Source organism: Caulobacter segnis (assembly GCF_003243465.1).
GTDB lineage: Bacteria > Pseudomonadota > Alphaproteobacteria > Caulobacterales > Caulobacteraceae > Caulobacter > Caulobacter segnis_A.
Genome location: NZ_QFQZ01000001.1, coordinates 56,473 through 111,121, shown reverse-complemented (window position 1 = coordinate 111,121; position 54,649 = coordinate 56,473). Strand labels below are relative to the sequence as shown.

General features: G+C 69.4%; 58 protein-coding genes (2 of these 58 running past the window's edge). 31 read left to right on the top strand and 27 right to left on the bottom strand.

Annotation, left to right across the window (positions count from 1 at the left end; all coding sequences use genetic code 11):
* Window positions 1-667 carry the 3' portion of an MASE1 domain-containing protein gene (locus DI526_RS00545; RefSeq protein ID WP_304272745.1) on the top strand. It extends 1,439 nt beyond the left edge of the window, so 667 of the gene's 2,106 nt are visible here — the last part of the coding sequence; the start codon falls outside the window, past its left edge; it ends in the stop codon at window positions 665-667.
* A gap of 9 nt (window positions 668-676) precedes the next feature.
* On the opposite strand, the gene DI526_RS00540 is transcribed toward DI526_RS00545, so the two are convergent.
* The 3 genes from DI526_RS00540 to DI526_RS00530 form a co-directional block, all read right to left on the bottom strand.
* Window positions 677-1,024 (bottom strand): cytochrome c, encoded by a 348-nt coding sequence (locus tag DI526_RS00540; RefSeq protein ID WP_304272742.1) that lies wholly within the window; start codon window positions 1,022-1,024, stop codon window positions 677-679.
* Entirely contained in the window at window positions 1,021-2,055 is a 1,035-nt protein-coding gene (adhP, locus tag DI526_RS00535) for an alcohol dehydrogenase AdhP (protein WP_304272741.1), read from the bottom strand. The genes DI526_RS00540 and adhP overlap by 4 nt, the downstream gene beginning before the upstream one ends.
* A 77-nt stretch (window positions 2,056-2,132) precedes the next feature.
* On the bottom strand, window positions 2,133-2,555 hold the full coding sequence (locus DI526_RS00530; RefSeq protein WP_304272739.1) for a DUF1810 domain-containing protein: 423 nt from the start codon (window positions 2,553-2,555) through the stop codon (window positions 2,133-2,135).
* 143 nt (window positions 2,556-2,698) lie between these two features.
* On the opposite strand from DI526_RS00530, the gene DI526_RS00525 reads away from it, so the two are divergent.
* The 3 genes from DI526_RS00525 to DI526_RS00515 all read left to right on the top strand — a co-directional run bounded on the left by DI526_RS00525 (window position 2,699) and on the right by DI526_RS00515 (window position 5,543).
* A complete protein-coding gene (locus DI526_RS00525) occupies window positions 2,699-3,028 on the top strand; it encodes a PadR family transcriptional regulator (protein ID WP_304272736.1) in 330 nt (109 codons plus the stop codon).
* The gene (locus DI526_RS00520) at window positions 3,025-4,032 is read left to right on the top strand and encodes a hypothetical protein (protein WP_304272732.1); all 1,008 of its coding nucleotides are present in this window, start codon (window positions 3,025-3,027) and stop codon (window positions 4,030-4,032) included. Before DI526_RS00525 ends, DI526_RS00520 begins: the two co-directional genes overlap by 4 nt.
* A 407-nt stretch (window positions 4,033-4,439) precedes the next feature.
* Entirely contained in the window at window positions 4,440-5,543 is a 1,104-nt protein-coding gene (locus tag DI526_RS00515; RefSeq protein ID WP_304272729.1) for a cell wall hydrolase, read from the top strand.
* On the opposite strand, the gene DI526_RS00510 is transcribed toward DI526_RS00515, so the two are convergent.
* On the bottom strand, window positions 5,503-6,303 hold the full coding sequence (locus DI526_RS00510) for an SDR family oxidoreductase (protein WP_304272727.1): 801 nt from the start codon (window positions 6,301-6,303) through the stop codon (window positions 5,503-5,505). The two genes, DI526_RS00515 and DI526_RS00510, sit on opposite strands and share 41 nt — an antisense overlap.
* A gap of 138 nt (window positions 6,304-6,441) precedes the next feature.
* Here DI526_RS00510 and DI526_RS00505 point away from each other — a divergent pair, with 138 nt between their 5' ends.
* Entirely contained in the window at window positions 6,442-7,002 is a 561-nt protein-coding gene (locus tag DI526_RS00505; RefSeq protein WP_304272724.1) for a DUF1003 domain-containing protein, read from the top strand.
* Window positions 6,999-7,904 (top strand): carbon-nitrogen hydrolase family protein, encoded by a 906-nt coding sequence (locus tag DI526_RS00500; protein ID WP_304272721.1) that lies wholly within the window; start codon window positions 6,999-7,001, stop codon window positions 7,902-7,904. The genes DI526_RS00505 and DI526_RS00500 overlap by 4 nt, the downstream gene beginning before the upstream one ends.
* Here the strand turns inward: DI526_RS00500 and DI526_RS00495 are convergent.
* A complete protein-coding gene (locus DI526_RS00495) occupies window positions 7,901-8,251 on the bottom strand; it encodes a DUF3147 family protein (protein ID WP_304272718.1) in 351 nt (116 codons plus the stop codon). The genes DI526_RS00500 and DI526_RS00495 overlap by 4 nt on opposite strands.
* A gap of 100 nt (window positions 8,252-8,351) precedes the next feature.
* On the opposite strand from DI526_RS00495, the gene DI526_RS00490 reads away from it, so the two are divergent.
* Both DI526_RS00490 and DI526_RS00485 read left to right on the top strand, forming a co-directional pair.
* Window positions 8,352-8,969, top strand: coding sequence for a DJ-1/PfpI family protein (locus tag DI526_RS00490; RefSeq protein WP_304272715.1), 618 nt, complete (start codon window positions 8,352-8,354; stop codon window positions 8,967-8,969).
* Window positions 8,970-9,034: 65 nt separating this feature from the next.
* Window positions 9,035-9,199 carry a hypothetical protein gene (locus DI526_RS00485; RefSeq protein ID WP_304272712.1) on the top strand — a complete coding sequence of 55 codons (165 nt, stop codon included), beginning with the start codon at window positions 9,035-9,037 and terminating at the stop codon, window positions 9,197-9,199.
* A gap of 4 nt (window positions 9,200-9,203) precedes the next feature.
* On the opposite strand, the gene DI526_RS00480 is transcribed toward DI526_RS00485, so the two are convergent.
* Window positions 9,204-10,145 (bottom strand): GlxA family transcriptional regulator, encoded by a 942-nt coding sequence (locus tag DI526_RS00480; RefSeq protein WP_304272709.1) that lies wholly within the window; start codon window positions 10,143-10,145, stop codon window positions 9,204-9,206.
* Window positions 10,146-10,241: 96 nt separating this feature from the next.
* Here DI526_RS00480 and DI526_RS00475 point away from each other — a divergent pair, with 96 nt between their 5' ends.
* Complete coding sequence (locus DI526_RS00475) at window positions 10,242-10,922, top strand: DJ-1/PfpI family protein (RefSeq protein WP_304272705.1); 681 nt, start codon at window positions 10,242-10,244, stop codon at window positions 10,920-10,922.
* Between the two features lie 156 nt (window positions 10,923-11,078).
* Here the strand turns inward: DI526_RS00475 and ygiD are convergent, their stop codons facing one another.
* Window positions 11,079-11,849 (bottom strand): 4,5-DOPA dioxygenase extradiol, encoded by a 771-nt coding sequence (gene ygiD / locus DI526_RS00470; protein WP_304272702.1) that lies wholly within the window; start codon window positions 11,847-11,849, stop codon window positions 11,079-11,081.
* A gap of 186 nt (window positions 11,850-12,035) precedes the next feature.
* Between ygiD and DI526_RS00465 the strand changes: the two genes are divergently transcribed.
* The 5 genes from DI526_RS00465 (at window position 12,036) to DI526_RS00445 (ending at window position 18,285) form a co-directional block, all read left to right on the top strand.
* Window positions 12,036-13,112: an acyltransferase family protein gene (locus DI526_RS00465; RefSeq protein WP_369691863.1), complete on the top strand. Its 1,077-nt coding sequence runs from the start codon at window positions 12,036-12,038 to the stop codon at window positions 13,110-13,112.
* A 217-nt stretch (window positions 13,113-13,329) separates the two neighbouring features.
* Window positions 13,330-13,704 (top strand): hypothetical protein, encoded by a 375-nt coding sequence (locus DI526_RS00460; protein WP_304272699.1) that lies wholly within the window; start codon window positions 13,330-13,332, stop codon window positions 13,702-13,704.
* Between the two features lie 49 nt (window positions 13,705-13,753).
* Entirely contained in the window at window positions 13,754-14,527 is a 774-nt protein-coding gene (locus DI526_RS00455; protein WP_304272697.1) for a tyrosine-protein phosphatase, read from the top strand.
* A gap of 347 nt (window positions 14,528-14,874) precedes the next feature.
* Window positions 14,875-17,961, top strand: a complete 3,087-nt coding sequence (locus DI526_RS00450) for a TonB-dependent receptor (RefSeq protein WP_304272694.1) — start codon at window positions 14,875-14,877, stop codon at window positions 17,959-17,961.
* A gap of 171 nt (window positions 17,962-18,132) precedes the next feature.
* Window positions 18,133-18,285 (top strand): hypothetical protein, encoded by a 153-nt coding sequence (locus DI526_RS00445; RefSeq protein ID WP_304272691.1) that lies wholly within the window; start codon window positions 18,133-18,135, stop codon window positions 18,283-18,285.
* On the opposite strand, the gene DI526_RS00440 is transcribed toward DI526_RS00445, so the two are convergent.
* On the bottom strand, window positions 18,282-18,953 hold the full coding sequence (locus DI526_RS00440; RefSeq protein WP_304272689.1) for a phosphatase PAP2 family protein: 672 nt from the start codon (window positions 18,951-18,953) through the stop codon (window positions 18,282-18,284). The genes DI526_RS00445 and DI526_RS00440 overlap by 4 nt on opposite strands.
* A gap of 147 nt (window positions 18,954-19,100) precedes the next feature.
* Here DI526_RS00440 and DI526_RS00435 point away from each other — a divergent pair, with 147 nt between their 5' ends.
* Together DI526_RS00435 and DI526_RS00430 are read left to right on the top strand one after the other, a co-directional pair.
* Entirely contained in the window at window positions 19,101-19,814 is a 714-nt protein-coding gene (locus DI526_RS00435) for an HAD family hydrolase (protein ID WP_304272687.1), read from the top strand.
* A 146-nt stretch (window positions 19,815-19,960) separates the two neighbouring features.
* Complete coding sequence (locus tag DI526_RS00430) at window positions 19,961-20,515, top strand: SH3 domain-containing protein (RefSeq protein ID WP_304272684.1); 555 nt, start codon at window positions 19,961-19,963, stop codon at window positions 20,513-20,515.
* A 106-nt stretch (window positions 20,516-20,621) separates the two neighbouring features.
* Here the strand turns inward: DI526_RS00430 and DI526_RS00425 are convergent, their stop codons facing one another.
* The 3 genes from DI526_RS00425 to DI526_RS00415 form a co-directional block, all read right to left on the bottom strand.
* Entirely contained in the window at window positions 20,622-21,368 is a 747-nt protein-coding gene (locus tag DI526_RS00425) for a DUF1330 domain-containing protein (protein ID WP_304272681.1), read from the bottom strand.
* A 129-nt stretch (window positions 21,369-21,497) separates the two neighbouring features.
* Window positions 21,498-22,607: an aromatic ring-hydroxylating dioxygenase subunit alpha gene (locus tag DI526_RS00420; protein WP_304272678.1), complete on the bottom strand. Its 1,110-nt coding sequence runs from the start codon at window positions 22,605-22,607 to the stop codon at window positions 21,498-21,500.
* A 66-nt stretch (window positions 22,608-22,673) separates the two neighbouring features.
* Window positions 22,674-24,152 (bottom strand): M20 family peptidase, encoded by a 1,479-nt coding sequence (locus DI526_RS00415; RefSeq protein WP_304272676.1) that lies wholly within the window; start codon window positions 24,150-24,152, stop codon window positions 22,674-22,676.
* 232 nt (window positions 24,153-24,384) lie between these two features.
* Between DI526_RS00415 and DI526_RS00410 the strand changes: the two genes are divergently transcribed.
* Window positions 24,385-24,705: a hypothetical protein gene (locus DI526_RS00410; RefSeq protein ID WP_304272673.1), complete on the top strand. Its 321-nt coding sequence runs from the start codon at window positions 24,385-24,387 to the stop codon at window positions 24,703-24,705.
* A 47-nt stretch (window positions 24,706-24,752) separates the two neighbouring features.
* Here DI526_RS00410 and DI526_RS00405 read toward each other — a convergent pair whose 3' ends face one another.
* Both DI526_RS00405 and ccrA read right to left on the bottom strand, forming a co-directional pair.
* Window positions 24,753-25,541 (bottom strand): hypothetical protein, encoded by a 789-nt coding sequence (locus DI526_RS00405; protein ID WP_304272670.1) that lies wholly within the window; start codon window positions 25,539-25,541, stop codon window positions 24,753-24,755.
* A 116-nt stretch (window positions 25,542-25,657) separates the two neighbouring features.
* Window positions 25,658-26,941, bottom strand: a complete 1,284-nt coding sequence (ccrA, locus tag DI526_RS00400) for a crotonyl-CoA carboxylase/reductase (RefSeq protein WP_304272669.1) — start codon at window positions 26,939-26,941, stop codon at window positions 25,658-25,660.
* Between the two features lie 263 nt (window positions 26,942-27,204).
* Here ccrA and DI526_RS00395 point away from each other — a divergent pair, with 263 nt between their 5' ends.
* The 8 genes from DI526_RS00395 (at window position 27,205) to DI526_RS00360 (ending at window position 32,759) form a co-directional block, all read left to right on the top strand.
* The gene (locus tag DI526_RS00395) at window positions 27,205-27,936 is read left to right on the top strand and encodes an enoyl-CoA hydratase/isomerase family protein (protein ID WP_304272666.1); all 732 of its coding nucleotides are present in this window, start codon (window positions 27,205-27,207) and stop codon (window positions 27,934-27,936) included.
* Window positions 27,933-28,301 (top strand): antitoxin of toxin-antitoxin stability system, encoded by a 369-nt coding sequence (locus DI526_RS00390; protein WP_304272664.1) that lies wholly within the window; start codon window positions 27,933-27,935, stop codon window positions 28,299-28,301. Before DI526_RS00395 ends, DI526_RS00390 begins: the two co-directional genes overlap by 4 nt.
* Window positions 28,298-28,582: a type II toxin-antitoxin system RelE/ParE family toxin gene (locus DI526_RS00385; RefSeq protein WP_304272662.1), complete on the top strand. Its 285-nt coding sequence runs from the start codon at window positions 28,298-28,300 to the stop codon at window positions 28,580-28,582. The genes DI526_RS00390 and DI526_RS00385 overlap by 4 nt, the downstream gene beginning before the upstream one ends.
* A gap of 130 nt (window positions 28,583-28,712) precedes the next feature.
* Window positions 28,713-30,701, top strand: a complete 1,989-nt coding sequence (locus DI526_RS00380; protein ID WP_304272660.1) for a protein meaA — start codon at window positions 28,713-28,715, stop codon at window positions 30,699-30,701.
* Window positions 30,702-30,732: 31 nt separating this feature from the next.
* Window positions 30,733-31,503, top strand: coding sequence for a hypothetical protein (locus DI526_RS00375; protein ID WP_304272659.1), 771 nt, complete (start codon window positions 30,733-30,735; stop codon window positions 31,501-31,503).
* Between the two features lie 93 nt (window positions 31,504-31,596).
* Window positions 31,597-32,091 (top strand): hypothetical protein, encoded by a 495-nt coding sequence (locus tag DI526_RS00370; protein WP_304272657.1) that lies wholly within the window; start codon window positions 31,597-31,599, stop codon window positions 32,089-32,091.
* Between the two features lie 25 nt (window positions 32,092-32,116).
* Window positions 32,117-32,407: a nucleotidyltransferase family protein gene (locus DI526_RS00365; RefSeq protein ID WP_304272655.1), complete on the top strand. Its 291-nt coding sequence runs from the start codon at window positions 32,117-32,119 to the stop codon at window positions 32,405-32,407.
* Complete coding sequence (locus DI526_RS00360) at window positions 32,400-32,759, top strand: DUF86 domain-containing protein (RefSeq protein WP_304272653.1); 360 nt, start codon at window positions 32,400-32,402, stop codon at window positions 32,757-32,759. Before DI526_RS00365 ends, DI526_RS00360 begins: the two co-directional genes overlap by 8 nt.
* On the opposite strand, the gene DI526_RS00355 is transcribed toward DI526_RS00360, so the two are convergent.
* Window positions 32,760-34,136, bottom strand: a complete 1,377-nt coding sequence (locus DI526_RS00355; protein WP_304272651.1) for an MFS transporter — start codon at window positions 34,134-34,136, stop codon at window positions 32,760-32,762.
* Window positions 34,137-34,427: 291 nt separating this feature from the next.
* On the opposite strand from DI526_RS00355, the gene DI526_RS00350 reads away from it, so the two are divergent.
* A complete protein-coding gene (locus DI526_RS00350) occupies window positions 34,428-35,141 on the top strand; it encodes an extensin family protein (protein ID WP_304272649.1) in 714 nt (237 codons plus the stop codon).
* A 13-nt stretch (window positions 35,142-35,154) separates the two neighbouring features.
* Here DI526_RS00350 and DI526_RS00345 read toward each other — a convergent pair whose 3' ends face one another.
* Window positions 35,155-35,535: a DUF1801 domain-containing protein gene (locus DI526_RS00345; protein WP_304272648.1), complete on the bottom strand. Its 381-nt coding sequence runs from the start codon at window positions 35,533-35,535 to the stop codon at window positions 35,155-35,157.
* Window positions 35,536-35,541: 6 nt separating this feature from the next.
* Window positions 35,542-36,027, bottom strand: a complete 486-nt coding sequence (locus DI526_RS00340; protein WP_304272646.1) for an SRPBCC family protein — start codon at window positions 36,025-36,027, stop codon at window positions 35,542-35,544.
* Between the two features lie 264 nt (window positions 36,028-36,291).
* On the opposite strand from DI526_RS00340, the gene DI526_RS00335 reads away from it, so the two are divergent.
* Both DI526_RS00335 and DI526_RS00330 read left to right on the top strand, forming a co-directional pair.
* Window positions 36,292-37,056 carry an SDR family oxidoreductase gene (locus DI526_RS00335; RefSeq protein WP_304272644.1) on the top strand — a complete coding sequence of 255 codons (765 nt, stop codon included), beginning with the start codon at window positions 36,292-36,294 and terminating at the stop codon, window positions 37,054-37,056.
* A 79-nt stretch (window positions 37,057-37,135) separates the two neighbouring features.
* The gene (locus DI526_RS00330) at window positions 37,136-39,664 is read left to right on the top strand and encodes an ATP-binding protein (protein ID WP_304272643.1); all 2,529 of its coding nucleotides are present in this window, start codon (window positions 37,136-37,138) and stop codon (window positions 39,662-39,664) included.
* A 3-nt stretch (window positions 39,665-39,667) separates the two neighbouring features.
* Here the strand turns inward: DI526_RS00330 and DI526_RS00325 are convergent, their stop codons facing one another.
* From DI526_RS00325 to DI526_RS00290, 8 genes are all read right to left on the bottom strand, one after another.
* Window positions 39,668-40,450: a transglutaminase family protein gene (locus DI526_RS00325; protein ID WP_304272642.1), complete on the bottom strand. Its 783-nt coding sequence runs from the start codon at window positions 40,448-40,450 to the stop codon at window positions 39,668-39,670.
* A gap of 105 nt (window positions 40,451-40,555) precedes the next feature.
* Window positions 40,556-41,719: an aminotransferase gene (locus DI526_RS00320; protein WP_304272641.1), complete on the bottom strand. Its 1,164-nt coding sequence runs from the start codon at window positions 41,717-41,719 to the stop codon at window positions 40,556-40,558.
* Window positions 41,720-41,765: 46 nt separating this feature from the next.
* Window positions 41,766-41,948 (bottom strand): hypothetical protein, encoded by a 183-nt coding sequence (locus DI526_RS00315; RefSeq protein ID WP_304272640.1) that lies wholly within the window; start codon window positions 41,946-41,948, stop codon window positions 41,766-41,768.
* A gap of 139 nt (window positions 41,949-42,087) precedes the next feature.
* A complete protein-coding gene (locus tag DI526_RS00310) occupies window positions 42,088-44,460 on the bottom strand; it encodes a putative bifunctional diguanylate cyclase/phosphodiesterase (protein WP_369691862.1) in 2,373 nt (790 codons plus the stop codon).
* 313 nt (window positions 44,461-44,773) lie between these two features.
* Window positions 44,774-46,609 (bottom strand): translational GTPase TypA, encoded by a 1,836-nt coding sequence (typA, locus tag DI526_RS00305; protein WP_304272638.1) that lies wholly within the window; start codon window positions 46,607-46,609, stop codon window positions 44,774-44,776.
* A 673-nt stretch (window positions 46,610-47,282) separates the two neighbouring features.
* A complete protein-coding gene (locus DI526_RS00300) occupies window positions 47,283-48,239 on the bottom strand; it encodes a bifunctional riboflavin kinase/FAD synthetase (protein WP_304272637.1) in 957 nt (318 codons plus the stop codon).
* Window positions 48,239-48,685: a MaoC family dehydratase gene (locus DI526_RS00295; RefSeq protein WP_304272915.1), complete on the bottom strand. Its 447-nt coding sequence runs from the start codon at window positions 48,683-48,685 to the stop codon at window positions 48,239-48,241. Before DI526_RS00295 ends, DI526_RS00300 begins: the two co-directional genes overlap by 1 nt.
* Before the next feature lie 36 nt (window positions 48,686-48,721).
* Window positions 48,722-49,582, bottom strand: a complete 861-nt coding sequence (locus DI526_RS00290; protein ID WP_304272636.1) for a TIGR01459 family HAD-type hydrolase — start codon at window positions 49,580-49,582, stop codon at window positions 48,722-48,724.
* Between the two features lie 148 nt (window positions 49,583-49,730).
* Between DI526_RS00290 and DI526_RS00285 the strand changes: the two genes are divergently transcribed.
* A complete protein-coding gene (locus DI526_RS00285) occupies window positions 49,731-50,297 on the top strand; it encodes an NnrU family protein (RefSeq protein ID WP_304272635.1) in 567 nt (188 codons plus the stop codon).
* A gap of 180 nt (window positions 50,298-50,477) precedes the next feature.
* Here the strand turns inward: DI526_RS00285 and DI526_RS00280 are convergent, their stop codons facing one another.
* From DI526_RS00280 to DI526_RS00270, 3 genes are all read right to left on the bottom strand, one after another.
* A complete protein-coding gene (locus tag DI526_RS00280) occupies window positions 50,478-51,164 on the bottom strand; it encodes a 2OG-Fe(II) oxygenase (RefSeq protein WP_304272634.1) in 687 nt (228 codons plus the stop codon).
* Window positions 51,161-51,388, bottom strand: coding sequence for an Ada metal-binding domain-containing protein (locus DI526_RS00275; protein ID WP_304272632.1), 228 nt, complete (start codon window positions 51,386-51,388; stop codon window positions 51,161-51,163). The genes DI526_RS00280 and DI526_RS00275 overlap by 4 nt, the downstream gene beginning before the upstream one ends.
* A gap of 67 nt (window positions 51,389-51,455) precedes the next feature.
* On the bottom strand, window positions 51,456-52,727 hold the full coding sequence (locus DI526_RS00270) for an EAL domain-containing protein (protein WP_304272629.1): 1,272 nt from the start codon (window positions 52,725-52,727) through the stop codon (window positions 51,456-51,458).
* Window positions 52,728-52,916: 189 nt separating this feature from the next.
* Between DI526_RS00270 and DI526_RS00265 the strand changes: the two genes are divergently transcribed.
* On the top strand, window positions 52,917-53,252 hold the full coding sequence (locus tag DI526_RS00265) for a FeoA family protein (RefSeq protein WP_304272627.1): 336 nt from the start codon (window positions 52,917-52,919) through the stop codon (window positions 53,250-53,252).
* A gap of 64 nt (window positions 53,253-53,316) precedes the next feature.
* Window positions 53,317-54,649: the 5' portion of a ferrous iron transporter B gene (locus DI526_RS00260; RefSeq protein ID WP_304272911.1), read on the top strand. 527 nt of this gene lie beyond the right edge of the window; 1,333 of the gene's 1,860 nt are visible here — the first part of the coding sequence; it begins with the start codon at window positions 53,317-53,319; its stop codon lies beyond the right edge, outside the window.

Below are 54,649 nucleotides of genomic sequence, written 5' to 3'. Positions count from 1 at the left end.
CGCCCGCCTCTACCAGTCGGCCCAGACCGAGCTGGCCCAGCGCCGACGCGCCGAGGAGCTGCAGCGGCTGCTGATCAACGAGCTAAACCACCGGGTCAAGAACACCCTGGCCACCGTCCAGTCGCTGGCGGCCCAGACCCTGCGCTCCTCCGACGACCTGGCGACGGCGCGGGAGGCCTTCGACCGGCGGCTGATGGCCCTGTCGGCGACGCACAACCTTCTGACCCAGTCCAGCTGGACCAGCGCCGAGCTGGGTGACCTGGTGCGGCAGGCGGCCGAGCCGTTCGTCGCCGATCGCTTCATCGCCAGCGGCCCCGCCGTCAGCCTCTCGCCGGCGCGATCCCTGGCGCTGTCCATGGCGTTCCACGAGCTGAGCACCAACGCCCTGAAGTATGGCGCCCTCAGCGTCGCGGGCGGCGTGGTGCGCCTGACCTGGCGCGTGGCGGCCGGCCAGCTGGAACTGGTCTGGCTGGAGGAGGGCGGGCCGCCGGTCGTCGCCCCGACGCGCAAGGGCTTTGGCACCCGCCTGATCTCCCAGGCCCTGGCCCGCGAGCTGCGGGGCAAGGTGACCCTGGCGCACGATCCCGCCGGCGTGCGCTGCGAGATCAGCTTCCCGCTGGACGCCGAGGACGCGCCGGGCCCGGCGCGTGAGATGCCGGAGGTTTAGGGCGCCGCCCTACCGCTTCGGCTCCAGGCTCTTCAGATAGGCCTTCAGGTCCGCGCGCTGGTCATCGTCGAGCCTGGCCATCGGCATGCGCGGATGGGTGCGGGGCGAGCCTTCCTCCGGCGGCTGCGGCGGGGCCAGCATGCCTTCGTCGAGCAGGGCGTCGAGGCCGCCCTGGCGATAGCGCGCGTGCAGCCGCGCGAACGGCGGCGCGTCGGGCAGGGGGCTCCTGCTCCCCCGCACCGCGTGGCACCCGCCGCAGGCGCGCTGGGCGATCCGCTCGCCGTTCTCGGCCGAGGCCTGGCCGACGGCGGGCGAGGCCGCCAGCGTCAGGCCGATCGCCAGCAGGGCGATCTTCACGGGGCGGCCTCGAAGTCCAGCACCACGCGCCCCTCGATCCCGCCCTTCTCCAGGCGATCGAAGATGGCGTTGATCGCGCCCAGGCCCTCGGTCGAGACCGTGGCCTTGACCCGGCCGTCGGCGGCGAAGGCCAGGGCTTCCTGCAGGTCCAGCCGCGTGCCGACGATCGAGCCGCGCACGGTGATCCCGCGCAGCACGGTGTCGAAGATCGACAGCGGGAAGTCGCCGGGCGGCAGGCCGTTCAGCGACACCGTCCCGCCGCGCCGGACCATGCCGAGCGCCTGGCTGAAGGCGGTCCGCGAGACGGCCGTGACCAGCACGCCCTGCACGCCGCCGACCTTGGCCTGGAAGACGGCGGCCGGGTCCTCGCGGCTGGCGTCCACCGTCAGCTCGGCGCCCAGCGCGCGGGCCAGGGCCAGCTTGTCCTCGGCGACGTCGACGGCGGCGACCTTGAAGCCCATGGCCTTGGCGTACTGCACGGCCAGGTGCCCGAGGCCCCCGACGCCGGAGATCGCCACCCAGTCGCCCGGCTTGGCGTCCAGCACCTTCAGGCCCTTATAGACCGTGACCCCGGCGCACAGGATCGGCGCGGCCTCGACATAGGACAGGTTGGCCGGGATCAGCCCGACATAATCCGCGTCGGCCAGCACGTATTCGGCGAAGCCCCCGTCGACCGAATAGCCGGTATTCTGCTGCTTCTCGCAGAGCGTCTCCCAGCCGGCCAGGCAGTGGACGCAGCGGCCGCAGGCGGTGTGCAGCCAGGGCACGCCCACCCGGTCGCCGATCTTCAGGTGCTCGACGTCCTCGCCCAGCTCGACGACGGCGCCGACCCCTTCGTGGCCGGGAACGAACGGCAGGGACGGCTTGATCGGCCAGTCGCCGTGGGCGGCGTGCAGGTCGGTGTGGCAGACGCCGCAGGCGGCGATCTTCACCAGCACCTGGCCGCGTCCGGGCTTGGGCCGGGGGCGATCCTCGATCACCAGCGGCTGGCCAAAGGCGCGCACCACGGCGGCCTTCATCATCGTGTCCATGGCGTTCTCCCCGGAGGCTCGGCTCTCGGGCCGCGATACTACGCCGGCCGCGGCGTGTTCGAAGTCGGGACGGCTACCTACGGTTCGGCCGCAAGTCGTTCCAGCGTCCGGGGATCGGGGACCTCGCCGAAGTACTTGGCCAGCGCCTGGCCGAACGCCGGCTCGTCCGGCGCGGCGGCCTGGAACAGGGTCAGGCTGGAGCGCAGCTTCAGGTCGTCGGGCGAGCCGAACACGGCGTGGGCGTCGGCGCCGGGCAGGGCGTTGATGGCCGCCACGACCTCCATCAGGCGGGGGCCGAGCACCGGGTGGGCGAGGTAGGCGCGCGCCTCGGCCAGGTCGGCGATCGCGTAGACGCGAGCCGTCGGGCTCGCGCCCAGGCCCTGGATCTGCGGGAAGATGAACCACATCCAGTGGCTCTGTTTTCGTCCGCGCCGGAGTTCGCGAAGGGCGGTCTCGTGGGTCTCGGCCTGGGCCTCGACGAAGCGGGTAAGGTCGGCCATGGGCGTCTCCCGACAAGGTGTCGTCTGGAGAATACGCGCCGCCGCCGAGCGATCCACGTTACGCCATTGACTCCTTCTCATACTGTGTGACATACAGTGTATGTCACACACCATGTGATGCACACTATGTGGCGCACACGTTCATGCCGACCGATACGGACATCTTTGAATCGCTCCGCCAGGAGCTGCGGCGGGGGACGCTGATCCTCGCCGTCCTCGCCCAGCTGCGGGAGGAGCGCTACGGCTACAGCCTGCGCCAGGCCCTCTCGTCGGTGGGCGTCGAGATCGACGAAGGCGCGCTCTATCCCATGCTTCGCCGGCTGGAGGCCCAGGGGCTGCTGGCCAGCGAATGGCGCGAGGAAGACAAGCGCAAGAAGCGTTTCTACCAGCTGTCGGACGAGGGCCGGGCCGTGCTGGCCCGCCTCGCCGACGAGTGGCGCGCGATCAACGCCGCCTTGGAGCCGCTGCTGTGAGCGCGGCCACCCTCACCGAAGGACCCTATGACATGAGCGATCTGGTGGATCGTTACCTGGGCGCCGTCTCCGCCCTGCTGCCCAAGGCCTCCCGCGACGACATCGTCGCCGAGCTGCGCGACCTGATCCTGAACCGCGTCGAGGACCTGGAGGTCCAGCGCGGCCGCCCCCTCGACCGGCGCGAGCTGGAGGACCTGCTTCGCGAGATCGGCCACCCGATCGCGGTGGCGGGCCGCTATGGCCCGGGGCGAGGCCTGGTGGGGCCGGAAATCTATCCGTTCTGGCTGTTCGGGGTGAAGGCCCTGCTGGCCGTCGCCGCCTTCGCCGCCGCGATCCCGACGATCCTGGCGGTGATGGTCGACCATGGCGACGTGCGGCTGGTGTTGCGCGCCGTCACCGACTTCATTCCGACCGCCCTTTGCCTGATCGGCGCGGCCACCCTTGTCGCGGCGGCGGTCGAGCGCGGCTGGATCAAGCTGGGCGACCTCAGCCGCTGGAAGGTCAGCGAGCTGCCGCGCGCCCCCAAGAGCCAGGACTGGTTCGCCAAGAGCCGCTTTGACGGTCTGTTCGAGCTGGCCGCCACCGGCCTGTTCATCGCCTGGTGGACCGGAATGGTCGCGTTTCCGATCGGGTCGGTGATCCACGCCGGCCAGGGCGACATGACGCTGGCGGTCACGCCGCTGCTGCGAGAGCTCTATTGGCCGGTCCTGGCCCTGGCGATCCTGCAGGGGGTCTCGTCGCTGTTCCTGGTGCTTCGCCCGGGCTGGACCGCGGCGCGGGACCTCGCCGAGATCGCCGGGGCGGTCGGCGGCGTGGCCCTGGTCTGGGTGCTGTGGCCTCACCAGCCGCTGATCACGGTGATCGCGCCGGACGCCACCGCGGCGGGCCTCGCCAACGTGCAGCGCGTGCTGGACATGACCTTGAAGATCACCCTGTGGGTCGCCGCAGCGATCAATCTGGTCAAGGTCGCGGCGCACGGCTGGCGCCTCGCGCGGGGACGCTGAAGTTCCCTTGCGGAAGGCTTTGCTTAAGCTTCCGCATTAACCCTTTGCGTCCCCCGCGACGCGCCGGAAGACGCCGCCTCGTCATCGCCACCATAGGTGGAAATCAGGCGGCGCGGGGGTTTTCGGGGCGAAAAAAATCGCCGATCGCTCCGCTTCAGCTTTTTACGCGGATTCAAGGCATTAAGGATTGGAGCCTGCGGCGCGTGCGCGCAAGGCGGCCCGCGAAGGGCTCCGAGCGCTTGCGAGATGGTCACCGATACGTCATAAGCCGCTAACAGCGGGATCTTGGCCACGTCGTGATACGGCCAATCCCCCGCTTCGAAGGCCTCCCCGACAGTGCTTTTCCGGGGATCTCGAAGCGGTTTTTGTCGGGGGGCCGGAGGCCCTCGCCGCGCAGGACACGAGTTTTGTATATCAAGTCGCAGACGCGCGCGGACGCGCGCGGGCTGGTCGGCGCCGTATTGGTCGGATCCATCACGGGTCTGGCCCTGGGCGGCGTTTACCTTATGGGTGGCCTGGCTCAATCGGCCTCGACCCACGCCCGCGTCGCCCGCTTGGCCGATGGCGCCTCCGGAAGCTTTTCGGACGCGGCCATGGTCAGCGCGGCTACGCGTATGGACCCCGGCGCTCTCGCCGTGGCCAAGCGTCATGATCCTTTCCTTTTCGCCGCCGTCGATCAGCGCGATCGCCAGTCGGCCCAACTGGCCGCCCGCCTTGAAGGCGCCGGCGCCAGCCTGATGCCCGGCCAGAGCGGCCGCACCGGCCCCCTGATGCTGCGGGCCAGCTTCGGCGCCGCCGGTCCGTTCCAGTTGGGCAACGCCCTGGAAAGCTCCCGCGAGCTCGAGTGCCTGGCCGACGCCATCTACTACGAAGCGCGCGGCGAGACCCCCAGCGGCCAGGCGGCCGTGGCCCAGGTGGTGATGAACCGCGTGCGCCACCCGGCCTTCCCGAAGTCGATCTGCGGCGTGGTGTTCCAGGGCGCCTATAACCGCACCGGCTGCCAGTTCAGCTTCGCCTGCGACGGCTCCATGCGCCACGCGCGTGACACTGGGGCCTGGAACCGGGCCCGGAAGATCGCCGCCCGCGCGCTGTCGGGCGCGATCACCAACCAGGTCGGCTCAGCCACGCACTTCCACACCACCAATGTCTCGCCGGGCTGGGGCCCGCGCCTGCTGCGGGTGGCCCAGGTGGGGATGCACATCTTCTACCGCTTCGGCCGACACAGCGCCGCGTCCTCGCACCTGCCGACGGTCGACGACATCGCGCCGTCCGACATCGCCAGCCTGACCGCCGACGGCAAGCCGCCGGTGATCTACGCCGCCAGCGCCGTGGCCCGGGTCGAGCCGGCCTCGGCCCAGGGGCAGGGCGGTCCGCTGGGAACCGTGCCCGAGCCGGCCTCGGCGCCGGCCGCCGACAAGGCGGTCGCCAAGCCGATCCCGATCTCGTCCGAGCGCGCGCCGCTGGACGGCCTCAAGTCGACAGTAGGGGCCGCGAGCGGAGCTGCTTCCTGACCGCGCCGGGCATGTGGCTGGTCGCGAAGCGCATCTGCCGGGCCCGCTTGCCGACGAAGTAGTGCAGGGCCTTGCCCCGCGCGGCCTCCCAGACCACCTGGGCGGCGTCCTCGACGGGATAGACCTCAAGGCCGCCCGCGCGCAGAGCGTCGCTCATGTGCTCGTTCGTGCCTGAGGCGCCGGCGTTCAGGATCGGCGTCTCGACGAACCAGGGCATGACGCAGGCGACGCTGACGCCGTGGCGGGCGTACTCGACGTCCAGCGCCTCCGATAGGCCCCGCACCGCGAACTTGGTGGCGGAATAGACCGCGAGCTTCGGCGAGCCGTAGAGCCCCGCGCACGAGGCGACGTTGATCAGCCGGCCGCCCGCGGCCTTCAGCAAGGGCAGCCCGGCCCGCGCGCCGTTGATCACGCCCTTGATGTTGACGTCGACCTGGATGTCGCAGTCGGCGTCGGACATGTCCTCCAGCACGCCGAACCGCGCGACCCCGGCGTTGTTCAGCAGCACGTCGGCCTTGCCGCCGGTCTCGCGCCCGAAGTCGCCCAGGGCGTTTTCCCAGCCTTCGCGGTCGCGCACGTCCAGCGGATGGATCGAGCCGTTGGCCGGACCGATCCTGGCCAGCGCGGCCTTGAGGCCGGCCTGGTCGATGTCCGCCAGCCCCACGAACCAGCCCTCGGCCGCGAAGCGCTGGGCGCAGGCCAGGCCGATGCCGCTGGCCCCGCCGGTGATGAAGATGCTGTTGCGACCGCTGGCGGTCATGGCGACGTCCCTCCCATATCTTTGTTATCGCTGATCAGATGCCGAGCGGCGCAAAGGGTCAAGGCGCGGTCGCGCGATCTTGCCAGGCTTGGCCATAGGCGGGAAAGATTCCGCCACGATCAGCCCTCGAGTCCCCGCATGACCCGCCAACATCTCGACCAGCTCGCCATCGACCTGCTGGGGCGTCCCTATGACGAGCTCAACGATGTCCAGAAGCGGGTCATCGACCTGATCCTGGCCGAGCAGCCGTCCGACCCGCGAATGCTGCTGGACGAGGAGGGCACGTTCTGGACGCGCCTGGCCGACCGGGTGGCGGCGGTGGGCGGCTCCTGGGGCTTCATCGGCGGCTTCGCCCTGGCGCTGTTCCTATGGATGGGCTGGAACGTCTTTGCGCGCGGCCGAGGCCTGGCCTTCGACCCCTATCCGTTCATCTTCCTCAATCTGCTGCTCTCGACCCTGGCGGCCATCCAGGCGCCGGTGATCATGATGAGCCAGAACCGCCAGGCGGCGAAGGATCGCCTGACCGCCGAGCACGACTACGCCGTCAACCTGCGGGCCGAGCTGGAGATCATGCGGGTGATGGACAAGCTGGACGACCTGCGCAGCGCCGAACTGATGGTCCTGTGCCGCGAACACGCCGAGCGTCTGGCCCTGCTGCAGGACGAGGTGACGCGGCTGCGGGCGGAGCGGGGCGTGTGAGGGTCGCGACCGCCCAATTCGCTGTCTCGGCCGACGTCGACGCCAACTTGGCGGCGATCGCGCGGCTGATGCGCCAAGCCAAAGCGGCGGGCGCCGACGTCGCGCATTTTCCGGAAGGCGCGCTGTCGGGCTATGCGGGCGTCGACTTCGAGCGCTTAGACGGGTTCGACTGGCCGCGCCTGGAGGCGGCGACACGGCGGGTCATGGCCCTTGCCGGCGAGCTGGGACTCTGGACTATCCTGGGCTCGGCCCATCGCCGGTCCGACGGACTTAAGCCGCACAACTGCGCCTATGTGCTCGACGCCGCTGGGGCGCTGGTCGATCGCTATGACAAGAGGTTCTGCGCGGGCGACCCGGCGGGGATGACCGGAGATCTGGCTCACTACACGCCTGGCGACCATTTCGCGGTGTTCGACATCACGGGCGTGCGCTGCGGCGTCCTGATCTGCCATGACTATCGCTATCCCGAGCTCTACCGCGCCTATCATCGGCTGGGTGCGAGGATGATGTTCCATGGCTTCCATGCGGGCGGGCTGTCGGCCGAGCGGTTCGCGGCGATGGAGGCGGGCGTCGGTCGACACGTCCTGACCGGGGGGACCACCTTGCCTGGGATCACCATGCCGGCCGGCATGATAGCGGCGGCCTCGAACAACAACATGTGGATCAGCTGTCCGAACTCGTCGGCGCCGCGCAGTTGCTGGCCGTCTTTCTTCGTCCGCCCCGATGGTGTGATCACCGGCGCGCTGGAGGCCGAGTCGGAGGGGCTTCTGGTTTCCGAGGTCGATCTGGCGGCGGATATTTACGACAGCACGGTCGCCTGGCGCGACCGGGCGATCGACGGGGTGCTGCACTCGGGCGAGCTGATCGAGGACGCGAGGTCGCGGGACCGGACGACGCTTTAGAGCTTCAGCCCCAGCCGCGGTCCGACCCAGACCATGGCCGCGTAGAGCGCCATGGTCAGCAGGCACCCCGCCGTCAGCGCGGCCCAGAACGGCGCGCCGCGCTTCAGCATCGCCGGGATCAGCAGGAACATGGGCAGGGACGGCAGCACAAACCAGAAGGTTCCCGTCGCGTGGTCGGCCAGGCGGATGGGATCGTGGGTGTCGCGCCACAGCCAGATCATGCCCAGCACCGAGACCAGCGGCAGCGACGCCACGAGTCCGCCAAGGCCGGGATAGCGCTTGGAAATCTCCGCCACGGCGGCGACGATCACGCCCGAGACGGCGGCCTTGGTCACGAGATAGAGCATGGCGCCAGCCTGAACCGATCCGAAGATCCCGCCAAGTCCGCCGGTGACGCGCCGGGTGGGGCGTGTCTATGCTCGTCCCTCGGCTTTCGGGAGACCCCCCATGCGCATCGCGGTGCTGACCTTCGACGGCTTCAACGAGCTCGACTCGTTCGTGGCCGCCGCGATCCTGAACCGCATGAAGGCCAAGGGCTGGACGGCGCAGATCGCCTGTCCCACCCAAACCGTGACCTCGATGAACGGCGTGACGATCCAGCGCCAGCAGCCTCTGGAATTCGCCGCCGAGGCCGATGCGGTGCTGATCGGCAGCGGGATCAAGACGCGCGAGGTCGCCGCCGACGTGGCCTTGCTCTCGCGCATCCAGCTGGATCCGGCGCGCCAACTGATCGGCGCCCAGTGCTCGGGGACGCTGATCCTGGCCAAGCTGGGTCTCGTCGGCGACCTGCCGGCCTGCACCGACCTGACCACCAAGCCCTGGGTCATCGAGGCCGGCGTCCAGGTGCTGGACGCGCCGTTCGTGGCGCACGGCAATGTCGCCACGGCGGGCGGGTGCCTGGCCTCGCAATACCTCGCCGCGTGGATGATCGCCCGCGTCGCCGGACGGGCGGAGGCGGAGGAGGCGATCCGCTACGTCGCCCCGGTCGGCGAGAAGGAGGCCTATGTCGAGCGGGCGCTGGCGGCCGTCTCGCCGTTCCTGCCCGCCCGGGCCGACGCCGCATGACGCACGTCGGAACGGACCCGCGCCTCGGGCCTTAGATTTTCCACCTATTGCGTGGGAGATTTCCGATGAGCGAACCGACCGAAGACAAGTCCCAGGACGCCCTGGCCGAGGCCTCGACCGATCGCCAGGACCAGGGCGACATCGCGGCCGACGACGCCGGGGCCACGGCGATCGGCCACCGCGTCCAGGCGGCGCTGGAGGAAGACGACGACGTCCACTGCACGGACTGAACGGCTACCCCGCCTTCGCCGCCCGTCGCAGCGCCTGCGGCGGCTGGCCGAAGGCGCGCAGGAACGCGCGCCGCATCCGCTCCGGATCGCCGAAGCCGGTCTCCAGCGCGACGTCCTCGACCTGCAGCGGTCCGCTGTCCAGCAGGGCCCGGGCCGCCTCGACACGCAGGCGCTCAATCGCCTTGGCGGGGGTGACGCCGGTCTCCTGGGCGAACAGGCGAGCGAAGTTGCGCGGGCTCATCGCCGCGCGGTCGGCCAGCTGCTCGACGCTGAGCGGCTCGGCGAGGTTCTGACGCGCCCACGACAGCAGGGCGTCGAAGCGGCCGGGGCGCAGGTCTATCAGGGCCGAGTGCTGCGACTGGCCGCCGGGGCGATGGTGATAGACCACGAGCTGCTGGGCGGTGCGGCGGGCGATGGCCTCACCGAGGTCCGCGCCGATCAGGGCCAGCGACAAGTCGATGCCGGCGGTGATGCCGGCCGAGCTCCACATCTTGCCGTCCTGGATCCAGATGCGGTCAGGCTCGAGCCGGATGTTCGGATAGCGCCGCTGGAAGTCCTGGGTCCGGCTCCAGTGGGTGGTGGCGCGCTTGCCGTCCAGCAGACCCGCCTCGGCCAGGACGTAGGTTCCCGAACAGACCGAGGCGACGCGGCGGGCTTCGCGCCCGACCTTGCGGACGAAGGCCAGGGTCTCGGGACAGGATGCAGGCGCCTTCACCGTGTCGCCGCCCGAAATCAGCAAGGTGTCCAGCATCGGCGCCGAGTCGAGGGGCTTCGTCTGGATAACGAGACCCGAGGAGCTCGGTGTCGGCTCGCCCCGCAGCGACAGGAAGTGCAGACTATAGGCGCCCGGCGAAAACCGCCCGCCGATCTCGAACGCCGCGATCGGTCCGGTGGCGTCCAGTAGCTGGAAGCCCGGATAGACGAGAAAGCCGATCGCGCGGGTCATGCGGAGCGCCTTGGCTGAATCCGTGGGAACTATGTCATTTCAGCCGGAGGCTAATCGAACCATGTTCTCCGCGTCAATCGTGACGGAGACAACCGCATGAGCCAGACTCTCTCCATAGTGATCGCCCTGTTCCCGGGCGTGACCCACCTGGACTTCACCGGCCCGCATCAGGTGCTGTGCCGCCTGCCCGGCGCCAAGGTCACGGTCGCCAGCCTGGCCGGCGGCGAGATCGAGGCCGATGGCCTGGTCTTCGCCCACCTGCCGATGCTGTCGGACATCGAGACCTGCGACGTGCTGATCGTGCCCGGCGGCTTTGGAACCACCGAGGCGATGGGCGATCGCGACTTTATCGCGGAGATCCGCCGGCTGGCGGACGGCGCGCGCTATGTCTGTTCGGTCTGCACCGGCTCGCTGGTGCTCGGCGCGGCGGGCCTGCTGAAAGGCAAGCGCGCGGCTTGCCACTGGGCGTGGCGCGACCAGCTGGCGCTGTTCGGCGCGATCCCCGATCCGTCGCGCGTGGCGCGGGACGGGCGCTACATCACCGGCGGCGGGGTGACGGCCGGCATCGACTTCGCCCTGACCCTGATCGCCGAGCTGGCCGGCGACGCGGTGGCGCAGGGGATCCAGCTGGCGGTGGAATACGCGCCCGCCCCGCCGTTCGACTCCGGACGCCCCGAGACCGCGCCGCCGCAGGTGCTGGAGCGGATCAGCGCGCTCTATGGCCAGGCCATGGACGAGCGGGTCGAGGCGGCGAAGCGGGCGGCGGCGGTGCTTTAAGCAAACCTTCCTCCCCCTCTGGGGGAGGGGGACCGGCGAACGCCGGTGGAGGGGGCTTGCCGCCGGCTCCGCGCCGCTTGCCGGACCCCCTCCGTCTCGATGCGTATTCGCATCGATCCACCTCCCCCTAATGGGGAGGAAGAATGGCGCCGCCCCTCACCCGACCTTCACCCCCGTCATCGAGATCGCCGCGAAGACGTCGTCGTTGAAGAAGCTGATCGGCTCATCCTCGCCCGCCGCGCCCAGCACATAGAGCAGCGGGAGGTAGTGCTCGGCGCTGTTGATCGAGGCCTCGGCGTCGGGGCCGAGGCTTCGCCAGTCGATCAGGGCGTCGTGGTCGCCGGCCAGGATCAGCGCCTTGGCCTTCTGGTTGAAGCGGTCGGCCCAGGGCGGGGCTTTCGGGCGGCGGAAGTCGGCGGCGCGCAGGTTGTGGACGATGTCGCCGCTGCCCAGGATCATCACGTCCTCATCGCGGAGCGGGGCCAGGCGACGGCCGGCCTCGTAGTGCCAGCGGTCGGGACGCCCGCGATCCAGGCTGAGCTGGACCACGGGGATGTCGGCGTCGGGATACATCGGCCGCAGCACGCCCCAGGCCCCGTGGTCGAGGCCGCGCGTCGGGTGCTGCACGACCGGATCGGGCGAGAGCAGCTCGGCCACCCGCGCCGCCAGGGCCGGATCGCCGGGCGCGCGGTACTGGACATCGAACAAGGCCTGCGGGAAGCCGCCGAAGTCGTGGATCGTCTCGGGCGCCGGCGAAGCGCTGACCGCCGAGGCGCCGCGTGTCTCCCAGTGGGCGCTGACCATCAGGATCGCCTTCGGGCGAGGAAGCTCGCGTCCCAGGCGCGCCCAGTCGCGGCTCCAGGCGTTGTCCTCAATGGCGTTCATCGGCGAGCCGTGGCCGAGGAACAGGACGGGCGTGCGGGACATGGTCGGGCTCATCAGAAACAATTGGAGTTACAGATAGGCGGCGTGCGGCTAGGTCGCAACCGCGGGCCGTCACGGAGCCTTTCCCGGCGCGGGCGGCTTTGGTATGCGCGGGCGGTGACCGCGCCGCTTACCCCGTCCGCCTCGACCTCGTCGGAAACCGCGCCTGCGCCCGCCGGCAAGGCGGCCGTGCGCGGCGGCGCCTTGGATTTCCTGCGTTTCCTCGCCTCGCTGCTGATCGTGCTCTACCACTACGGCGCCGAGAGCCCGATGCGGATCGAGCGCTTCGCCCAGGTGTTCTCGCGCGGGTTCCTGGCCACCGACTTCTTCCTGATGCTGTCGGGCTATGTGCTGGGCCGCGCCTATGGCGGCTCGGTGCTGAGGGGGCATATCAGCACGCCCCGCTTCTGGGCTCGCCGGGCGGCGCGGGTGTGGCCAGGGCATCTCGTGGTGCTGGCCATGCTGGCCGTGCTGGTGCTGGCCCTGAACAGCTTCGGCACCGACGCCCACAAGCCCAGCCGCTTCGCCTGGGACCAGCTGCCGACCCAGGCCCTGCTGATCCACGCCTGGGGCTTTCCCAGCGACGGCTGGAACCTGCCCAGCTGGTCGCTGTCGGCGCTGATCGTCTGCTACGCCCTGTTCCCGACGTTCTGGCGCGGCGTCAGCAAGATCCGCCACGCCTGGCTCTTGCCGCTGATCGGCCTTGCGATCCTGACGGCCTTCGAGGTGCTGGCCGAGGTCGTGTTCAAGCACGCCCTGGCCGACCTGCAGTTCCAGTACGGCGTGATCCGGGCCTTGCCGCTGTTCATCCTGGGCGTCTGCCTGGCGCGGACGGTCGACCTGCGCTGGCCCTCGGAGCGCGCGGCCAAGGGCCTCTTGTGGGGCGGCGTCGTCCTGCTGGTCGTCACCCAACCGCTGGACCGCTACGCCCTGCCCGACGAGTGGATGTTCGACGCGCCCTCGCTACTGGCCATCGCCATGATCGTGCTGGGCGCCGGCCGCCTGCCGGTCAAGCGCCCCCGCGCCTGGATCGAGGAGGGCGCCAAGCTGTCCTTCGCCCTGTTCATCACCCACATCTTCGTCGGGGTGATCTATTGGAGCGCCGTCCACAAGCTGATCGACACCGTGCCGATCGGCATCGGCTGGCAGTGGCTGATGTGGCTGGCGGGCTTCCCCCTGGCCTATGGCGCGGCGTGGCTTTTCCACACCTATGTCGACCAGCCGCTGCAGGATCGGATCCAGCCTCTGCTCAGAAAGTCCTCTTAAGATCCGACCTCCCCGGCGAATGCCGGGGCCCAGATCCATCCGGATCGGCTTGAGGTTTCGCGCCTGCCGTCTTGCCCAGCCGGCGCCTTGAGCGAATTCGATCTGGACCCCGGCATTCGCCGGGGAGGTCGGGTTAATTTCAGTTCCCGGTGGTCTCTGAGCGTCCGACGCCCGTTCGCAATCGTAACGGCGTTATCCTAGGCCTTCGGAGAACCCCATGCTGGCGCTGCTGCTTGCCGTTTCACTCCAGGCGGCCGCGCCGCTGGCGCCGCTGGCCGGCGACTGGGTCGTCGACCTCTCGGCCAAGCCCGAAGAGCCCTATTTCAAGGGCATGAGCCTGCGTCTTGAGCCCGACGGCCGCGTGACCGGCAGCTTCTACGACAGCGAGATCCAGGCCGGACGTTGGAAGACCGCGAAGGGCCGCACCTGCGCCAGTTTCCGGACCACGGACGGCCAGGGACCGTATCACACCAGCGTCTGCCAGGCCGCCGACGGCCTGGAAGGCCAGACCTGGGCCGAGCACCGCAACTTCGTCTTTCTCTGGCGCGCCAAGCCGGCCACCGAGGCGGACCGCAAGGCCAAGTGGTGGTGACGCCGCGTCCCTCTCGCCATCCGCCCGCGAGGCCGCTAAATCCCCCGGCATGACCAGACTGATCCCCCTGCAAGGCGTCGAGAACTTCCGCGACTTCGGCGACTACGCCGCGGGGGTGGGGCGGCTGAAGAAGGGCGTGCTGTTCCGCGCCGCCCACCAGGCCGAGGCGACCGACGAGGATCTCGAGGCCCTGGCGGCGCTGGGCATCGTCACCCTGGTCGACCTGCGTCGGCCCAACGAGCGCGAGCGTTCGCCGTCGCGCCGCTGGAACGGCTTTTCGGCCCAGGTGATCGACAACGACCTGGGCGTGACCGGGACCGATCCGTGGATCGAGTTCATCACCAGCACGGATCTGACCGAAGACGCCGTCCACGACTACATGGACGAGTACTATCGCCGCCTGCCGTTCAAGGCGCGGCACATCGACCTCTTCCGCCGCTTCTTCCTGGCGCTGGCCGAAGGCAAGGGCCCGGCGCTGATCCACTGCGCGGCGGGCAAGGACCGGACGGGCGTGCTGGCGGCCCTGACCCACCACATCGCCGGCGTCGCCGACGACGACGTGATCGACGACTACCTGCTGACGAACGATCCGACGCGCTTCGACCGCCGCGGCCACGTCTTCATGGACCACATCCAGGACCTGACCGGCCGTCGGCCCGACGAGGCGGCCATGCGGGCGGCCATGGGCGTCGAGGCGCGCTACCTGGCCGCCGCCTTCGCGGTGATCAAGGCCGAGTGCGGCTCGCTGGACGGCTATCTGGAGCAGGTCGTGGGCCTGGACGCCCCCGCCCGCGAGCAGGTGCGGGCCCACATCCTCCTTTAGGGATCTGCTCCGCAAAGCCGGAGAACCGACACCCTGACGGGCGCCGGCGCCTGCACGGCGCGGCGTCACCTGTTGGGCGCGCGTGCGTCTGACCAAGCCTTACCCACATCGGAACCCGCCCGTTTGGAGGCGAGGAGCACCGTGGCGCCGGCGCCGCAGTGGCCTACCAAAGGTCGGACACGGGTCGGATAACGAGGTCTGACCACGTTGACAGGCGAGGACATACCTCGTACCCCTTTCATTGTGACCGCTACCACTGCCTTCCGGCGGGGCGTCAGGCTCAAAAGAGTCGGCGGGTCGCGGCGAACAACGAACTGGCGCTCGGCGCCGACCTTAGGGGGAGAAACATGCGGACTACGCCACAAAACCGTTCCGCCCATCGTCTGGCTTTGATCGGCGCGACCTGCCTGACCACTTTGAGCATCGGTCAGGCCGCTTACGCCCAAACCGCCGCGGCCCAGGCCCCGGCGTCGAACGACGCCGTCGAAGAGATCGTCGTCACCGGCTACCGCAAGAGCCTGGCGCAATCGACGGTCGCCAAGCGCGAGACCACCGGTTTCGCCGACGCCATCTTCGCCGAAGACATCGGCAAGTTCCCCGACTCGAACATCGCCGAGTCGTTCAACCGCATTCCCGGCATCACCATCACCCGCGACATCACGGGTGAAGGCGTCAACGTCGCCATCCGCGGCCTGGGCAGCAACTTCACCAACGTGACCCTGAACGGCGCCTCGATCGCCGTGGCCTCGTCGGGCGCGACCGACGCGCAAGGCACCGACCGCTCGGTCGACCTCAGCTTCTTCCCGACCGACCTCTTCACCAAGCTGACGGTCAACAAGAGCTACTCGGCCAGCCTGCTGGAAGGCGGCGCGGCGGGTAACATCGACATGCGCTCGGCGCGTCCGTTCGATCGTCCCGGCCAGCACCTGACCATGAACGTCCAGGGCGTGAAGCCGGACGGCGCCAAGCTGGGCGGCAAGGGCTCGCTGATCGCCAGCAAGACCTGGGACAACTTCGGCGTCCTGTTCGGGGTTTCTGGCCAGCGCCTGCATACCGACACGCGCGGCTACGAGACGATCGGCTTCACCAATCCGAACCTGTCGGCGGCCCAGTGCGGCGCGACGAGCGGCTGTAACGCCACCCTCGGCGGTAACTGGACGATCCCGGCCACGGTGCCGGTCGGCGCGGGCGCCGGCCTGGTGGCCGGCACGGTCATCGACCGCGACTTCCTGCTGTCCAAGAACCCCGGCGCGACGATCCAGCAGATCGACAACGGCCTGTTGCCGCGCCTTGGCCGTCCGTCGGCCGAATACGGCAGCCGCGACCGGATCAATCTGGTCGGCAGCCTGGAATGGCGTCCGAACGACGACATGAAGTTCTACCTGGACGGGATGTACGGCTACAAAAAGAACGATCTGCTGCGCGAGGACATCGCCTGGATCGTTCGCAACGGCGCGATCATCCCGACCAACACCAAGTACGACAAGACCGACTGCTCGGCCGGCTGCACGGTCACCTCGGGCACCTACGCCAATTCGCAGTTCTTCCTGGAATTCCGTCCCTATCTCGAAAAGACCGAGCTGTGGGGGATCAATCCGGGCGGCGAATGGCAGATCACCGACAAGCTGAAGGTCGAGGCCCAGGCCAACTACACCAAGAGCAACTTCCACCGCGAAAGCCCGACCTTCGGTCCGGTGACCGCGCTGGGGGTCGGCACGACGGTGGACTACACCTACAACCCGAACGGCCCGCCGACGATCAAGCCCAGCATCGACCTGAACAACCCCGCCAACTACGTCTGGACCGGCGGTCGCCTGAACATGCAGGACGAGAAGCGCTGGTACGAGACCAAGGGCGCGCGCGCCGTGGTCACCTGGGGCGATGACCGCCTGAACCTGAAGTTCGGCGCCAACTACGACGACGTCTCGCGCACCATCCGCGGCTACGACAACACCGGGCCGTGGCAGAACGCGACCTGCGGCAACAATCCCAACATCAACCTCTCCTCGCCCAACAGCGGCCCGCCCTGCCAAGGCCTGAACCAGCCGGGCGCCGCGCCGGCCGGCTATCCGACCTATCCGGGCTATGGCACCGGCGCGACCGCCGGCCAGACGGGCACGCTGACCTACGCCGGCTCGCTGATCCCGACGACCAGCCTGGCCAGCTACCTGAAGCCCGGTCCGGCCGGCTGGGTGACGGTCGACTGGGACAAGGTCAAGCAGGCGACCAACTACCAGGCGCTGCACGACGTCTATAACGAGAGCGGCGGCTCCAACACCGGCGCCAGCGGCGGCTACATCAACGAGAAGAACAGCGCGGCCTACACCGAGCTGAACGGCGTGACGCAAGTGCTGGAAAGCGACCTGCGCTACAATGTCGGCGTCCGCTACGTCCACACCAAGCAGACGATCGGCGGCCGCGTCTCGCTGGCCGATCCGCGCAACACCCTGCCGGGCGGCGCCCAGCTGCCGGACGGCGCGCGCTATCCGAACGTCGTGAACTTCGTCTACACCGAGAACACCTATTCGAAGTGGCTGCCGGCCGCGAACCTGGCCTATGACGTCGGCGAGCACGCCGTGGCCCGCGTCGCGGTCTCGGAAACCATGACCCGTCCGGATCCGGCCGCCCAGCTGCCGGGCGTGTCCTTCGGCGCCCCGTCGGCCGACCAGGCCACGATCGGCAACTCGGCCCTGAAGCCCTACTTCTCGAAGAACCTCGACCTGGGCTTCGAACTCTACACCGGCCAGGAAGGCGTGATCGCGGTCAACGCGTTCCGCAAGTCGCTGACCGGCTTCACGACCAACAACGTCGTCACCCTGCCGTTCACGGCCCTGGCCCAGTACGGCATCACCTACGACACCATCAACGACACCCAGAAGACGGCCATCAACGCGCGTGGCGGCCCGACCCAGGCCCAGGTCCAGGTCCAGTCGCAGATCAACGTGCCCAACAAGCTGACGATCAACGGCCTGGAATTCCAGTGGGTCCAGCCGCTGGACTTCCTGACCAGCCAGTTCGGCGTCGAGGGCCTGGGCTTCAACGCCAACGCCACGATCGTCGACCAAACCAGCAACGGTCCGGCGATCGCCTACGGCGTGGCCAAGTACACCTACAACCTGACGGGCTACTACGAGCACAACGGCGTCAGCCTGCGCCTGAGCCACGTGTTCCGGAAGGGCTCGCAGTCCAGCGGGACCAACCAGAACGGCATCAGCGCCGCCGCCCTGTTCTCGGACGACTACAAGCAGACCGACTTCTCCTCGAGCTACGACCTGGAGAAGATTCTCGGCATGAAGAACGCGCCGCAGCTGACCTTCAACGTGACCAACATCACCAACGAGAAGCTGCGCTCGCACTTCCAGTACGACAACGCGACGTTCACCTACTACAAGCCCGGCCGCCAATACGTCGTCGGCCTGCGGATGAGCTTCTAAGGCTCGTTCAAGACCGGTCCGGGCTCTTCGGAGTCCGGACCCTCGCATCTCCCCCAAGACCATCTGGCCCGGCCTTGCGCCGGGCCTTTTCTTTGCCGGCGAGCCAATCTGTCGCAGCGCCTAGGCGCGGCGCGGTTCCGAGACGTTAACGAGGATCGTGGCAGGGTGCGGGTGAAAGGACGCCCCCGCATGATCCCCACGCCGCCGCCCGAACTGTTCTCCGCCACCCGCATGGCCCTGGTCGTCGCGGAGGCGCTGGTCGGCATGGTGTTGTCGGCCGCGGTGCCCGTGAGTCTGGTGGTCTTCGCCGTCCTGACGTTCTAGCGCCGGCGCCCGGCCAGCCAGCAGGTCGCCGCCCAGGCCGAACCGGCCGCCCATCCCCCCAGCACATCGTTCGTCCAGTGGACGCCGAGGAAGATCCGGCTGAAGCCGACGCAGGCGGCCGTGGCCGCGCCGGTCGCCAGGCCGAAGGCGCGCAAGGTCGTGGTCTTCGCGCCCTGAGCGAACAGGATGCCCAGCGACATGAAGGTCGCGGCGGACAACAGCGCGTGGCCGCTGGGAAAGCTCTCATTGGTCGCCTCGGCGACGCGGTACTCGGCCGGCGGGCGGCTGCGCTTGAACAGGTTCTTCAAGCCTTCGCTGAGCGCCAGAGCGCCGCCGAAGACCCCGACCGTCAGCAGCGCCTCGCGGCGCTTTCCGGCGAGCGCCAGGCCGCCCGCCGTGACCGCCGTGATCCCCGTCAGGACGGTGATCCCGCCCAGGGCGCTGGTCTCGGTGAGGCTTTCCTTGAGCCACTTGGGACCGACCGGATCGCCGGGATCTCCGCCCGAGCGAAGGGCCTTGAGGATTTTCCAGTCGGTCGCCTGGCCGTCGGCGTCGTTCTGGTCGTCGGCGACATCCTGGAAGATGGCGAGGGCGGCGCCGACGACGATCAGGGCGCCAAGGGCGAAACGCTCCGAGCGGGGATTCATCAGGTGCGAGGATTGCGTCATGCAGCGACAATGTCCTGAAGGCTTCGCCGTTCCGGGCCGGCGCGCCGGCGTATCGCCGTTCGCGCCGGATGCTGCTAACTCAGCCGTCCAGGGAGGCGAGGGCGTGGCCCGCGTCGCCAGACCAGGCCGTCGAAACGTAAGAAGACCATGACCAGCATCACCACCGTCGGCGTCGACGCCGACGACACGCTCTGGCACTGCGAGAGCCTGTTTCGCCTGTCGCATCAGCGCTTCCTGGACCTGCTGTCCGAGCACGGCGATCCCGAGAAGATCGAGGCCCAGCTGACCGCCGTCGAGAAGCGCAACCTCCGGGTCTACGGCTACGGGGCCAAGGGCTTCACCCTGTCGATGATCGAGACGGCGCTGGAGGTCACCGACGGCGCGGTCGACACCCGGGTGATCCGCGAGATCCTGGCCGTCGGCCGCGAAATGCTGACCGAGCCGATCGAGCCGCTGCCCGGCGTCGAGAACGCCCTGTCCCAGCTGTCGGACCGCTATCGCCTGATCCTGATCACCAAGGGGGATCTGCTGCACCAGGAGCAGAAGCTGGCCTCGTCGGGCCTGGGCGACTACTTCGTGGCCGTCGAGATCGTCTCCGAGAAGGACGCCGGCACCTACCGCCGGGTGTTCGACCGCTACGGCACGGGGGCCGGGCAGGCGGTGATGGCCGGCAATTCCATGCGCTCGGACATCCTGCCGGCGCTCGAAGCCGGCTGCTGGGGGGCCCTGATCCCTTACCCGCTGGTCTGGTCGCATGAGGCGGCCGACGCGCCCGTCGGCCACGATCGGTATGTCGAGCTGGGAAGCATCAGCGAGCTGCCGGCGTGGGTAGATAGCGTCTCGAAATCCCGCCCGGCCTGAGCGCGGCGCGGGGCGCCCCAACTTTTTTCCAACATGAACGAACTCTGTCAGTCGGGTCGCCGACACCGTTCAGCTTCACCCTGTCATGGTCTGTCTCACGGGGTTGATGACCCCGGACACATTCCAAGGGACGAAGGAGTTCTCTCATGTTTGGCACCAAGACCAAGACCATCACCCTGACCCTGGGCGCCGCCGCGGCGGCCCTGAGCATGAGCGTCGCGCCGCAAGCCAGCGCCGGCGTCACGGGCTGCAAGGCCTCGGGCGGCAAGCAGGAGGTCGGCGCCCTGATCGGCGGCCTCGTCGGCGGTCTGGCCGGCAACCAGATCGCCGGCAAGGGCGATCGCGGGACGGGCACGGCCATCGGCGCCCTGGTCGGCGCCGGCGCCGGCTCGGCGATCGGCTGCGACATGCAGAAGACCCGGGCCGAAAAGGCGGTCGGCGGCGTCTACAAGTCGGGCGGCTACCGCTACGCCCAGAACGTCGACGCCGCGCCGCTGGTCAAGGTGGGCCACAAGTACGTCGCCCGCTCGACCCTGAACCTGCGCTCGGCCGCCTCGACCCGCGCGCCCCGCCTCGGCGCGGTGAGCTCGGGCGAGACCTTCCAGGCCCTGGGCCGCACCGGTGACGGCAAGTGGATCCTGGTCGGCCAGGACGGCGTCGGCGTCGGCTACGTCTCCAGCGCCTACGTCTACCGCGCCTAACCCGTCCTAACGGGTTGAGTTTTCGGGACGCGACCGAACCCGTCCCTCAAGGCGCGTTCCGAGGAGAGAGCCCGTCCGGCCCCCGCCGGGCGGGCTTTTTCACGTCTTAGCGCTTGGCGGGTGTGATCCTGACCACGGACCATTCGCCGGTGGTCTTCCGGATTTCCGACAGTCGGCGATATTCCGGGCTGTTCCAGAAGGCGTCTAGAGCCGCGACGTTCGGAAATTCGACCAGCACCATGCCCTGGTTGGGCCAATCGCCCTCCAGCAGCTCTATGCCTTCTCGACCGGTGCGAACCAGGAACTTGCCGCCGTGCTGCGCGACCACGCTGGGCGCGAAGGGCGCGTATTCCTTCAGGAACTTTTCCCGGTCGGTGAGGTGCGGCAGGAAGATCAGATAGGCGCTGTCGGGGCCCATGTCCGAGGTCGCGCCGCCATCGACCTTCACCACGTCGAGATAGGCGCCGCCCATACGAATCTTGCGCGCCTGCTGATAGGCGTCGCTCCACCAGAACTGGTTGATCTTCTGCTCATTGGGGAAGCGGGCGATCAGCGTGAACCGAGGCGTCCAGCCACCTTCTAGCACGCTCAGATTCAAGCCCGGAAGACCGACGACGAACCGGTCGTAGTCGTATTGGCGGATCACCTTCAACATGGCCGGCTGATAGGCCTGCTGGATGGCGGCGTCCTTGTACCAGCCGCTGACGACCAGATAGCCGGGAGCCGTCGCGGTGGACGGCGCGGCTGGCGCGGCCGGGCTCGCGACGGGCGCGGCGACTTGGGCCGTGGCGACCCCGCCGCTCAGGATCAGAAACGCCGACGCGAGGGCGGCCCGGATTTTGGATATGCGCATGCGACTGGCTCCGCTGAGGCATGGGATGCGACCGCCCTGCCAGAAAAGGCTGCGGACATACCAATGTTCAGTGAGGGGTCGCCGCCAGTTGGATAGCTCACCCGCGTGGAACGTCGGGGATGGAGCGCCTCACGTCCGCCAGCGCAGCGTCTGTTCTTTCACCGGATTGCGGAATGGGCGGCCCTCGAGGCGGCTGCCGGCCCATTCGCGCTTGCATTGGTGGTACCAGCGGGCCTGGGCGTCGGCGTCGCCGACCCACATCAGCGGCGGATTGTGCTTCAGGCCCGGGCTCTGGCAGTCGACGATCTTGCCGTCCTGCCGCAGGAAGTCGCGGGCGGCGAGGCGGAGGATCGGATAGAGGGCCACGAACGCCCAGTGGTCCGACCAGATGATCTGGTTCATCCGGGTCTTGCCGGCGTTGATCGGGGTCATGGCCGACAGGGCCAGGACCTGGCGCTCGCCCACCGCCACATGCTCCCAGCGCAGGGCCGGCAGGCGGAAGGTGATCTCGGTCAGCGGCTCGCCGCCCAGAATGGCGTAGGCCTTGGAATTCTTCGAAGGTTCGTGCCGCACCATCGTGAAGCCGGCCTCCGACGGACGGAAGGTCTTCCTCTTTTCGTGCTGGCTGGACTTGGTGCGCCACCACCATTGCTGGTGGACATAGGGGCCGTGGGCCGGGTCGATCAGGCCCAACACCGCGTGGTCGACATGGACGTCGTAGTCCAGCCGGTCGACCAGCTTGGGCTTGCCGCCGACGACGCCGGGGATGGTCGGCGGCGGCTCGGGCGGGGAGGCGGCGCGGCGCGGGTCCGAAGCCATCCAGATCCACACCAGGCCCTGTTGCTCGACCACCGCATAGCGCCGCACTCGGACCTTGGAGAGGTCGAACTCGCTGTCGGCCGTCAGCGACGGGATCGCCTTGCAGGCCCCGTCCGAGCCGAAGCGCCAGCCGTGATAGGGACATTCGATGCTGTCGGTCCCGTCGGCTTCGCGATGCACCCGGCCGGCCGAGAGGGCGGCGGCGCGGTGCGGGCAGAGGTCGCCGATCGCATAGGCCTCGCCCTTGCGAGTGCGGCCCATCAGGACCGGCTCGCCGAGGAACTCCTGCTTGGCCGTCTTGCCGGGCTTCAGGTCGGGCGACAGGCAGGCCACGTACCAGGCGTCGCGGACGAAGCCCTCGCCGAAGCGGTCGGGCAGCTTGGCGGCGCGGCTCAGAATCTGGGCGTCGTCGGCGGGCATCGGCGGGTTCCGGACAGAGAAGGTCTTATGGCGGACGATTGCGACAATCGTGCTTAAGCTTACCGATCAACGCGACGCGGCGGTCTCGACCAGCCGCTGGTAGAACCGAACCATCCGCTCGACATTGGCGAGCGTCAGATGCTCGTTGGTCCCGTGGATGATCTTGGTCTCGTCCACCTTCAGCACCAGCGGCTGGAAGCGATAGACGTCGCTGGCCACCCCGCCCATGTAGCGGCTGTCGGTGCCGGCGGTGACCAGGCCCGGCACGACCGGCGCCTCGCTCTCGTCGCCGGCCAGGCCGGCCAGCAGCTTCCAGGCCTCGGAGCTGGTCGAGGAAACCGCCGACGGCTCGTCGGGCGTCTTGCTCCAGGACAGCTGGACCGGCAGGTTTCCGACCGCCCCCTTGGCCTTGGCCATCACGCTGGCCGAGGTGTCGCCGGGGGCGATGCGGTAGTTGATCCAGGCCGTGGCGTCCTGCGGCAGGACGTTCTCCTTGGGCGAGCCCTTCAGCATGGTCGGGGCGATCGTGGTGTGCAGCATGGCCGCCCCGGCCGGGCTCTTGGCCGTCACCGACACCAAGAGCGGCGAGAACAGCCAGGTGTTGGCCGCGAACACCTTGACCACCGGCGGCGCGTGCGGGGCGATCGCCTTCAGCATGTCGGCGCCGGGGCCCTGGAACTTCAGCGGGAAGCCATGGTCGTGGATGGCCTCGACGGCGCGGGCCAGGGTGACGACGCCGCCGCCGTCCTGGGGCGGGGCCGAGGAGTGGCCGCCGGCAGCCGGGGCCACGACCTTCATCGTCGCATAGCCCTTTTCGGCCGTGCCGATGATGGCGGCGGGCTTGCCGGTGACCGGGTGGTCGGCGACCACGGCCATGCCCTCGTCCAGCACGAACTGGGCCTTGATCCCGCGCGACTTCAGCAGGGCCGCCGCGGCGCGCGCGCCGACGCCGCGCACCTCCTCGTCATGGCCGCTGACCACGATGATGGTGCGCAGCGGCTTGAAGCCGCCGGCGGCCACCGTCTCCAGCGCCTCGAACAGGGTGACCAGCGAGCCCTTGTCGTCGATCGAGCCGCGGCCCCAGACCGCGCCCTCGGCGATCACCCCGTCGAACGGGGCGTGCTTCCACTGGCCCTCGCTGCCCGGCGTCACCGGCACCACGTCCTGGTGCGCCATCAGCACGATGGGCGGCAGGGCGGGGTTCGAGCCGGTCCAGGTATAGACCAGGGTGTGGTCGGCGATGACCTCGCGGGTCATGACGCTGTGGGCCTGCGGATAGGTCGCCTGCAGCCAGGCGTGCAGCTTGTCCCACTCGGCCGGCTGGTCCTCGGCGCGGTCCTGGTGGCTGACGGTCTGGAAGCGGACGGCCTGGGCCAGGTGGTCGGCGGCGCGGACGACGTCGACCGGGCGCGCGGCCGCCAGGCGGACCGAGGCCGGATCGGCCTGGGCCGGCGCCTTGAACGTGGCGGTGCGAACGGCGACCACGGCCGCCACCCCAAGCACCACGACCCCGGCCGTCAGCGCGGCCTTTCCTCCCCAGCCCATTCTTCTTAGCTCCCCGCGACCTTCCCCCGAAGATCGGCGACGACTGTGCGGCGGGGCGGGAGTTCTGGCAATCGCCGTGCGGCAAGAATCTATCCACAGGGTGGGCGCAAAGGGTCGCGGCCGGGCCTATGAACGCCCGTAGTTTTCGGAGTGCGACCCAAGCCTTTCAAGGGCTTACGGGAAAACGCAGGTTTCCTACGCACGGTGTCCGCGGCCGCCTCAAACTGAGGGCATGACCCAAGCCGAACCCCGAACCTGGTGCGACCGCCTGCAGGCCAAGCTGATGAAGGCGATCGACGCCGCCTGGGAGACGATCGCCACCAGCGACGATCCCGCCGCCATCAAGCGCGCCCGCGAACGCGCCAAGGCCTGCGGTGACGTCGCGGCCCAGGCCCGCAAGATCGCCGCCATGACGCGCGTGGCGAGGCCGATGCGGCCTTCGGGTGGGGCGCCGCCGCCTGCCTTGCCGTTACCGACCGCCGAAAGCGCGGCGGAGACGCCGCCAGCGCGCGCGATCCACCGTCTAAAGGGCGGAGGACGGGCGCGGTTGTGAGCGCAGGCCGCTTGGCGCTGCGGCCGGGATGACACGATAGGGATGCTTCAGCGGCCCGCCAGCCAGGCCACGAAGCCCTTGGTGACCGCGCCCCAGCCGGGCTGCAGGTAGAGCGCTATCGCCAGCAGTTGCCAGCCGACCGCCCAGGCCGTGGCGATCGCCACCACCGGACGCACGCGGCCGCGCGTGACGAGGTCGTAGATGGGGACCAACAGGAGGGCGGGAATGCTGATGCTGTTGCCGATGATCAGCGAGCCGACGAAACTGCTTCCCAGGGTCTGGAGCGCTTCCGGACCGGCGATCAACAGGGTCCAGCGGCCAAAGCCGGCGTCGGCGACGGCGAGGGTGGCCAGCAGCATCAGCCGCTTGTGGGCGACGGCGTCGCGCCTGAAGCGATAGCCGGCGAAGATCAGCCCCGCGAAGCTGAGGATGTCGCTCATCGGCACGGCCAGGAACGCCGGATCGCTCTTGGGAGTCCCGAAATTATGAGCTTGCATGGAGAAGGCCGTGGCCGGTCCCAGCACCGCCATCACCGCCGCCACGCCCATGGCCCACAGGCCCAGGCGCCGGTGCAGGGCGACCTCGCGCCGGCGGACCAGCGCCACCTGGAGCGTGAACAGCACAAGCCAGCCGGTGAAGACGGCGGCGTGGACGTGGACGATCAGCGGATAGGACAGCTGGCCTTGCTGGGACAGCCGCAGCATCTCGCCCCCGAAGCCGGCGATCACGCCCAGCCAGACGAACCCGGTCATGGCCGGGAAGAACCAGGCGTCTCCGGCGTGGCGCGGCGCGAACGGCGCGGGCGCGCCCCGCGGCGTCGCGGCTTGGATGGTCATGTCAGGCGCCCCCCGGCGGTGATCAAACGCGCGCGCCCCTCAGGCGGGCGCTTGGGGCGCTATACCACCGAGGCGGGCGGCGCGCATCCGCCGGGCGCCGCCGACCTGACAGGGGGCTACCGCGCCCCGCTCAGCTCCTGCACTTCCTCCACCGTCCGCAGGCCCGGACGCTGGGCGCAGACCAGCACGGCCATGTTGCCGGGCAGGTGCTTGTTGGCCAGCATCTTCTCGTGCGCCGCCGGGATCTGGTCCCAGGGGAAGACCTCCGACAGGCAGGGGTCGACGCGGCGGTCGATGACCAGCTGGTTGGCGGCGCTGGCCTGCATCAGGTTGGCGAAGTGGCTGCCCTGCACGCGCTTCTGGCGCATCCACAGGAAGCGGGCGTCCATGGTCAGGTTGAAGCCGCTGGTGCCGGCGCAGATCACCACCATGCCGCCGCGCTTGACCAGGAACACCGAGACCGGGAAGGTCTGCTCGCCGGGGTGTTCGAACACCATGTCGACGTCGCGGTTGCCGGTGATCTGCCAGATCGCCTTACCGAACTTGCGGCTTTCCTTCATGTAGTCGTTGAACTCGGGGCCGTTGACCTTGGGCAGCTGGCCCCAGCAGTTGAAGTCGCCCCGGTTCAGCACCGCCTTGGCGCCCATCGACAGCACGAACTCGCGCTTGTCCTCGGATGAGACCACGCCGATGGCGTTGGCGCCGGCGACGGCGGCCAGCTGGGTGGCGAAGACGCCCAGGCCCCCCGACGCGCCCCAGACCAGCACGTTCTGGCCAGGCTTGAGCTCATGCGGCTTGTGGCCGAACAGCATCCGGTAGGCGGTGGCGAGGGTCAGGGTGTAGCAGGCGGCTTCTTCCCAGGTCAGGTGCTTGGGGCGCGGCAGCAATTGTCGGGATTGGACGCGGCAGAACTGGGCGAAGCTGCCGTCCGGCGTCTCGTAGCCCCAGATCCTTTGGCTCGCCGAAAACATCGGGTCGCCGCCGTTGCATTCCTCATCGTCGCCGTCGTCCTGATTGCAGTGGATGACGACCTCGTCGCCCAGCTTCCAGCGTTTGACCTTGGCGCCGACCTTCCAGACGATGCCCGAGGCGTCGGAACCGGCGATGTGGTAGGGCTGCTTGTGGCCGTCCAGCGGGCTGATCGGCTCGCCGAGCGCGGCCCAGACGCCGTTGTAATTGACGCCCGCGGCCATCACGAGGACCAGCACCTCGTCCTCGCCGATCTCCCAGGTGGGGACCACCTCGACCTGCATGGCGGTGGAGGGCGGACCGTGGCGCTCCTTGCGGATGCTCCAGGCGTACATCGTTTTCGGCACGTGGAAGGCCGGCGGGATCTCGCCGATTTCGTACAGGTCCTTCAGGACGGTCTTGTCCTGTATCGCAACGGACGTCGCGGTCATCATCTCACTCCCCGTTTCTTCGGCGCTGCAACAACGCTCGAAGACCAAACTTGGCTGCGCGCCCGGGTGGTGAAGGCGCGGAAAACACCTTCCCTTCGGGTCGTTTTTTGGCTTCCTGGCGCAAAAATCGGCCGGAAGACCTCTACGCTGAGACAGATGTTTGAAACTGGCAAGTAGAATCTTGTTGCGGCGCAACATCGACCGTCAGGGCGCCGTCGGGGGAAGGTTGCGGCGGGCGCGGCGCCGGGTCACGGTGGCCGCCGATGATCCATCTTTCCCATCCCCAACCTTCGATCGGCCTCGTCGAACTGGACGTGGCCCCGGCCAATGTCCTGGCGATGGACGAGCGCGCGCGGCTGCTAGAGGCCTTCGCCGCGATCGAGGCCGATCCAGCGGTCAGGGTGGTGGTGCTGACGGGCCGCAACGGCGCCTTCTGCACGGGCGACGACCTCGCCGAGTCGCTGACGCGCGACGTGGCGGCCCAGACGGCGGCGATCCTGCACTTTCTTTCGATGTGCGACCGCGTCGCCGCCTGTCCGCTGCCGGTGATCGCCGCGATCGACGGCTGGTGCATCGGCGGCGGGCTGGAACTGGCGCTCGCCTGCGATATCCGCCTGGCCAGCGACCGGGCCAGTCTCGCCTGCTCGGCGGTGCGGATGGGCCTGACGGCTTCTGCCGAGCGGCTGGTGAGGCTGGTCGGCGAGAGCCGCGCCAAGGTCCACCTGCTGACCGGCGCGCCGTTCGACGCGGCGCGGGCGTTGGCGGATGGGATCGTCGCCGAGGTCCACCCGGCGGCGGGGCTGCTGGACGCGGCCCTTGGGATGGCGCGGCTGATCGCCAGCCGCCCGCGCCACGCGGTGGCCGCGACCAAGCGCGTGGCGTCGGGGTTGACGACGACGGAAGCCGAAATCCCGGCCCTTGCCGCCACCGCTGATCACCGCGAGGCGCGCGAGGCGTTTGTGGGGAAGCGGGCGGCGGTGTTCGTGGGGCGGTGAACCGCCATTCGGAACAGTTGCCGGGCGCGAACAACGTCTATACGTTCTTAGTACCGATCGAGAGGCGATCCATGGGCAAGGACGCGGTTTTCACCCTCAAGCTCGAGGCGCAGTTGCGTGACGCCTTCCTGGCCGAGGCGCAGGCCGTGGACCGGCCCGCCTCGCAGATCGTGCGCGACCTGATGCGCGACTATGTGCGGCGTCAGCGCGAGGCGCGCGACCACGACGCGTTCGTTTGGTCGAAGGTCGAGGCGGGCCGCCGCGATCGCCTGGCTGGCGCGACGACGCCCAATGACGAGGTGGAGACCGAGTTCGCCGCGCGCCGCCGGGCGCTCGAGCAAGAGGCTGACGAGGCCGAGCGGTGAAGGTTCGCTGGACGGCCACCGCTCGGCTGGATCGTCTCGAAATCATGGACCACATCGCCAGCCACAGTCCGAGAGCGGCCTTGCGCATGGACCAACTGTTCTCGGACGCGGCGGCGGCCCTGGCCGAGTTTCCGTTGCGCGGGCGGCCAGGCTTGGTGGCGGGAACGCGAGAGGTGTTTCCGCACGAAACCTATCGGCTGGTCTACGAGCTCGATGGCGACACCGTGTGGATCCTGACCTTGCTTCACACCGCGCGGCGGTGGCCGGCGCCGCGAGAGTGATCCAACCGGCCTGGCTTCCCGGGTCTTCACCTCGGTTATTCGCACCCGCGAAATGCATATTGCGTCGCAGCAAATCCCGGCTCATGATCGCCGATAATCAAAGGCCGCCAGAGCCGACCCGGGAGCGATCATGACTTCGACGCCGCACCAGCATGCGCCCGATCCGCCGTGGATCTTCCGCACCTATGCCGGACACTCGACCGCCGAGAAGTCGAACGCGCTCTATCGGGCCAACCTCGCCAAGGGGCAGACGGGCCTGTCGGTGGCCTTCGACCTGCCCACCCAGACCGGCTACGACCCCGACCACATCCTGGCGCGGGGCGAGGTCGGCAAGGTCGGGGTGCCGATCAGCCATCTGGGCGACATGCGCGCCCTCTTCAGCGAGATCCCGCTGGAGAAGATGAACACCTCCATGACCATCAACGCCCCGGCCGCCTGGCTGCTGGCGATGTACGTCGCCCTGGCCGACGAGCAGGGCGCGGATCGCAGGAAGCTGCAGGGCACGACGCAGAATGATCTGATCAAGGAATATCTGTCGCGCGGCACCTACATCTTCCCGCCGGGCCCGTCGTTGCGGCTGATCGGCGACATGATCGCCTGGTGCTATCGCGAGGTTCCCAAGTGGAACCCGATGAACGTCTGCAGCTATCACCTGCAGGAGGCCGGCGCGACGCCGGAGCAGGAACTGGCCTTCGCCCTGGCGACCGCCATCAGCGTGCTCGACACCGTCAAGGCCGGCGGCCAGGTGCCCGACGAGGACTTCGAGATCGTCGCCTCGCGCATCAGCTTCTTCGTCAACGCTGGCGTGCGGTTCGTCACCGAGCTGTGCAAGATGCGCTCGTTCACCAAGCTCTGGGACCAGATCCTGCTGGAGCGCTACGGCGTCCAGGATCCCAAGGCCCGGCGCTTCCGCTACGGGGTGCAGGTCAACTCCTTGGGGCTCACCGAGCAGCAGCCCGAGAACAACGTCTACCGGATCCTGATCGAGGCCCTGGCCGTCACGCTCAGCAAGGACGCCCGCTGCCGGGCCCTGCAACTGCCGGCCTGGAACGAGGCCCTGGGGCTGCCGCGTCCTTGGGACCAGCAGTGGTCGCTGCGGCTGCAGCAGGTCCTGGCCTACGAGACCGACCTCTTGGAATACGAGGACCTGTTCGACGGCTCGCACGTGGTCGAGGCCAAGGTCGCCGAGCTGTCGAAGGGGGCGCTGGAGCAGCTCTCCCTGATCGACGAGATGGGCGGGGCCGCCAGTGCCATCGACTACATGAAGGGCCAGCTCGTCGCCTCCAACGCCAAGCGGGTGCGGGCCGTCGAGACCGGCGACCTGACCGTGGTCGGCGTCAACCGCTGGACCGAGACGGAAGCGTCTCCGCTGTCGGCGGGCGAGGGGGCGATCGAGACGGTGGACCCGAGGCTCGAGGCCGACGTCGTCGCCCGCATCAAGGCCTGGCGCGAGGCCCGCGACCCGGCCGCCGTCGAGGCCGCGCTCGCCGCCTTGAAGGCCGCCGCAGCCTCTGGCGCGAATATCATGGAGCCCTCGATTTCCGCCGCCAAGGCCGGCGTCACCACCGGCGAGTGGTCCGGCGCCCTGCGCGAAGTGTTCGGCGAATATCGCGGCCCGACCGGCGTCGCCGTCGTCGTCTCCACCGGCGAGGCCGAGGACGTCGAGGCGGTGAAGAAGGAGGTCGAGCGCGTCTCCCAGGTCCTGGGCCGCACGCTCACCTACCTGGTCGGCAAGCCGGGCCTGGACGGCCACTCCAACGGCGCCGAGCAGATCGCCACCCGCGCCCGCGCCTGCGGCATGGAGGTCGTCTATGACGGCATCCGCTCAACGCCCGAGGAGATCGTCCGCCGCGCCAAGGAGACCCGCGCCCACGTGATCGGCCTGTCGATCCTGTCGGGCTCGCACCTGGACCTCGTGCAGGAGGTCATCCGGGTGATGCGCGCCGAGGGGCTGGGCCACATCCCCGTCGTCGCCGGCGGCATCATCCCCGAGGCCGATGCTCTCGTTTTGAAGCAGATGGGCGTGGCGCGGATCTACACGCCCAAGGACTTCAAGATCACGCAGATCATGGGCGACGTGGTGAAGCTGGTGGAGGCGACCGCGCTGGCGGAGGCGTGACAAACCTGATGTGCGTGCCTAGATTGTATTCATGCCGCTATCGTCGTCCAGGCTTCGAACGATCCTCACCCCCGACCGCCTGGGCTGGGTAGGGGTCTGCGCCTTCGTGCTGGGCGCGTCGCTGATCTCCAACTGGCTCCAATCGCCGCTGGCCGAGCAGCGTCAATTTCCGTTCCTGTGGATCGCGGCTCCGCTTTGGGCTGGCGGCTGGTTGCTGACGCGCGACAAGGTCGAGGCGTGGCTGGGCCGCTTCAATCTCGACGGGACGGGCGCCTGGCTCACGACCCGGGCGGAACGGCTCCGGCGTCTGACCGCGCTGCCGTTCTGCGCCGTGGCTGTATTGGAGCTGGGCCTGATCGGTTGGGCCCTCTGGCGGCTGGGCGACGCGCCGCGTCTGGCCGTTTCGGCGGCGATCGTGCTGGCGCTGCTGGTGTTCATGATCGTCTTCATTTGGCGGACGTGGCGGGTGCGCCTGGAACTACGGATCGACGCGGCCGGTGTCTTCGCGCCCGCCTGGCGGCGAGCCTATGGCTGGGACGAGATCGCCTTCGCCGTCCAGCCGAACGGCGGCCGCGACCTGCGCCTCGTCCTGACCCCAGAGGCCGCCGAAAAGCATGGGTGCGCCGCCCTGTTGACCACGCCCCTTGGCCCCACCGGCCTCCAAGCGAACGAGGCCCTGGCCGCCTTGCGCACGACGCGGCCCGACCTGCCGATCCGGCCCTGGACCTCGAACGGCGTGGTCCTGCCGATCCGGGGCGCGACGGACGTGCCCGACACCGTCGAGGTCACGACCTACGGCTGAGGCCCGCCAGGCCGCGACATGGGGGAGCGGAAGGGTTGAGACGGCCTAGCGGGGTCCCCAAGTGAAGCTTCTTTCGGTCGAGAGACGCTCCGAATGCTGACCTTTATCTTGGCCTGCGTGCTGGTCCTGGCGGCGTTTCCGGTCTCGGCCCTCGGGCGCGCGCTTCGGCGCGCCCTGGTGGAGGCCCCCGCGCGGCGGCTCAATGCGATCAAGCCCGGCCACATCGTCATCCTCGTCGGTCTGGCCCTGGTCGGCCTGATCATGTTCGGGCTGTTCGAAGCCGATGGGCTCCGTGTGTTCGGCATGATGGTCCCGGAGATCGCCGTCTGGTTCAGCGCCTTCGAAATGTCGCTGGTGCTGGACGCCCTGGTGATCGGCCTGGCCATCGCCACGACGGCGCGGCTGCGCGTCATGGGGCTGATGATCAGGCGCGCGATCCAGGGCGCGGCCTCCTGGCTGGCGCGGAGGATTGCGCCGCGCGAGCGCCGGTCCAGTCCTCGTCCGCCACGGAAGCAAGAGGAGAGCGGCGATCCGGAGCCATGGGGTTGGGCGCCGGTCTTGGCCTGGAGCGCGGTGGCGCGACGATAAACGTCCTTGGTGCTATGATCACCTCATGACCCTCGAGGAGGCCCTGACGAAACTGCGCGCGGCCAAGCCGCTGCTCGACCGCTACGGCGTCGCGCGGGTGGGCGTGTTTGGCTCGACGGCGCGCGGCGAGGCGGGGCCGGACAGCGACGTGGACGTGCTGGTCGAGTTCGATCCCGCCCGCGTTCCCGGTTGGGAGTACTTCACCCTGGGCGACGAACTGGCGCTGGTCATGGAGCGGCCGGTGGACGTCGTGACGCCAAAGTCCCTGCCGCGCCTGATGAAGGATCGAGTCCTGTCGGAAGTCGTCTATGTCTAAGACATCGCGCGACGCCGCAGCGCGGCTGGGCGATATCGAAAAGGCGATCCAGCGGATCCGTCTCTACCCGGCTGGCCTCGACGCCGATGGTCTGGAGGCGTCGTTCATGGCCTTCGACGCCGTGCTCATGAACATCCAGGTTATTGGAGAGTCGGTTTCCAAGCTCCCGGACAGCCTGAAAGCGGTCGTCGATCCAGCGCCGCCCTGGACTCAGATCGTCGCGGTGCGAAACCTGGTTTCCCATGGCTATCCGGACGTGGACCCTGATGTGATCTGGACGATCGTGACAACGCGGCTCGAAGACCTGGAAGTCGCCGTCGACCAGATGTCGCGCGCCTTGGCGACGCGTTAGTCAGCGCCGCCCCAGCCGCCACGCCGCCAGCACGCCCATCACGGCCAGCGGCAGGAAGGCGGCGAACAGCAGCGGGCCACGCTCGCCCGCCAGCGTCGGGTCGATCCCGTGGCTGAAGCCCAGCAGGTTGGCCATCGCGCCCGCGCCCGCCGCGCCGGTGGCGCCGCCGATCAGATGCGAGGTCGGCACCGCCCCCGAGGCCATGGCCTGCTCGTCGGCGGGCGCGCCGCCGATGGTCCGGCGGGCGATGAAGGCGTGGCACAGGCCAAAGCCCGCGCCCAGCAGGGCGAAGGCGAGGGCGGTCTCGACCAGCGTCCCGCGCGGCGTCGCCCAGGCGCTGGCGAGAGCGCCCAGCAGGATGACGACGACCCCCAGCCGCACGAAGCGGCCGTCCCGCTCGGCCGGGACCTTGCCGACCAGCATGGCGCAGGTCGTCCAGCCGGCCGCGATGGCGCCGACAATATAGCCCGCCAGCAGCGGCGAGGCGTGATGCCGGGCCTGGATGAAGGCCGGGCCATAGACGGTGAAGCCGATCACCGCCGCCTCGGTCGCGAAGATGGTCAAGAGGCCCAGGCCCGTGGCGGTCGACAGGTCGGCGGCGCTGCTGGGCAGCAGGCGGTCGTGGGGCCTGGCGTTGACGGCCAGCATGGCGGCCATGCCGATGACGCCGCCGATCGCCAGGCCCACCGCCAGCTGGGGCGAGGCGACGACGCCGGCCGCGCCGATCAGGCTGACGGCCAGCACCAGCAGGGCCAGCTGCGGGACGGGCACGCGGCCCCGGGCGGCGTCGCCCTTCTCGGCCGGCAGCATGGCCATGACGGCGCCGATGAAGATGATCGCCTGGACGACGAACATCCAGAACGCGCCGCGCCAGAAGCCCGCGGCGGCGAACAGGCCGCCCAGGGTCGGGCCCAGCAGGGTCGCCGCGCCCCAGACCCCCGCCACCGCGCCATAGACGCGCGGCCACAGGCTCTCCGGGAAGAGGGCGGTGATCGCCACGTAGCACAGGGCCACCACGGCCCCGGCGCCCAGGCCCTGGACCAGCCGGCCGAGGATGAAGGTGACGAACTCCGGCGCCAGGGCGCTCATCGCGCAGCCGATCGCGTAGACCAGGCCGCTGAGCGCCGTGGCCCGCCGCAGGCCCATCGCCAGCGACAGCTTGCCCGAGCACGCCCCGGCGACGATCGAACCGGTCAGATAGGCCGCCACCGACCAGCCGAAATAGGCGTAGCCGCCGATGTCGCGCGCGACGCTGGGCATGATCGTCGCCGTCACCAGGGTGTCGGCGGCGTTCAGCCAGATGCCCAGGCAAAGCAGGGCGAAGCGCGGGGCCAGGGCCTTGTCGATCAGGCGCCGGGAAGAGGCGGAGGCGGTCATGGCCGGTCCCATGGCCGCTTTCGCCGCCCGCGCCAAGGGGTGTCGTGGCCTGCGCCGTTACTCAACCGGCCTTCCCGGCGCCACGGGTCGCGTTCGCGCGCCCGAGCGTAAACGCCTGCCGGGATCCAGCTCGAACCCCTGACGTGTCCGCCGCGTGGCCCGCGTCCTGTCGCGTCAGCGCAAAACGCTCCGGATGGATCTGGGCCCCGGCGTTCGCGGGGGAGGCCGGATGTTGGAGGCGAGAATTGGCGTCCCGGCTGAACCGACCGTCCTCCGCTTCGTTGGTCACGCGTGAAACCGGTCTCTCCCGAAGCCCTGGCCTTGGCCGGCCTGTGGACGCTCCTGCTGGAGGCGGTCCTGGCCGGGCTGCTGCTGCTGATCCTGATCGACCGGATCGCGCCGGCCCAGGACCTGCCGTGGAAGCCCTTCTCCCTGAATCAGCCCATCGGCCTGGCGACGGCGGGCAAGCTGTCTCGGATCGCCTCGGACCCCGCGGCGTGCCGGGCGGCGCTGCGGGAGGGCGGACTGAGCGTCGTCGACCAGCCCGAGCGGGACGAGGGCTTCTGCTCGACCCGCGATACGGTCCGCGTGTCCGGCAAGCTCTCGCCGGCCGCCCCGGTCATGACCTGCCCGATGGCCCTGCGCTATGCGCTGTGGGAGCGGCAGGTGGTGGCCCCGGCGGCGCGCGAGCGGCTGGGGCGGCCGGTGGTCCGCGTCGACCACCTCGGGACCTATGCCTGTCGCACGATCTATGGCCGGCCGGGCGAGCGGCCCAGCGAGCACGCCCTCGCCAACGCCCTCGACATCGCCGGATTCCGCCTGGCCGACGGCCGCCGGATCACCGTGGCCCGCGACTTCCGCCGCGACAGCGACGAAGGGCGCTTCATCCGGGCGGTCCGCGACGGCGCCTGCCGGGTGTTCGGCGTGGTGCTGAGCCCGGACTACAACGCCGCCCACGCCGACCACCTGCACCTGAACCCGGCGGGCTACAGCCTCTGCCGGTGAGCCAGGGCTGAGCTCAGCCCGCCAGAACGCGAGCGACCCAGCGGGCGCAGAGGTCGCCCACGGCCGTCTCCGCCGCCTCGACCGCGGCGAGGTCGTTGAACACCATGACGCCGCGGTCGACCGCCGGCCAGCGCGCCAGGCCGGCGGGATCGTCGAAGGCGAAGCCGGCCGGATTCTTCGGCCTCGCGCCCCGGTGCAGGACGAGGCGAACCCCGCCGCGCCGCTCCAGGCCGAGCGTGATCAGGTCGTCCTCGCCGAGGGCGAAGCTGGGTGCGTTCCACTTGATCCGCTCGACGAGGTCCGGATGGGCGGCGGCGGCGATCGACCTGAGCCGGTCGACCGTCTCCAGGGTCTCGGCGTCCAGGCCCGAGCGGAAGTCCTCGATAGAGCGCATGGCGTCTCAGAGCGTCTTGGCCAGGGCCTCAAGCTGGTCCGTCGCTATGCCCCAGCCTTCGTGGAAGCCCATCTTCTCGTGGGTGTCGCGGTCCTCGACGGTCCAGTGGCGGGCCGTGGCGCGGTAGCGGGTCTTGCCGCCGGGGAGGTCCTCGAAAGTGACGATCCCGACCATGAACGGCTTGGCCGAGGGCTTCCAGGTCTCGGTGAAGGCGTCGGTGAAGACCAGCTTCGCGTTCGGGACCACCTCCAGATAGACGCCGGGCTGCGGCACGCGCTCGCCGTTCGGGCCGTTCATCACGAGGTAGCTGTTGCCGCCGGTCCGGACGTCCTGGCGCACGTCGGAGACGTACCAGGGCTTGGGGCAGAACCATTGGGGCAGCAGCTCGGGCGAGGTCCAGCATTGGTAGAGCGTCTCGCGCGGGACATCGATCACCCGTTCGATGAACAGGTCGCGGTCTTCGGAAGCGGCGGGGGCGGTGTCGAGCGGCATGGGCGTCTCCTGGCGGGTGCGATCTTGCCTCAAGGACGCGGCGATGGCGCGAGGGCCGACAAAGGTGGATGAGAAAAATCCTCCCCCAGCGGAGAGGTGGCCGAGGGCCGGAGGGGGAAGTGCTTGAGCGCCTGCCTCTTCCCCCTCCGTCGTCGCTTCGCGCCGACACCTCCCCCGCCAGGGGGAGGATTTGAGCGCGCTTGACCCAATCGCCTACCCGCCGCACTGTGCCCGAAATTCAAACAAGCGTTTAGGGAGTGCGCCGTGAACCTCTTCGACCTTTCCGGCAAGGTGGCGATCATCACCGGGTCCTCGCGGGGCATCGGCAAGGCGATCGCCGAGCGGATGGCCGAGCACGGCGCCAAGGTGGTGATCTCCTCGCGCAAGGCCGGACCCTGCGAGGAGGTCGCGGCGGCGCTCAACGCCAGGCACGGCGCGGGAACGGCCATCGCCGTCCCGGCCAATATCGCTTCGAAGGAGGAGCTGCAAAACCTGGTCGACGAGACCCGCAAGGCGTTCGGCCAGGTCGACATCTGCGTCTGCAACGCCGCCAGCAATCCCTATTACGGCCCGATGGCGGGGATCGCCGACGACCAGTTCCGCAAGATCCTGGACAACAACATCATCAGCAATCACTGGCTGATCGGCATGGTCGCGCCGGAGATGCGGGCTCGCAAGGACGGGGCGATCATCATCGTGTCCTCGATCGGCGGCCTGCGCGGCAACGCCATCATCGGCGCCTACAACATCTCCAAGGCCGCCGACTTCCAATTGGCCCGCAACCTGGCCCACGAGTTCGGCCCCGACAACGTGCGGGTCAACTGCATCGCGCCGGGCCTGATCAAGACCGACTTCGCCCGCGCGCTCTGGGAAAATCCGGAGACGTTGGAGCGCTCGACCCGCACCGTGCCGCTGCGGCGAATCGGCGAGCCGGACGAGCTGGCGGGGGCGGCGGTCTATCTGGCCTCGCGGGCCGGAAGCTTCATGACAGGACAAGCCATGGTTGTGGATGGCGGAGCGACGATCTGACGCCGCAACCGGGCCGGTAAGCTTAACGCCTCATACATCGTTTGCCGCAAAGGGTTCCTGCCAGGTCCGGGGATCCGTGTTGCGTCGTTTTTTGATCTCAGTCGTACTGGTGGGGACCCTGGCGGCCGGCGCGGCGCTGGCCCAGTCCGGCGCGCCCCTGGGCCAGCGTCTGGACCAGCTGAGCCGCAAGATCGGCGTCGACGGCGTGCGACCCTCGAAGGACAACCAGGACGTCGAGCGCGCCGGTTACGTGGCCCTGGCCGAGACCGGGCGAAAGCGGCTCTACGACACCTGGCGGGTGCTGTACGCCTACAAGAGCAACCAGATCCGCCGGCGGCTCGAGCCCTGGGCCGAGCGCGCCCGCGCCGTGGCGCGGCGCGACAACGACCCGGCCCTGGCCGCCCTGGTCGACCTGGAAGTCAAGGCGCTGCGCCACGAGACAGAGGGCTACCGCGTCTTCACCGACGCCGACTGGGACCGTTTCCTGAAGCATTCGGGCCCGGACATCCGGCTGATGGCGGGCATCGAGCGCGTCCGCCACCTGGGCCAGGTCGGCCGCTGGCGCGAGGCCGCCCGCCTGGCGACCGAGCTGACCAACGAGGCCGAGAGCAGCGACGAGATCGCCCAGCCGGTGGTCGCCGAGCTCCACCAGATCCACAGCTACACGCTGTCGGACATGGGCGACAAGGAAGGCGCCCTGGAGCACATGACCCGGGCGGCCGAGCTGGACGAGAGCGACGCCTTCTTCATCCGCAAGACCGAGCGGGTCTACGACATCGCCTACACCGCCGCCGACCTGGGGGCGCTGGACCAGGCGCGGCGCTTCGCGGCCCTGCACCATCGCTGGGTCGCCAGTTCGGGCGACGCGGACCTGACCACCTGGGACCGCTATCTCTGCGCCAAGATCGCCGCCCTGTCCGACCAGCCGCAGCAGGTGCTCGGCTGCCTGGCCGACGCCAAGCCGCTGATCGACCGACCCGAGCGGCGGCTGCAGATCGTCATGCTGCGGCTGCGGGCGACGGCCCTGGCGCAGCTGGGCCGCGCCGCGGCGGCCCGCGCCGACCTCCAGCGGATGCAGGCCGTTCCCGACACCCTGGGACCGCGCGACCTGGCGGCGGAGGCCCTGGTCAAGGCCTATATCGACCAGGCCGAGGGCCGCCCGGCCCAGGCCTTCCGCGAGCTGGACGCCTGGCGCCGGGCCGACTCGCTGCGCGTCGCCCGCGACAACGCCCGCAACGTGGCCGAGATGTCCGCCGCCCTCGACGGCGAGCTGCGCGCCAAGCGCGACGAGAGCCGCCGCCTGGCCGAGCAGGTCAGCCTGTCGCGCAGCCTGGTCCGCGCCTCGGTGATCATCGCCCTGCTGCTGGCGGTGCTGGTCGCCGGCGGCGTCGGCTGGGCGCTGCACCAGCGCCGCGCCTCCAAGCGGCTGAAGGGCGCCCAGGAGCGCGCCGAGGCGGCCAACCAGGCCAAGTCCGCCTTCCTGGCGGTGATGAGCCACGAACTGCGCACGCCGCTGAACGGCATGCTGGGCCTGGCCCAGGCGCTGCGCAGCGAGGTGCTGACGCCCCGCCAGCGCGAGCAGGTCGACCTGATCCTCGACAGCGGCGACACCCTGCTGGTGCTGCTGAACGACATTCTGGACCTGTCCAAGATCGAGGCCGGCAAGCTGGAGATCGCCCCGACCACCGGCGACCTGGTCGGCAGCTGCGCGCGGCTGGTCGGCGGCTATCAGCCCACGGCTCGCGAGAAGGGCGTCACCCTGTCGTTCCGGCTGGAGAGCGCCGCGCCCGGGCCGCTGATGTTCGACGGGGTGCGGGTGCGCCAGTGCCTGACCAACCTGGTGTCCAACGCCCTGAAGTTCACCACCGAGGGCAGGGTCGAGGTCGGCCTGGCCTGTTATCCGACCGACGACGGCCGGGTGCGGGTGCGGCTGCGCGTCTCCGACACCGGCATCGGCATGAGCCAGGAGACGATCGCCAAGCTGTTCCGGCCGTTCACCCAGGCCGACGCCTCGACGACGCGCAATTTCGGCGGCACGGGCCTTGGCCTGAACATCACCCGCCGGCTGGTCGAGATGATGCGCGGCGAGATCCAGGTCGAGAGCGAGGAGGGCCGCGGCTCGGTCTTCACGATCGAGATGGTGGTCGATCCGGCCGAGGCCGTCGAAGCGCCCGATCACGACGCCGCCGACGAGGCCCCCGAGGGCTTCGCCGCCCTGCATGGCCGCCGGGTGCTGGTGGTCGACGACCATCCAGTCAACCGCCGGGTCATCCGCCTGTTCCTCGAGCCGTTCGACTGCGAGCTGTTCGAGGCCGAAAACGGCCAGGTGGCGCTGGACGTGCTGGCCGAGCGGCCGATCGACCTCGTCCTGATGGACGTCAACATGCCGGTTCTGGACGGGCTGGAGGCCACCCGCCGCCTGCGCCAGGATCCGCGCTTCCGCCGGCTGCCGATCATCGCCCTGACCGCCGACGTGATGTCGGCCCAGATCAAGACGTGCCTGGACGCCGGCTGCGACGCCCACGTGGCCAAGCCGATCGATCTGCGCAACCTGCTGTCGGTCATGGACCGCTGCCTGACCCGCACGCGCGAGGCGCTGGCCGGATAGGGCTTAGCTGTCCACCCGGTCGATCCTGAAGTGCTGCTCGACCAGCGTCGCGCCGCCGAAGATGGTCATGAAGGCGATGTCGGCGGCGTCGCGGCCGGTGGCCACGCGGACCAGGCCCTCGATCGGGGCCAGGCCCGTGGCGTCGACCAGCCGCCAGCGACCGCCGACGAAGACCTCGGCCACCGCGTGCAGGTCTGGCGGCTCCAGCTTCCAGGCATAGGCGCTGACCGCCCGGGCGGGGACATTGGCCGCCCGGCACAGGGCGATGACCAGATGGCTGAAGTCGCGGCAGACGCCCGCCCGGTCGATGAAGGTGTCGATGGCCGTGGTTCCCGAGTGGCTGACGCCGGCCTCGTAGTCCACGTGGTCGGCGATCCAGCCCAGGATGGCCTCGACCTTGGCGCCGCCCCGCAGCGTCCCGAACTCGCGCTCGACGAACCTCAGGAACCGGTCGGAAGGGCTGTAGCGGCTGGCCCGCAGATAGGGCAGCACCTCGCTCGGCAGGTCGCGGATCGCCATTTCGGCGGCGTCGGTCAGGGGCTGGCTGTCGGGCGCGACCTCGATCCTGGCCCGATAGAGGGCGTTCACCCGGCCCGAGGCCGAAAAGACGGTGCGCCGCTCGCCCGTGACCGGGTCGTCGACCCGCACGGCCTCGACCGGCGGCCAGAAGGTCAGGGCGTCCGAGATCACGGTCTGCCCGGCGCCGTGCGCGGCCTCGACCAGCAGCAGCACCTCGCAGGGCGCGGGAAAGTCATAGGTCAGCGAAGCTTCGACCTCGAAGAGCATGGCGTATCCGGCGGATGGGAGCGCTCACGGCGGCGCCCGTCATCAATTCGCCAGGCCGTGCAAGGTTCAACGACCAAGAGAGACGGCCTCCGACCTGCTCGGACCCTAGCCGGCCATCGCCGACCGCGCCGCGGCCAGGCGCTCCACCGCCGCGTCCAGGGTCTCGTCGGACTTGGCGAAGCACAGGCGGACCACGCTCGTCACGGCATCCTGCGCGAAGAAGGCCGACACCGGGATCGCCGCGACGCCGAAGTCGGTGACGCAGCGCTCGCAGAAGGCGACGTCGTCCAGGGCGATCCCCGAGGCGGCCAGGTCGACGTTCAGGAAATAGGTCCCCTGGCTGTCCAGCACGGCGTAGCCGGCGGCGCGCAGGCCGGCGGTCAGGCGGTCGCGGGAACGCTGCAGGGCGGCCGGCATGTCGTCGAACCAGGCGCGGTGGTGCGTAAGGCCCCAGGCCACGCCCGCCTGCAGGTTCGGCGGGGTCGTGAAGGTCAGGAACTGGTGGGCGGCGGCGAGAGCCCGGGTCAGGGGCGGGGCCGCGCAAAGAAAGCCGACCTTCCAGCCGGTCATGCCGAACAGCTTGCCGGCCGAGCCGATCTTGACCGTCCGCTCGCGCATCCCCGGGAAGGTCATCAGCGGCCGGTGGCGGCTGCCGTCGAACACCACGGCCTCCCAGACCTCGTCGCAGACGGCGACCACGTCGTGGCGGACGCAGAATTCCGCCAGCAAGGCCAGATCCTCGTCGGGGGTGACGACGCCGGCCGGGTTCAGCGGGCTGTTCAGCACCACCATCCGCGTGCGGTCGGAGAAGGCCGCCTCCAGCATCGCGCGGTCGAAGCGCCATTGCGGCGGCTTCAGCGAGACCAGCTTCGGAACCCCGCCCGCCCGGCGCACCAGCGGCAGGTAGGCGTCGTACAGCGGCTGGAACAGCACGACCTCGTCGCCGGGCGAGATCAGCGACAGGAACGCCGCCGCCAGGGCCTCGGTCGCGCCGGAGGTGACGGTGATCTCAGCGTCGGGATCGAGCTCAAGGCCTTGGGCGCGGGCGTAGTGGCCGGCGACGGCGGCGCGCAGCTCGGGCAGGCCGCGCATCGGCGGATACTGGTTCAGCCCCTCGATCAGCGCCCGCGCCGCGGCCTCGCGGACGGGCAGGGGCCCCTGGTCGTCGGGAAAGCCCTGGCCGAGGTTGATGGCGCCATGCTGGCGGGCCAAGCCGCTCATGCGCTCGAAGATCGTGGTCGGCAGGTTGTCGAAGACGGGATGGACCATGGGCGGACTTATGGAGCGAAATCATCCGTCGCCCAAAGTCCAAACGTCACGCCCCGCCGCTGATCGCGACCTGAGCCTCGTCCGCCGCCTCGCGCGCCAGACGCTCCTTCTCTTCCTTCTCCTTCTTGGCCTGGTCGTGGTGCCACTTGATCGAGAAGAACATGCCCACGCCCAGGACGATGATCTTGAACGGGAAGAAGATGAAGGGAAACCAGTCTGCCCAGCTCACGGCGGTACTCCGGGGATGGCCTGGAAAACCAAGGCTCATCGCTCTTGAAACGCGGGGGCTTCTAGCAAGTCCGGACGCGGGCGTGTCTTGGACATGTTGTCCAAGCGGGATCTTCGGCGCGCGCGGCTGTGGGGGGCGCTCACCCCACCGCCGCTTCGTCGTCCCAGTCGTCGTCCAGGTCCTCGCCGCGCAGGCGGCGGGCGGTGTTGGCCAGCAGGAAGCTGGGGATGTCGCCGACCGGCATGGGGCGGCCGTACAGGAAGCCCTGGAACTGGTCGCAGCGCATCTCCGATAGCAGCCGGGCCTGGTCCGCGGTCTCGACCCCCTCGGCGGTGACCTCCAGGTTCAGGGTGCGGCCCAGCAGGGCGATGGTGCGCAGGATGTCGGCGATCGCGGCGTTGTCCTGCATCTCGGCGACGAACGAGCGGTCGATCTTGATCTTGTCGAACGGGAACCGCCACAGGTACGACAGGCTGGAATAGCCGGTGCCGAAGTCGTCCATGGCGATCTTGACGCCCAGCTTCTTCAGCTGCGCCAGCTGGTCCAGGGTGGTGGCGCTGTCCTGCAGCAGCAGGCCCTCGGTGATCTCCAGCTCCAGGCGCGAGGGCGCCAGGCGCGAGGCCTTCAGCGCCTTGCGGACCTGGGCGACCAGGTTGCCCGACGCGAACTGGTGCGGCGAGAGGTTCACCGCGACCGTCAGCGGCGAGGGCCAGGCGACGGCGGTGCGGCAGGCCTCGTTCAGCACCCATTCGCCGATCTTGTTAATCAGGCCCCACTGCTCGGCGCACTCGATGAACTCGGTGGGCGCCACCAGGCCCCGGCGCGGGTGCTGCCAGCGCAGCAGCGCCTCGAAGCCGATGATCCTGTCGCCGTCGCGGCCGATCAGCGGCTGGAAGAACAGCTTCAGCTCGTCCTTCTCCAGGGCGTGGCGCAGGTCCATCTCCAGCTCGCGGCGCTGCTGGATCCACAGGTCCATGGCGGTCTCGAAGAAGCGGTAGGCGCCGCGGCCGTCGCCCTTGGCCTGGTAGAGGGCCAGGTCGGCGTTCTTCAGCAGGTTGTCGGGATCGTCGGCGTGCAGCGGCGCCTCGGCGATGCCGATGCTGGCGCCGATCAGGGCGTGGTGGCCGCGCACCTCGTACGGGCGCGACAGGGTGTCGACGATGTCGCGGGCCAGGCGCGACAGGCCCGCCGCGCCGGGCGAGGGGGCCACCAGTACGGCGAACTCGTCGCCGCCCAGGCGGGCGACCAGGCCGCGATCGCCGACCTGCCTGGCGACGCTGTCGCGCAGGCGGGCGGCGGCCTGGACCAGCAGGTCGTCGCCGAACGCGTGGCCCAGGCTGTCATTGACGCCCTTGAACTGGTCGAGGTCCAGGCACAGCACGGCGCAGCCGGCGGCGCGCGGCTTGCGGTCGGCGCGGCCGTGCTCGCTCCAGGCGCGGCTCAGGGCCTGCAGGAAGGTCAGGCGGTTGGGCAGCTGGGTCAGGACGTCGTAATGGGCCAGGCGCGAGATGCGGGCCTGGTCCTCGCGCGCCCGGGTGATGTCGGCGCCGAAGCCCCGGAAGCCGGTGAAGCGGCCGTCCAGGTCGTGGACGGGCTTGGCCGACAGCGACCACCAGCGGGTCTCCTCGCCGGCCTCGATCGAGACGACGACGTCGCGGAAGGTCCTCTGCTCGGCGAACAGGGCCGAGAGGGCGGCGACCGCGCCGTCGGGACCCTCGGCCGCGCCGCACAGGTCCGACATGGTCCGGCCCAGCAGGTCGACCTTCTCGGCCCCGGCGGCGGCGACCATGCGGTCGGAGACATAGGTCAGGCGCCCGGCGGCGTCGACTTCCCACAGCCAGTCGCTGGCGCCGTCCTCGAAGTCGCTGAGCAGCAGGCCCACGACCTGGCGCTGGCTCTCCAGCTCGGCCGCGGCGACCAGGCGGTCGACGAAGATCCGGGCGTGCGACAGGCACGAGGCCACGACCACGGCCAGGGCGAAGATCAGCAGGCCGCCCAGGGCGTAGAGCACGGGTTCGTGGCTGGTCGACAGCGCCCACAGCGCGCCCAGCGCCATCGGCGTCGAATAGGCGATGGCGGCGGCCGGCAGGGTCAGCAGGGCGAAGCCGCCGCAGCCGATCATGCCGGCGATCACCGAGGCCACCAGCATCGGCATGGCGCCGTGCAGGTCGCCCTCGGCGGGCATGGTCAGGATCGGCAGGACCGCCCACAGGCTTCCCAGCAGGCCGGCCTGCCAGATGATCCGGCGCACCCCGCGCGCGGAGACGATCTGGTTGGGGCTGCGCCGCCGCCGCGAGGCGACCCAGCCGCGCAGGCCCAGAAGGGCGTAGGCGACCACCGCGCAGGCCCAGACCGCCAGGCCGACGGCGTGCGGGCTGGCGCGACCGGCCAGGGCCACCAGGATGGCGATCAGGATATTGGCGCCCATCATGAAGGGCGTAAGGCGCAGGATGCTCTGCACCTGCTCCATGCGAACGCGCCCCGCCATCGCCTCGGGCAAGGCGAGCGACATTCGTGACAAAAGCGCGGCCGATTCTCGGCCGACGAAGCTGATCGTGGAACGCAAGTGCCCTGATCCCCCAGGGAGCAGTCCGCTCCCCAAGCCCAAGATATCCGTCGTTTACGTAAACCAGCGGTTAAGTGTGATCGCGCGCTTCGTTGATCCGCCGCAAGACGGAGTAATTCGGCGTCGATTTCTGTCCAGAATCCGGGGCGTTTTCTACGGAGTCTCAGAAGACGCGCTGGTCCTTGCGCCCTCCTGGCCGCAAAAAAAAAGCCGCCGTCCCGAAGGGCGGCGGCTTCTTCGCGTCGGAAAGGGCCGACGACTAGTCTTCCTTCGTGCGCTTCTTGCGGAACGAGGGGTTCAGCTGCTGCTTGCGCAGGCGGATGTTCTTCGGGGTCACCTCGACCAGCTCGTCGTCCTCGATGTAGGCGATCGCCTGCTCGAGGGTCATGCGGCGCGGCGGGGTCAGGCGGATCGACTCGTCCTTGCCCGAGGCGCGGACGTTGGTCAGCTGCTTGGCCTTCATCGGGTTGACGTCCAGGTCGTCCGAGCGGCTGTTCTCGCCGATGATCATGCCCTGGTAGGTCTTTTCGCCGGCGCCGACGAACATCACGCCGCGCTCTTCCAGGTTCCACAGGGCGTAGGCCGCCGTTTCACCGTCCGAGTTGCTGACGAGCACGCCCTTGCGCTGCTGGTCGATCGGGCCCTTGTGCGGCTCGTAGTGGCTGAACACGCGGTTCAGCACGCCCGAGCCACGGGTGTCGGTCAGGAACTCGCCCTGGTAGCCGATCAGCGAGCGCGACGGCGACAGCAGGGTGATGCGGGTCTTGCCCGCGCCCGACGGACCCATGTCCTTCAGTTCGGCCTTACGGGCCGACAGCTTTTCGATGACGATGCCGGTGAACTCGTCGTCCACGTCGATCATCACGTCTTCCATCGGCTCCAGGCGCTGTCCAGTTTCCGGATCCTGCTGGAACACCACGCGCGGACGCGAGATCGAGACCTCGAAGCCTTCGCGGCGCATGTTCTCGATCAGCACGCCCAGCTGCAGTTCGCCGCGGCCGGCGACTTCGTAGGCGTCCTTTTCCGAGGTCTCGGTGACGCGGATGGCCACGTTGCTCTCGGCTTCCTTCAGCAGGCGGTCGCGGATGACGCGCGACTGGACCTTGTCGCCTTCGCGGCCGGCCAGCGGGCTGTCGTTGACCGAGACGGTCATCGAGATGGTCGGCGGGTCGATCGGCTGGGCGGGCAGGGCCTCGGTCACTTCCATGGCGCAGAGCGTGTCGGCCACGGTGGCCTTGCTCATGCCGGCGATGGCGACGATGTCGCCGGCCTCGGCGCCTTCGTCGACGGGCTGGCGCTTGAGGCCGCGGAAGGCCAGCACCTTGGTGATGCGGCCGCGCTCGATCTCGTTTCCGTTACGGTCCAGGGCGTGGATGGCCATGCCGGGGACGGCCTTGCCGCTGGCGATGCGGCCGGTCAGCAGGCGGCCCAGGAACGGGTCGCTTTCGATCAGCACGTTCAGCATCTGGAACGGCTTGTCCTTGTTCTCGGCGACCTTGGGCGGCGGAACGTGGCGGACGATCAGGTCGAACAGCGGGGCCAGCGTGTCGCTGGGCTGGTTCAGGTCCAGCGTGGCCCAGCCGGCGCGGCCCGAGGCGTAGATGTGCGGGAAGTCCAGCTGCTCGTCCGTGGCGCCGATCGCGGCGAACAGGTCGAAGGCTTCGTTGTGGACGCGGTCCGGATCGGCGTGGGCGCGGTCGACCTTGTTGATGCAGAGGATCGGGCGCAGGCCCATCTTCAGCGCCTTGGTCAGCACGAACTTGGTCTGCGGCATGACGCCTTCCTCGGCGTCGACCAGCAGGACGCAGCCGTCCACCATGCCCAGGATCCGCTCCACCTCGCCGCCGAAGTCGGCGTGGCCGGGGGTGTCGATGATGTTGATGCGGGTTTCGCCCGCCTCGCCGTTCCACAGAACGCTGGTGCACTTGGCCAGGATGGTGATGCCGCGCTCACGTTCCTGGTCGTTGGAGTCCATCGCCCGTTCGGTCGTGGCTTCATTGGCGCGGAACACGCCGGACTGGGCCAGCAGCTGGTCGACGAGGGTGGTCTTGCCATGATCGACGTGCGCGATGATGGCGATATTTCGCATGTTCATGGGAACGGACGGACTTTCGGGAGATCGGGGCGGGAAGAATAGTGATGACGAGTCAGGCGTCAGGCGCGCGGCTTTTACGCGACTGCGCTCGATTTATCCACCCCCACCCTTCGGGAAGCATTGTCGCGGGTAACCGGTGTCATCGCCAAACCCTTACCCCGCTTGGCTTTGCGTGATGTTCTCGACAGAGACGGTTTCAGACGCAACAAATTGTGCAGCGCAACATGCCTAAAAATGAGGCGGGAATTTTGCGCGACCTAAGGGAACCCTTGTTATCTAAAGGGTTGCGTCAATTCCCTGCTGGAAAATCGACATTGCGGTTCATTTTTCTGCTTGCCTAATTTTGCGCCGCACCCTATAAACAATCCCGTGAGGCGGCGCTGCCGCTTCTGCCCTTCCTGGGCGTTTCCTCCCTAATGAACTAGCCCGGCGGTTTCGCCGGGCTTTTTTTTGGCCCGCGCGGCCGCGGTCGTCCTTGATCCAGGGCAACGCACCGGGGGCGGAGGGGTTCGGGGGAAGGTGGAAAGCCTGGATCGCGGCCCGCGGCCTGACGGCTAGAAGCCGCCAGGCGACCGGCGGCCGCCCTGTGGCCTCCATCGCCAGAGCGCTCAGGGGCCCGCCGCCGCCGTCACGCGCGGCTTAGCAGTCGTTCTCTCAGGAAGGTCTAAAGGCCCTAGAACGCCGGGGCGACGATCGCCCGCGCGTCCTGCTCGTCGCGGTGGATCTGTTCGATCATCAGCTCGAGACTGTCGAACTTCAGCTCCGGGCGCAGGAAGGCCACGAGGTCAGTCTCGATGATCTGGCCGTAAAGGTCCTCGTCGAAGTCGAACAGCCAGGTCTCCAGCCGCGTCTCGACCACGCCGGTGGTCGGATTGTTGCCGAGGTTGGCGACGCCCGGCACCTCGCGGCCGTCCGGCAGGCGGGTGCGAGTGGCGTAGACGCCGAGCTTGGGGACCACATAGTCCTCGACCTCGACATTGGCGGTGGGGAAGCCCAGCTGGCGGCCCAGCTGCTGGCCGCGCCGGACAACGCCCTCGATCGCGAACGGCCGGCCCAGGATGGCGGCCGCCTGCTCCGGGCGCCCGGCGCGCAGGGCTTCGCGGACGGCGGTCGAGGAGAACTTTTCGTCGCCGTCGCCCGCCTTGGACGCATCGCCCACCGGCTCGGCCACCGAGACCGTAAACCCGTATTCCTCGCCATAGGCCTTCATCAGCGCGGCGCTGCCCGAACGGCCGCGGCCGAACGAGATGTCGAAGCCGACGGCCACGTGTTTCACGCCCAGGCCCTCGACCAGCACCTTCTCGACGAACTCGCGGTCTCCGTAGCTGGCCATCTCGAAGTCGAACGGCAGCAGGTAGAAGACGTCGACGCCCAGGCCGGCCAGGGCGCGGGCCTGCTGGCCGTGGGTCATCAGCTTGAAGGCCGGCTCGGTCGGGCGGAATAGCCGGCGCGGATGCGGGTCGAAGCTGACCACGCCGAGCGGGGCCTTGTCGGCCAGGGCGGCTTTCGCGGCCTGGGCGATCACCTGCTGGTGGCCCCGATGGACGCCGTCGAAATTGCCCAGAGCCACCGACGCGCCGCGCGCCTCCGGCGGCAGGTTCTTCCAGGCTTGGATCGTCTTCAGGGGCATCAGGCGACCTTGCGGGGGACCATGACCACGGCCTCGCCGTCGACCACCGGCTTGCCGTTCACCAGGCAGACGGTGGCGAAGGTGACGCGGGCCTTGGCCTCGTCGATCTCGGTGATGGTGGCGCGGGCGGTGACCTCGTCGCCGATCTTGACCGGCCGCTTGAAGCGCAGCGCCTGGGACAAGTAGATCGCGCCGGGGCCGGGCAGGGTCGTGCCCAGCACCGCCGAGATATAGCCGGCCGACAGCATGCCGTGGGCGATGCGCTCGCCGAAGCTGGTCTTGGCCGCGTAGTCGGCGTCCAGGTGGACGGGATTGTTGTCGCCGGTGACCTCGGCGAAGGCTTCGATGTCGGCCGCGCCCACGGTGCGGACCAGCTCGGCCGACTGGCCGACGCTCAGCTCTTCCAGAAACTTACCCTGCACGACGCTTTCCCCTCGGGTTCTTATTGTGCGTTGCACACAGCATAGCGTCTCGAAACCCGATCACCAGACCAGATCGCCGATCGCGTGGGTGGCGCCGACCTGCTCGGCGCGCAGCAGGGCGTGGACCGCGTCCTCGTCCAGCAGGCCGTCGGGACCGATCGCCTTCTCGCCGTGAATGCCCTTGGCGATGAACAGGCAGGCCAGCTTCTGGTCGTGGGCGCCCTTGACGTCGGTGATCACGCCGTCGCCGACGCACAGGACGCGGTCGCGATCGACGGGGCGGCCGAGCAGGCGCTCGGCCTCGGCCAGGGCCAGGTCGTAGATCGCGCCATAGGGCTTGCCGGCCATCACCACCTGGCCGCCCAGGCTTTCATACAGGTCGGCCAGGGCGCCGGCGCAGAAGATCAGCCGGTCGCCGCGCTGCACGACGCGGTCGGGATTGGCGCAGATGAAGAGGAGCCCCCGGTCGGCGGCGACCTTGAGGCGGTCGCGGTAGTCCTCGGGGACCTCCTTCTCGTCCTCGTAGAGGCCGGTGCAGGAGATGAAGTCGGCGTCCTCGCAGCCGGCGGCCGTCAGGTCGATGCCGTCATAGAGCACCTCGTCGCGCTCGGGGCCGATCTTCCAGACCTTGCCCGGGGCGCGGGCTTTCAGCAGCGCGCGGGTCGCATCGCCCGAGGTGACGAAGCCGCTCCAGGCCGAGCGCGGTACGGAGAGGCCGTCCAGCTGCGCGACCACGTCGGCGGACGGGCGCGGCGAGTTGGAGATCAGCACCACCGGGCCCTTGGTTTCGCCCCACTTGGTCAAGGCTTCGCAGGCCTGCGGGAAGCTGGCCACCCCGTTGTGGATCACGCCCCAGACGTCGCACAGCACCACGTCGTAGCGGTCGGAAAGGGCGCTTAGGCCAGGCGGGAAATCCATCATGCTGCGGCGGTACCGGTCGGAGGGCGGGGCGTCAATGTCGCCGGGGCCCTTAGCTGTTCTCGCGCGGACCTCAATTCAAGAGCGGCGCGGCCAAGCTTCCGAAGAGCGGCGTTCCGTGACTATCCTTCCGAAACCTTGGGAGGGGCCGATGACGATACTGATCCTGGGTCTTTTCGTATTTCTAGGCGTCCACTCGGTGCGGATCCTGGCCGCGCCGCTGCGCGACGCCCAGATCGCCGCCAGCGAAAAGCGCTGGCGGGGGCTCTACTCGCTGATCGCGGGGCTGGGCTTCGTGCTGATCATCCTGGGCTGGATCGCGGCCCGCCCGACGGCGCCGCAGGTCTATGACCCGCCGGTCTGGGGCCGCCACGCGGCCATGGGCCTCGTCTGGATCGCCTTCGTGCTGCTGGCCGGCGCGAACGGTCCGGTCGGGCGGATCAAGGCCACGGTGCGCCACCCGATGCTGCTGGGAACCATCGCCTGGGCCAGCGGCCACCTGCTGGCCAATGGCGACCTGGCCTCGGTGGTCCTGTTCGGGGCGTTCCTGACCTGGGCGGTGCTCGACCTGATTTCGGCGGTGAACCGCAAGGAGCCGGCGCCGGTGGTCACCAAGCCGATCGCGGACGTGATCGCGGTGGTCGGGGGGACGGCGCTCTACGCGGTGTTCGTGGGCTTCGTGCACCGGGTGTTGTTCGGCGTGTCGCCGATGGGGTGAGGGGCGCTAGGTCGCGTCGTGCTCAGCCCTCCTCCCCATTAGGGGGAGGTGGATCGATGCGAATACGCATCGAGACGGAGGGGGTCCGCGAAACGGTGGTGCGCTCGCCGCCTCACAGGGCCCCTCCACCGGCGTTCGCCGGTCCCCCTCCCCCATAGGGGGAGGAGAGATGGCGATGCGTCACGTCGCGTCATGGAAGATCACGCCAAGCGTCCGTCTCCGCCCGGACCGCACCGCGCTGACCCCGTGCCGCAACACCCGCCGATGGACGCCGCGCGTCCCCTCGGCCGGCCGCTCGCGCACCGCGAAGATCACGCCCTCGCCCCGCCTGAGCGGGACCACTTGCGGCGCCGACTGCTGCCGGGGGCGTTGCTCGACGATGACGAACTCGCCGCCCTCGAAGTCGCGGCCCGGCTCGTCCAGCAGGAACGCCGCCTGCAGCGGAAAGACGTGCTCGCCGTAGAGGTCCTGGTGCAGGCAGTTGTAGTCGCCCGGGCCGTAGGTCAGCAGCAGCGGCGTCGGCCGGACCTGTCCCGCGGCGTGGCAGCGGGCCAGCATCTCGTCCAGAGCGTCGGGAAAGCGGTGATCCTGGCCCAGCCGTTCGGCCCAGCGGTTGGCGACCTGGGCCAGCGGACCGTAGAGAGCCTGCCGCAGCCGCTGGACCATGTCGGGCAGCGGATAGCTGAAGTACTTGTACTCGCCGCGCCCGAAGCCGTGACGGGCCATCACGACGCGGCTGCGGAACGGCGCCTCCCGCGGATAGAGGTCGGCGATCGCGGCGCAGGTCTCCGGCTTCAGCAGCGGACCGGTCAGGGCCCAGCCGCGCGCGTCCAGCTCGGCGCCGATGCGGGTCCAGTCGAGGGTCACGCGGCCTCGCGGTCGGGCTTGCAGCGCAGGCAGGCGCGGAAGCCGGCGGCGCGGGCGCTCTCGCGCGTGTCGTGGAATTCGACGTTCTTGCGCAGGGGACGGCCGGCGCAGCGCGCCACGCAATAGACGCCAGTGGTGCGCACGGCGACGAAGAAGGCGCCGTCGGCGGCCCGGTCGCGCGCCTCCCAGGCGGCCCAGCGGGCGTCTTCGGTGTCATAGGCCATGAGGGGGCTCCTTTCGCGGGAGACCCTGCCGCCAACGCGCGGCGGCGTCATTCCGATGCTTGCGGACCTACCAGCCCGCCGCGCGCCGGCGCGCGCCGCCGCGCATGAAGTCGGACGGCGGTTCGGCCTCGGCCAGGATCGCGTCGCGGATGGCGCGGGGCTCGCCGAACAGGTTGCCCTGGCCATAGGCGATGTCGAGGTCGAGGATCTCGGCGACCTGCTTCTCGGCCTCGACCTTCTCGACGATGACCTCGATGCCGTAGCGTCGGGTCAAGGAGGCGAAGTCGGCGGCGTTCAGGTCGGGCAGGGAGGCGATGACCAGCTTGCCGTCCTGCTCCTCCAGCTCGTTCATCATCATCTGGGCCGCGACCTTCAGGTAGCGCACGTCGGCGCGCGCCAGGTCCTGGAAGTCGACGTCCAGGTCCACGACCTTGTCGAGGCTGAAGCTGAAGCCCAGGCTGGCCAGGCGGGCCATGTGGCGGGCCTCGACCGGACCGCGGCGCTCGAAGGCGTCCTGGCCCAGCTCGAAGATCACCGCGCCGGCCAGGTCCTTGTTCTCCTGCATGAACTCCAGGAACTGCGGGAAGAAGGCCTCGTCGCCCAGGCTGGCCAGCGAGATGTTGCAGAAGATGCCGACCTTGCGGTCCTGCTTGGCCAGGCGGCGGACGATCTGCACGCAGCGGAACAGCAGCAGGTTGTCGATGTTGCTCATCAAGCCTTCCGGCTCGGCCACCGACAGGTATTCGGCCGGCATCAGCACGCGACCGCTCTCGTCGCGCAGGCGCGAGAAGCTCTCGTAATAGACCACGCGGCGCTGGGGCAGGCTGACGATCGGCTGCAGGTAGAGATCGACGCGGTTGTCGGCCAGGGCCTCCTGGACCATGCGCAGCAGGCGGTCGCCCTGCGGGGCGCGGTCGGTCAGCGGGCCGCGCGGCGCGGCGCCCGGATGGCTCATCTGGCTCAGCTGGCGCTCCAGCCGGTCGTTCATCTTGTGAACGAGGTCCTCCAGGTGGCTGACCTCGGTGGACAGGGCTTCGGTGCGGCGCTGGGCGTCGGCGGCGACGACCTCCATCAGGTCGGTCACGCGGCCGTCGACCTTCTCGACCTGGTCCAGCAGGATGGCGTGGGCTTCGCGGACGGTGTCGACGTCCAGTCGCAGGGCCGCGCCCAGGAAGGTCTGGGCCAGCAGGCCGTGGAAGGCGAAACAGAGGCCCAACATGCCGATGAAGGCCGAGACGCCGACAGCCGGGGTCGCGCCCATCCTCCAGAGGAAGAGGGAGACGATCAAGGCCAGACAAAGATAGGCGCCCGTCAGGAGCGCCAGCATAAGCTTACGCATCATTTCGCCCACACGAATCGATAGCGATCATCAGACCGTTCGGAACGCCAGGAGTCGAATAGATTAACACGCCTGCGCCAAACGGTCCCAAGGATCCTTAACGCGGCGCACACGCCGGCCTCCGTATGATCGCTGAATCGACATTCGCGCGCTCGACTGATAATCGTTCGCAATCTTATCGGAGCGGTTATGTCCGAAGCGTTCGTGCTGTCCCCTGAATTCGAGCCCGCCGTCGTCGATCCCACAGGCGATCCGGCCGGGGTTCGTCCCCTGTCCGTGGCCGGGCCGGGCGATCGCGGCGTGATCGTCAAGGTCACCGGCGTGTCCGGCGCTGCCGAGGCCGTCGCCGCCGAAGAGCTGGAGCGACGCCTGCTGGAGATGGGCTTCGTCGAGGGCGCGACGATCGAGGTGCTGCACCAGGGCCTGTTCGGCCGCGACCCGATCGCCGTCCGCGTCGACGACACCCGGGTCGCGCTGCGTCGTCGGGAAGCCGGCGCCGTCTCGGTGAAGTTCGACGGACGCTAAGACCTTGACCTCCGACATCGGCCTCGCCGCCACCGCTACCGACTCCCCCGCCAAGTCCGCGCCGCTGGCCCCCGCCCGGGTCGCCCTGGTCGGCAATCCCAATTCCGGCAAGACGGCCCTGTTCAACGCCCTGACCGGCAGCCGCCAGAAGGTCGCCAACTACGCCGGCGTCACCGTCGAGCGGAAGGAAGGCGTGCTGACCGCGCCCAGCGGCCGGTCGATGCGCGTGCTGGACCTGCCCGGCACCTATTCCCTGCGCGCCCGCAGCCCGGACGAGGCGGTGACCCGCGACGCCGTGCTCGGCAAGCTGGCCGGCGAGGCCGCGCCCGAGGCGCTGATCTGCGTCGCCGACGCCACCAACCTGCGGCTGGTCCTGCGCCTGGTGCTGGAGCTGAAGCAGGTCGGCCGGCCGTTCGTGCTGGCCCTCAACATGTTCGACATCGCCCAGCGCCAGGGCCTGCGGATCGACCTCGAACGCCTTTCCAAAGAGCTGGGCGCGCCGATCGTCACCACCGTGGCGACCCGCAAGCGCGGCCTGCCCGAGCTGCTGGAGCAGGTCGAGGGCCTGGTCGCGGCCCGGAAGCCCGAGGCCGAGAGCGCCTGGCGCGAGCCGTCCGCCGCCGAGATCCGCGCCGCCCACGCCGAGGCCCAGCGCATCTTCAAGGCCTGCGTGAAGCCGCCCGAGCGCCCCGACACCCTGACGGGCAAGATCGACGGGGTGCTGCTGCACCCGGTGGCCGGCCTGTTGATCCTGCTGAGCTTGCTGTTCGTGATGTTCCAGGCGGTGTTCACCTGGGCGACGCCCGCCATGGACGGCATCGACGCCGGCTTCGCGGCGCTCGTGGCGTTCACCAACGCCCACCTGCCGCACGGCCTCCTGACCAGCTTCATCGCCGACGGCCTGATCGCGGGCGTGGGCAGCGTGCTCGTCTTCCTGCCGCAGATCCTGATCCTGTTCTTCTTCATCCTGATGCTGGAGGACAGCGGCTACATGGCCCGCGCGGCCTTCCTGATGGACAAGATCATGGGCGGCGCCGGCCTGCACGGCCGGGCGTTCATCCCGCTGCTGTCCAGCTTCGCCTGCGCAATCCCCGGCATCATGTCGACGCGGGTGATCGACAACCGCGAGGACCGGCTGACCACGATCCTGGTCGCGCCGCTGATGACCTGTTCGGCCCGCATCCCGGTCTACACCCTGATCATCGGCGCCTTCATCCCCCAGCACACCGTGGCGGGTTTCCTGTCCCTGCAGGGGCTGGTGATGTTCGGCCTGTACGCCAGCGGCATTTTCAGCGCGCTGCTCGTTTCGTTCGTGATCCGGCGCGTGTTCTGGCGCGGGGCGGTCGAGCCCTTCATGATGGAGCTGCCGACCTATCGCTGGCCCGAGCCGCGCAACG

What these genes read in the sequence shown, in the direction of transcription:
- adhP (WP_304272741.1), bottom strand. Translation starts at nt 2,055, where the DNA reads ATGGACACGATGATGAAGGCCGCCGTGGTGCGCGCCTTTGGCCAGCCG.
- DI526_RS00530 (WP_304272739.1), bottom strand. Translation starts at nt 2,555, where the DNA reads ATGGCCGACCTTACCCGCTTCGTCGAGGCCCAGGCCGAGACCCACGAG.
- DI526_RS00525 (WP_304272736.1), top strand. Translation starts at nt 2,699, where the DNA reads ATGCCGACCGATACGGACATCTTTGAATCGCTCCGCCAGGAGCTGCGG.
- DI526_RS00510 (WP_304272727.1), bottom strand. Translation starts at nt 6,303, where the DNA reads ATGACCGCCAGCGGTCGCAACAGCATCTTCATCACCGGCGGGGCCAGC.
- DI526_RS00505 (WP_304272724.1), top strand. Translation starts at nt 6,442, where the DNA reads ATGACCCGCCAACATCTCGACCAGCTCGCCATCGACCTGCTGGGGCGT.
- DI526_RS00495 (WP_304272718.1), bottom strand. Translation starts at nt 8,251, where the DNA reads ATGCTCTATCTCGTGACCAAGGCCGCCGTCTCGGGCGTGATCGTCGCC.
- DI526_RS00490 (WP_304272715.1), top strand. Translation starts at nt 8,352, where the DNA reads ATGCGCATCGCGGTGCTGACCTTCGACGGCTTCAACGAGCTCGACTCG.
- DI526_RS00485 (WP_304272712.1), top strand. Translation starts at nt 9,035, where the DNA reads ATGAGCGAACCGACCGAAGACAAGTCCCAGGACGCCCTGGCCGAGGCC.
- DI526_RS00480 (WP_304272709.1), bottom strand. Translation starts at nt 10,145, where the DNA reads ATGACCCGCGCGATCGGCTTTCTCGTCTATCCGGGCTTCCAGCTACTG.
- DI526_RS00475 (WP_304272705.1), top strand. Translation starts at nt 10,242, where the DNA reads ATGAGCCAGACTCTCTCCATAGTGATCGCCCTGTTCCCGGGCGTGACC.
- ygiD (WP_304272702.1), bottom strand. Translation starts at nt 11,849, where the DNA reads ATGTCCCGCACGCCCGTCCTGTTCCTCGGCCACGGCTCGCCGATGAAC.
- DI526_RS00460 (WP_304272699.1), top strand. Translation starts at nt 13,330, where the DNA reads ATGCTGGCGCTGCTGCTTGCCGTTTCACTCCAGGCGGCCGCGCCGCTG.
- DI526_RS00455 (WP_304272697.1), top strand. Translation starts at nt 13,754, where the DNA reads ATGACCAGACTGATCCCCCTGCAAGGCGTCGAGAACTTCCGCGACTTC.
- DI526_RS00450 (WP_304272694.1), top strand. Translation starts at nt 14,875, where the DNA reads ATGCGGACTACGCCACAAAACCGTTCCGCCCATCGTCTGGCTTTGATC.
- DI526_RS00440 (WP_304272689.1), bottom strand. Translation starts at nt 18,953, where the DNA reads ATGACGCAATCCTCGCACCTGATGAATCCCCGCTCGGAGCGTTTCGCC.
- DI526_RS00435 (WP_304272687.1), top strand. Translation starts at nt 19,101, where the DNA reads ATGACCAGCATCACCACCGTCGGCGTCGACGCCGACGACACGCTCTGG.
- DI526_RS00430 (WP_304272684.1), top strand. Translation starts at nt 19,961, where the DNA reads ATGTTTGGCACCAAGACCAAGACCATCACCCTGACCCTGGGCGCCGCC.
- DI526_RS00425 (WP_304272681.1), bottom strand. Translation starts at nt 21,368, where the DNA reads ATGCGCATATCCAAAATCCGGGCCGCCCTCGCGTCGGCGTTTCTGATC.
- DI526_RS00420 (WP_304272678.1), bottom strand. Translation starts at nt 22,607, where the DNA reads ATGCCCGCCGACGACGCCCAGATTCTGAGCCGCGCCGCCAAGCTGCCC.
- DI526_RS00415 (WP_304272676.1), bottom strand. Translation starts at nt 24,152, where the DNA reads ATGGGCTGGGGAGGAAAGGCCGCGCTGACGGCCGGGGTCGTGGTGCTT.
- DI526_RS00410 (WP_304272673.1), top strand. Translation starts at nt 24,385, where the DNA reads ATGACCCAAGCCGAACCCCGAACCTGGTGCGACCGCCTGCAGGCCAAG.
- DI526_RS00405 (WP_304272670.1), bottom strand. Translation starts at nt 25,541, where the DNA reads ATGACCATCCAAGCCGCGACGCCGCGGGGCGCGCCCGCGCCGTTCGCG.
- ccrA (WP_304272669.1), bottom strand. Translation starts at nt 26,941, where the DNA reads ATGACCGCGACGTCCGTTGCGATACAGGACAAGACCGTCCTGAAGGAC.
- DI526_RS00395 (WP_304272666.1), top strand. Translation starts at nt 27,205, where the DNA reads ATGATCCATCTTTCCCATCCCCAACCTTCGATCGGCCTCGTCGAACTG.
- DI526_RS00380 (WP_304272660.1), top strand. Translation starts at nt 28,713, where the DNA reads ATGACTTCGACGCCGCACCAGCATGCGCCCGATCCGCCGTGGATCTTC.
- DI526_RS00375 (WP_304272659.1), top strand. Translation starts at nt 30,733, where the DNA reads ATGCCGCTATCGTCGTCCAGGCTTCGAACGATCCTCACCCCCGACCGC.
- DI526_RS00370 (WP_304272657.1), top strand. Translation starts at nt 31,597, where the DNA reads ATGCTGACCTTTATCTTGGCCTGCGTGCTGGTCCTGGCGGCGTTTCCG.
- DI526_RS00365 (WP_304272655.1), top strand. Translation starts at nt 32,117, where the DNA reads ATGACCCTCGAGGAGGCCCTGACGAAACTGCGCGCGGCCAAGCCGCTG.
- DI526_RS00360 (WP_304272653.1), top strand. Translation starts at nt 32,400, where the DNA reads ATGTCTAAGACATCGCGCGACGCCGCAGCGCGGCTGGGCGATATCGAA.
- DI526_RS00355 (WP_304272651.1), bottom strand. Translation starts at nt 34,136, where the DNA reads ATGACCGCCTCCGCCTCTTCCCGGCGCCTGATCGACAAGGCCCTGGCC.
- DI526_RS00345 (WP_304272648.1), bottom strand. Translation starts at nt 35,535, where the DNA reads ATGCGCTCTATCGAGGACTTCCGCTCGGGCCTGGACGCCGAGACCCTG.
- DI526_RS00340 (WP_304272646.1), bottom strand. Translation starts at nt 36,027, where the DNA reads ATGCCGCTCGACACCGCCCCCGCCGCTTCCGAAGACCGCGACCTGTTC.
- DI526_RS00325 (WP_304272642.1), bottom strand. Translation starts at nt 40,450, where the DNA reads ATGCTCTTCGAGGTCGAAGCTTCGCTGACCTATGACTTTCCCGCGCCC.
- DI526_RS00320 (WP_304272641.1), bottom strand. Translation starts at nt 41,719, where the DNA reads ATGGTCCATCCCGTCTTCGACAACCTGCCGACCACGATCTTCGAGCGC.
- DI526_RS00310 (WP_369691862.1), bottom strand. Translation starts at nt 44,460, where the DNA reads ATGTCGCTCGCCTTGCCCGAGGCGATGGCGGGGCGCGTTCGCATGGAG.
- typA (WP_304272638.1), bottom strand. Translation starts at nt 46,609, where the DNA reads ATGAACATGCGAAATATCGCCATCATCGCGCACGTCGATCATGGCAAG.
- DI526_RS00300 (WP_304272637.1), bottom strand. Translation starts at nt 48,239, where the DNA reads ATGCCCCTGAAGACGATCCAAGCCTGGAAGAACCTGCCGCCGGAGGCG.
- DI526_RS00290 (WP_304272636.1), bottom strand. Translation starts at nt 49,582, where the DNA reads ATGATGGATTTCCCGCCTGGCCTAAGCGCCCTTTCCGACCGCTACGAC.
- DI526_RS00285 (WP_304272635.1), top strand. Translation starts at nt 49,731, where the DNA reads ATGACGATACTGATCCTGGGTCTTTTCGTATTTCTAGGCGTCCACTCG.
- DI526_RS00275 (WP_304272632.1), bottom strand. Translation starts at nt 51,388, where the DNA reads ATGGCCTATGACACCGAAGACGCCCGCTGGGCCGCCTGGGAGGCGCGC.
- DI526_RS00270 (WP_304272629.1), bottom strand. Translation starts at nt 52,727, where the DNA reads ATGCGTAAGCTTATGCTGGCGCTCCTGACGGGCGCCTATCTTTGTCTG.
- DI526_RS00265 (WP_304272627.1), top strand. Translation starts at nt 52,917, where the DNA reads ATGTCCGAAGCGTTCGTGCTGTCCCCTGAATTCGAGCCCGCCGTCGTC.